This window comes from uncultured Microbacterium sp. (assembly GCF_947632095.1).
GTDB lineage: Bacteria > Actinomycetota > Actinomycetes > Actinomycetales > Microbacteriaceae > Microbacterium.
The window spans coordinates 57672-105538 of sequence record NZ_CANROA010000003.1; the positions used below are offsets into that span (position 1 = coordinate 57672).

Sequence of the window (47867 nt, forward strand, 5' to 3'; positions counted from 1 at the left end):
ATGACCGACGCCGATGCCCTGCGCGAGGCCGCGGAGACGATGCGTGCTGTGCGCGAGCGGTGCGTCTGGTCCCAGCAGATCACGCATCGGGATCTCGTGCCGTACCTGATCGAGGAATCGCATGAGGTGATCGACGCGGTCGAGTCGGGCACGCGCGCCGACCTTCGCGAGGAGCTCGGCGACCTGCTCTGGCAGGTGCTGTTCCACGCGGCGATCGCCGCGCAGCATCCGGATGACCCCTTCGGCATCGACGACGTCGCCGAGACGCTGACCGAGAAGATGACCCGACGGCATCCGCACGTCTTCGCCGACGCCGTCGCTCGAACGCCCGACGAGGTGCTCGTGCACTGGAACGCGGCGAAGGCCGCCGAGAAGCGCGAGCGGTTGAGCGTGCTCGATGGCGTGCCCCGGGGGATGCCGGCGCTCGCGCTCGCGCAGAAGCTCGCGGGGCGCGCGGCATCCGTCGGCGTCGCGCCTGCCGTGTCGCAGTTGCCGCCCGCATCCGAGGCGGAGCTCGGCGACGCGCTCCTCGCGCTCGTCGCCCGGGCGCGCGAGCAGGGCTGGGACGCCGAACGCGCGCTGCGCGAGCGGCTCAGAGGATTCGAGGACGAGGTCCGCGAGGCCGAGTCGGCCTGATGCGCGACGGCTGATGCGAGGCATCCGCCCGAACCTGGAAAGATGGAGGGGTGGCTACTGTGAACCCGCCGCGCGGCATGCGCGACATCCTCCCCGCCGACAAGGCCCGCCGTGAGCGCGTCCTCTCTGTCATCCGTCAGCGCTACCTCGCGCACGGCTTCGACGAGATCGAGACGCCCGTCGTCGAGGAATACGATCGCCTTCATGCCGGCATCGGCGGCGACAACGAGAAGCTCTCCTACAACGTGCTGCGCCGCGGGCTCGACGCCGACGGCATCCGTGCTGCGGCCGATGACCCGGCCGCCCTCAGCGACCTGGGCCTGCGCTACGACCTGACGGTGCCGTTGTCGCGCTTCTACGCCTCGAACCGCGCGCAGCTGCCCGGCGTCTTCCGAGCCATCCAGATCGGACCGGTCTGGCGTGCCGAGCGCCCGCAGAAGGGGCGCTACCGCCAGTTCGTGCAGTGCGACATCGACATCATGGGCGACGAGTCCTCGCGCGCCGAGGCCGAGCTCATGGTGGCCTCCCTCGACGCCCTCGACGCGCTCGGTCTGGGCGGGGCGACGGTGCGCATCAACGACCGCCGCATCCTCGACTGGATGCTGGATGCCTTCGGGTTCCCCGTCGACGAGCGCCCCGGCGTGCTCATCACGATCGACAAGCTCGACAAGATCGGCCCCGCCGGCGTCGCCGCAGAGCTGCGCGAGCGCGGTGCCGCGGCATCCGCCGTCGACGCGTTCGAGGCGTTCCTCCTGCGCCCGCAGACGGATGATCTCGTCCCGTTCGGCGAGAAGCAGATCCGCGGTGCGCTGCCCGATGGTGCACCGGATGAGATCCTCGGCCACCTCGTCGGCATCGGAGATGCGGTTGCCGCAGGTTCCGGACGCACCGACATCCCGCTCGTCTTCGACCCGTTCCTCGTTCGCGGCATGGGCTACTACACCGGCACGATCTTCGAGCTCGCGCACCCCTCGGTGCCGTACTCGATCGGCGGCGGCGGACGCTACGACGGCATGATCGGGCGCTTCCTCGGCCAGCAGGTCCCCGCGGTCGGCTTCTCGCTCGGCTTCGAGCGCCTCGTCGATCTCGTCACCCTCGCCGAGGATGATGCCGCGCAGGCGATCGTGCTCGTTCACGACAAGGATGTGCCGGTCGCTGAGCTCGTCGCCCACAAGGCCGCGCTCATCGCGCAGGGGTCGCGCGTGCGCCTCGAGCAGCGCGTGAAGAACTTCAAGGCGCTGCTGGAGCGCTCCGCCGCCGACGGCTACACGGCGTTCGCGACGGTCTCGGCGGGAGCCGCGTCCGACAGCCTGGAGATCAAGCCGCTGAGCTGAGCCGACACTCGTCAGTGATTCGTGACGGTTGCCGGTCGAAACAGCCTGTTTCGACCGGCAACCGTCATTTCGACTGACAAGTGTCAGATGTCCCGAGCCTCGGTGACCCGCCTCTTCTCGCGGATGTAGACCTCCCGACGCACGCGGGCGACGACGTCGCCGGATGCATCGGTGATGACCGTCTCGAACCACTCCAGGACCTTCGCCCCGCCGCGGGCCTTCTCGCGGATCTCGGCGACGCGCTCCGCCGGCACGGAGAACTCGGCGGTCAAAACGCCGCGGCCGGGCTTGATGAGATCGATCTCGCCCTTGGTGTCCCAGACGACGTAGTCGCGGCCGAGCTGGTGCATGACGAGCATGAAGTAGTACGGGTCGGTCATCGCCGACATCGAGCCGCCGAACGCCGTCCCCACGTAGTTGCGGGTGAACAGGTTCACGTGCAGCTCGACGGTGGCGCGCGTCCAATCGTCGCTGAACCGGCGCACACGGATGCCGCTGAAGAGGTTCGGAGCCCACAGGCTCATGCCGATCGCGAGGCGGCGGGGAGTGATCTTCATCCCGCCAGTCTGTCGGGGCCGGTGGTGTGCTCCAAAGCATTTGCAGGCATCGTACAGTTGTTATAGTTCTTCTATAACTATTAGTCGGGAGGGAGTGACATGCTCATCCGCATCGATGGTGACAGCACGGCGCCGATCTTCGATCAGGTCGCCGCCTCCGTGCGCGCCGACATCCTCGCCGCCCGCCTCGTGCCCGGCGACCGGCTGCCCGCGGCCCGCGAGGTCGCCGACGGCCTCGACATCAACGTGCACACCGTGTTGCGCGCCTATCAGCAGCTGCGCGACGAAGGTCTCGTCGACCTGCGCCGGGGCAGGGGCGCGGTCATCGCCGCATCCGCCGCGCCGTTGGCAGAGCTCGCGCACGACATCCGTGCCCTCGTCGCCCGCGCCGCGTCCCTCGGCATCTCGCCCGCCACGCTCGCCTCGCTCGTCAAAGAGAGCACCCCATGAAGGAGAAAACCCTCGTGACCGACAGTCCGCGTCCCCCGATCGCCGCCGATGTGCGGCGCGCCCGCACCGGATTCATCTGGGTCGGCGTCGTCGCCCCGTTCGCGCTGCTCGCGATCGCCGCCGCGATCGTGCTCGCCTGGATGCCGGAGCTGCCCGACCCGATCGCGACGCACTGGGGGAACGGCGGCGTCGACGGCTTCATGTCGAAGACGGCGTTCCTGCCGACGATCCTTGGGATCTGCGGCGGCGTGATCCTACTCGACGTGGTGCTCGCCTTCGCCGGGCACCGGATGCCGCAGTCGAGCACCAAGCCGCCGGTGCAGCAGTGGGGGCCGACGAGCCGATTCCTCGGCGCTGTGAATCTCGGACTCGGCGTGCTCTTCGTGGTGCTCCTCGTGTCCACCACGGCCATCCAGCGCGGACTCGCGGATGCGGCGGACGCCCCCGATGTCGGGGGATGGGCCGCGCTCGGGATGCTCGGGCTCGTCGTCTTCGCGGTGATCGGCTGGTTCCTGCAGCCGAAGAGCCCCGTGCCTGCGGCATCCGTCTCGGCGCCCGTCGACACCATCCCGCTTTCCTCTTCCGAACGCGCGGCATGGTTCGGCACCGTGACCATGGCGCGCGTCGGCATCATCGTGCTCGTCGCGGCCCTGGCGATGCTCGTGGTCCTCACTGTGTTCCTCGCGGCCGCCGGCGAGGCCTCCTGGTGGATCAACGCCGCGCTCGGCCTGGTCGTCACCGTGCTCACCGGCACGATGGCCGTCTTCCGCGTGCGCATCAGCACCGATGGCCTGCGCGTGCGCTCGCTCATCGGCTGGCCGAGCACCCGCATCCCGCTCGATCGCATCGAGAAGGTCGAGTGCGTGCAGATCAACCCGATGGGCGAGTTCGGCGGTTGGGGGTGGCGCATCGGTATGGACGGCCGTCGCGGCGTCGTGCTGCGAGCCGGTGAGGCGCTGCAGGTCACGCAGACCACAGGGCGCGTCTTCGTCGTCACCGTCGACGGCGCTGCAGATGCGGCATCCGTGCTCGAGACCCTCCGCTCGCAGAGCGCCTGAGAACAGGAACCCGTCATGACCCGTATCCGCCCCCTCTCCACGATCTCCTTCGTGGTGCTCGCACTCGGCCTCGCCTGGCTCGTCGCGCTCCCGCTGTGGACCGGCGACGGTCTCGCGCATCCGCTCGCAGGTCTCATCATCCAGGCCATGATGTTCACGCCCGCGCTCGCCGTCGTGATCGTTCTGCTGGTCTTCCGGCCCATCGGGAAGGGGGCGCGGCTGCGATTCCTCGGCATGTGGCCGCTGCGCCCGGCGAAGCCCGTCGTCTGGATGATGGTGATCGGTCTGTTCGCCCCGGTCGTTCTCATCGCAGCATCCGTGGCCGTCGCGGCGCTCTGCGGTTGGGTGACGCTCGACCTCGTGCACTTCTCCGGCTTCGCGCAGGTGTTGGCAGCCACCACGCCCGCCGGTACGCCCGCCGCGCCGCCGATCGTCGTGATCATCTCGCAGCTGATCGCGATCCCGTTCGCCGCGGCGACGATCAATGCGGTGCTCGCATTCGGGGAAGAGCTCGGCTGGCGCGGATTCCTGCTGCCGGCGCTGCGTCCGCTCGGCACCTGGCCGGCCCTGCTCATCAGCGGCGCCGTCTGGGGCCTCTGGCACGCGCCCGTGATCCTGCTCGGTTACAACTTCGGGCGCACCGACATCACCGGTGTGCTGTTCATGATGCTCGGATGCACGGCCTGGGGCATCCTCCTCGGCTGGCTGCGCCTGCGCTCAGCGTCGCTCTGGCCCGCCGTCTTCGCGCACGGCGCCATGAACGCCGCGGGGGCGATGATCGCCCTCGTCCACGCCGCAGGGACGACATTCGACATGGCTCTGGCCGGTCCGTTGGGGATCGCCGGAGTCATCGTCTGCGCGATCAGCACCATCGCGCTGTCGCTCACCGGCCAGTTCCGCCGGCAGCCCGAGCTGAGCCGTGCTCCGAAGGCAGCCGCAGGATCGGTCGGCGGCTGACGGACACCTCTTGACGGGACTCCCCGGCCGGGGTTGTGTGGGGTCATGGCCGAACCGACTGCTGAGAACTGGCGCCGCACGGACGAGTTCCTCGCCGACACGCTCGTGGGGCAGGATGCGGCGCTCGACGCGGCGCTGAGCGCGCAGCGCGAGGCCGGGCTGCCCGATATCGAGGTGGCGCCGGTCAGCGGCAAGCTGCTGAATCTCGTCGCACGCATGAGCGGAGCGCGCCGAGTGCTCGAGATCGGGACGCTGGGCGGGTACTCGACGATCTGGTTGGCACGGGCCGTCGGGGAGGGCGGGGCCGTCATATCGATCGAGGCCGAGCCGGTCAACGCAGCGGTCGCGCGTCGCAGCATCGATGCCGCGGGCGTGGGCGACCGCGTGGCGATCCGCATCGGACGGGCAACGGATGTTCTGCCGACGCTCGAGGGATCGGATCCGTTCGATCTCGTCTTCATCGACGCGGACAAGGAGTCCAACACCGTCTACCTCGATTGGGCGGCGAGACTGAGCCGGCCCGGGGGCGTCGTGATCCTCGACAACATCGGCCGGGACGGCGAGATCATGAACTCCGATGCCAGGGATCCTCGGGTGACCGGCGCACGTGACGGCCTGCGGATGCTGGGGGAGGACCCGCGGTTCGATGCCACGGCCCTGCAGACTGTCGGCGTCAAGGGGTGGGACGGCGCAGCGATCGCCCTGATCGTGTGACATCGGCATAGGTAACGGCGGATGCCGCGCACTAGACTGACGGTGGATCGACGACGCTCCACACCAAACCTTCCCCTGAACAAGGAGCACATACGTGGCACTCATCGAGGCTGTAGGCGCACGCGAGATTCTCGACTCCCGCGGCAACCCGACCGTCGAGGTGGAGGTGCTCCTCGACGACGGGATCGTCCAGCGCGCCGCCGTTCCCTCCGGCGCATCCACCGGTGCCTTCGAGGCGTACGAGCTGCGCGACGGCGACAAGGCCCGCTACGGCGGCAAGGGCGTCCTCAAGGCCGTCGAGGCCATCATCGACGAACTCGGCCCGGCCATCGAGGGCGTCGAGGCGAGCGAGCAGCGCATCGTCGACGAGGTCCTCAATGAGACCGACGGCACCTCCAATAAGCAGCGCACCGGCGCCAACGCCATCCTCGGCGTCAGCCTCGCGGTCGCCAAGGCCGCGGCCGACAGCGCCGACCTGCCGCTGTACCGCTACCTCGGCGGCCCGAACGCTCACGTCCTGCCCGTCCCGCTGTTCAACGTCATCAACGGCGGCGAGCACGCCGACAACGGCATCGACATGCAGGAGTTCTTCCTCGCGCCGATCGGCGCCGAGACCTACTCCGAGTCGCTGCGCTGGGGCGTCGAGACCTACCACGTGCTGCGCAGCGAGCTGAAGGCCGCCGGCTACGCCACCGGCCTCGGCGACGAGGGCGGCTTCGCGCCTGACCTGCCCAGCAACCGCGAGGGCCTCGACTTCCTCGTCAAGGCCATCGAGAAGGCCGGCTTCACCCCGGGCAAGGACATCGCGCTTGGTCTCGACGTCGCCGCGACCGAGTTCTTCACCGACGGCGTCTACCGCCTCGAGAACAAGGACTGGTCCGCCGACCAGCTCATCGAGTACTACGCAGGCCTCGTCAACGACTTCCCGATCGTCACGATCGAGGACGCCCTGGCCGAGGACGACTGGGACGCCTGGAAGTCGCTGACCGACGCCCTCGGCTCGAAGGTCCAGCTCGTCGGCGACGATCTGTTCGTCACGAACCCCGAGCGTCTCGCCGACGGCATCAAGCGCGGTGTCGCGAACTCGCTGCTGGTCAAGGTCAACCAGATCGGCACGCTCACCGAGACGTTCGACGCGGTCAGCCTCGCGCAGCGTTCGGGCTACACGGCGATGCTTTCGCACCGTTCGGGTGAGACCGAGGACACCACGATCGCCGACCTGGCCGTGGCGACCAACGCCGGTCAGATCAAGACGGGCGCCCCGGCGCGCAGTGAGCGCGTCGCGAAGTACAACCAGCTGCTGCGCATCGAAGAAGACCTGGCGGATGCCGCGGTCTTCGCCGGCCGCTCGGCGTTCCCCCGATTCCAGGGCTGAACGACGACACCGCACTGAGCACGAGAGGAGGGGGAGCCATGGCGAAACGTCCGGCTCCCCTTTCTCGTGCCCGAACGGCGTCGACGGGAGCCCCGGCTCCCGCTCCTCGGCGCACGCGCGCCGGCGGCACGGCGCAGGTCGACGTCCGCGAATGGGCATCGGGAATCCGCCTGTCGGGGTTCATGGTCATCATGCTCTCGCTGGTGATCCTCGGCGCGTGGGTGCTCGTCCCGACGCTCGGAACCTATATCGATCAGAGGCAGAAGATCGCCGCTCTGGAGGCGTCGGTGCAGGTGACGGCTGAGGAGATTACGCGGCTCGAGCAGGCTCGCGAGCGCTGGGAAGATCCCGCCTACATCACGACTCAGGCCCGGGAGCGCCTGTATTACATGAAGCCCGGCGAGGTGGTCTACCTCGTCGACAACGATCTCGATCCGGCCTCTCTCCCGCAGGAGCAAGCGCCCGTCAGCGATGAGCTCGAGCAGACTCCCTCCGACTGGATGCCGCAGCTGCTGCGCTCCGTGACCGGGGCCGGGCTCGCCCAGTCGGCGATCCGCGCGCAATAACGCGGATCCCAAGGGATTGCTCAGGCACTCCTCCCGTAGGCTGAGACGGTGACGACACCGCCTTTCGCCCCGCCCACTCCCGCAGAGATCGACGTCGTGTCGGCTCAACTCGGCCGAACGGCACGCGGTGTCCTCGGCATCGCCGCCCGTTGCGTCTGCGGAAACCCCACCGTCGTGGCCACGACGCCGCGTCTGCCGGACGGATCCCCGTTCCCGACGTTCTACTATCTGACGCACCCGGCTGCGACCGCCGCGATGTCGACGCTCGAAGCCACTCAGGTGATGGTCGAGCTCACCGAGCTGCTGAACGACGACGAGTCGGTGGCCACCGCGTACCGCTCCGCGCACGAGGCGTTCCTCGCCGATCGTGCCCAGTTCGGCGATGTCCCGGAGATCGACGGAATCTCCTCGGGCGGCATGCCCACCCGCATCAAGTGCCTGCATGCTCTGGCCGGCCACGCTCTGGCTGCGGGCCCGGGCGTGAACCCCATCGGAGACCTGGCGCTGGAGCGCTCGAGCTGGTCGCCTGAGCGCTGCCAGTGCGAGGACCCCGGAGCCGCGAAGGGATGAGTGTGAAGCGGATGCTGCGTAACGCCGTCGCTGTTGCGATGGTGGCGGCATCCGCCCTGCTCGCGGGGGCGGCGACGCCTCCCCCCGCTCCGACTCCCGGACTGGTCGCGGATGACCCGACTGATCCGGTGCGCGCGCTGGAGTACTGGCTCGACGGCGCGGGGATCCGCGAGGCCTGGGCGACGACCCGCGGCAAGGGCGTGACGATCGCCGTCATCGATACCGGTGTCGGGAAGGTCCCCTCCGTCTTCGGCGAGGCCGTGGTCGGCGGAACGGACGTCTCGGGAAGCGGAACGCCCGATGGGCGATCGCCCGTCGGCGCCGTCGACCCGGACCACGGATCCTGGGTGGCCTCGCTCGCCGCCGGTCGTGGCGATGCCGACGGCACCGGAATGATCGGCGTCGCACCGGAGGCGGATCTGCTGTCGGTGTCGGTCGGGTTCGGCGCCGCGGCCGTCGTGCCGTTCGTGGATCAGATCGCCGATGGCATCCGCTGGGCCGTCGACAACGGCGCCGACGTCATCAACATGTCCCTGACGACCAACACCCTCGATTGGGATCCCAGCTGGGACGATGCGTTCCTCTACGCCTACGAGCACGACGTGGTCGTCGTGGTGGCCGCCGGCAACCGGGGGAGCGGGACGACGATGGTGGGCGCCCCGGCGACGATCCCCGGTGTTCTCACGGTGGGCGGCGTCGATCAGACGGGCACGGCGAGCGTCGAAGCATCCACGCAGGGGATCACGATCGGCATTTCGGCCCCGAGTGAAGGTCTGCTGGGCGTCTCTGCCAACGGCGATCTCGTCTCCTGGGACGGCACGAGCGGGGCGGCGCCGATCGTCGCCGGCGTCGCAGCGCTGATCCGTGCGGCTCATCCCGATCTGGATGCCGCGAACGTCATCAACCGGATCATCTCGACGGCGATCCCCGTCGAAGGGGTGACGGCGGTGCCGGATCCGCTGTACGGCTATGGGCTGCTGGATGCTGCGGCGGCCCTCAGCGCGGATGTTCCGCTCGTCTCGGAGAACCCGATGGGAGATCTTGCGGAGTGGGTGCGTCTGTATCGGCGTGCCGATGCGGAACCGCTGCCGGACCCGGAGGTGACGCCGGTGCAGATCCCTCCTCTTCCGGCTGCCGATCCGCCGTCGGAGGCGGGATCGCCGTTGCTCCCCAGCGCTGAATCTTTGCGATACGGTACCCTCCCGCTCATCGCACTCACCATGACTGGTATTCTTGTCGGGCTAGGCGTCACCGCAGCTGCCCGGCGCATCCGAACGGCGCGCGCGAAAAGCACGCCAGCACCCTGACGAGGAGTTGTCCCTACGTGCCTGAGAACAGCACTGTGCCCAAGATTTTGATCGTCGGTGGTGGCTACGCGGGTTTCTACACGGCGTGGAAGCTCGAGAAGCACCTCCGCAAGGGCGAAGCCGAAGTGACCATGGTCGATCCGCTTCCCTACATGACCTACCTGCCGTTCCTGCCCGAGGTCGCAGCCGGATCGATCGAGCCGCGCCACGCGGTCGTCGCGACGCGTCGTCACCTCAAGCGCACGAACGTCGTTTCGGCGAAGGTCACGAAGATCGATCACGCGAACAAGGTCGCGACCATCACCCCCTCCGAGGGTGAGGCGTACGAGTTCGCCTACGACCAGATCGTCGTCACGGCGGGCTCCGTCTCGCGCACCTTCCCGATCCCCGGCATCGCCGACAACGCGATCGGCATGAAGTCGATCGAAGAGGCCGTCTGGGTCCGCGACAAGCTTCTGGCGAACTTCGACAAGGCCGCAGCCCTCCCCGCCGGCCCCGAGCGCGAGCGTCTTCTGACGGTCGTCGTCGTCGGTGGTGGCTTCGCGGGCATCGAGACCTTCGCCGAGCTGCGCTCGTTCGCCTCGGCGCTGCTCAAGCGCTACCCCCAGCTCTCCTTCGAGGAGACGCACTTCCACCTGATCGAGGCGATGGGCCGCATCATGCCCGAGGTCTCGCAGCCCACCAGCGAATGGGTGCTCCAGGACCTCGCCAAGCGCGGCGCCAACGTGCACCTCGACACGCAGGTCACCGGTGCCGTCGACGGCAACGTCGAGCTGTCCACGGGCGAGGTCATCCCCTCGGACATCATCGTCTGGACCGCGGGCGTCATGGCCAACCCGCAGGTCACCCGTGCAGGAGACCTGCCCACGGAGGAGCGCGGTCGTATCCGCGCCCAGGCTTCGCTGCGCGTGATCGACGCTGACGGAAACGTCGTCGAGGGCGCATGGACCGCCGGTGACGTCTCGGCTGTCCCCGACCTCAGCGGCGGCGGAGTCGGCGGTTTCTGCGTGCCGAACGCCCAGCACGCCGTCCGTCAGGCCAAGCGCCTCGCGAAGAACCTCGTCGCCGTTCTGCGCGGCGAGGAGCCGATCGACTACTTCCACAAGAACCTCGGCGCGGTTGCCGGCCTCGGCCTCGGCACCGGTGTTTTCCAGTCGGGCAAGTTCGCGATGAAGGGCTTCTTCGCCTGGGTCGCGCACCGCGGCTACCACGGCCTGGCCATGCCTTCGTGGGAGCGCAAGTTCCGCGTGCTGTGGGGCTGGTGGAACAACCTCTGGCTCGATCGTGACATCGTGAGCCTCGAGAAGTTGCAGCAGCCTCGTGCGTTCTTCGAGGAGTTCGCCTCGCGTCCGCGTCCGGCGGCTGATGCTGCTCCCGCACCGGCGAAGCCGGCCGAAGAGAAGCCCGTCGAGAAGAAGCCGGTCGAGAAGAAGCCGGTCGAGAAGAAGGCTCCTGCGAAGAAGCCTGCTGCGAAGAAGGCTCCGGCGAAGAAGGTCGTGGCCGACAACGCTGCAGCCGACACCGCGGAGAAGGCCGAGAAGGCCCCCGCGAAGAAGGCTCCGGCCAAGAAGCCTGCTGCGAAGAAGGCTCCTGCCGCTGCGGAGTGATCCGAGCAGATTTCACGAGGTCGGCCCCCGTTCATTCATCGAACGGGGGCCGACCTTTTTCTTCGTCGGGTTTCAGCCGATCCGAAGCCGGTGAGCCATCGCGGGGTGCGCGAGGAACGACTCCAGGTGGCGACGCGCCTCGTCGAAGGTGTCGAAGGTGCCGCGATCGCGTCCGAACGGATCGCGGGCTGCGTGGCCGTCGCTGGAATCGATGGAGCCTCCGAAAGCCCCGTCGATGTGCGCTACCCAGAGGTCCACATCGACCTCCGTCCACAGCACGTGTCCGGTCGTGACGGCGGTGTTCGTGATGATAGTCATGGTGTTCATCATCCTTCCGAGCGAGCTGGTCGTGAGTGCTCGTTTCCCCACGAGACTCTCAGCATTCGATGGAGGATGACAAATGTTTGCTCGGCCCTTGTGCGGGCCGGAAGGCATTTGATAATGCAGTGCCCCCACTGGGACTCGAACCCAGACTGAAGCGATTTTAAGTCGCCTGCCTCTGCCATTGGGCTATGGGGGCCCGCGCCCAGCCTAGTCGTGCGCCACGGGGCGTCGAGGTCATAGGGTGGGGGAGTGATCGACCTGACCGCGACACCGAATGCCTCCGAGCCCCGGGCCTGGGAACAGCCCGGTCGCTGGTGGCCGCGTCTCACCGCGGCCACCGAGAAGCTTTCCGCTCCCGTGGCCGTCATCGACATCGATGCGCTGCGGCACAATGCGATGGACATGCTGGCCCGTGCGGGCGGGCTTCCGATCCGCGTCGCATCCAAATCGGTGCGCGTGCGCGGCGTCCTCGACGCTGTTCTGCGCATCCCCGGCTATCGCGGCATCCTCTCGTTCTCGCTCGCCGAGGCGCTGTGGCTCGCCGAAGACCACGACGACATCGTGCTGGGATATCCGACGGTCGACCGGAACGCGCTCGAGACGCTGGTGAAGGATGAGACCGCCGCCGCTCGGATCACGCTCATGGTCGATGACATCGCTCAGCTCGATGTCATCGACGCCATCGCGCCGGCGCACCGTCGAGCGCCGATCCGACTCGCGATCGATGCGGATGCCTCGTTGCGCAGCGGAGTTATCGGACACATCGGGGTGCGCCGCTCGCCCCTGTTCACCGCCGCTGAAGTGGCGGCGCTGGCCCGACAGGTCATCCGGCGTCCGGGCTTTCGACTCGTCGGACTGCAGATGTACGAGGCGCAGATCGCCGGACAGGGCGATGCAGGAGCGGATGGCGCGGTGATCCGTCGCGTGCAGGCGCGCTCCCGGTCGGAGCTGCTCACGCGCCGCGCGCAGATCGCCGATGCCCTGATCGCCATCGCGCCCATGGAATTCCTCAACGGAGGAGGCACGGGGTCGCTGGAGACCACGGCCGCCGACGAATCCGTCACCGAGGTGTCGGCCGGCAGCGGACTCCTCGGAGGGCACCTCTTCGACGGATACCGGGCGTTCCGCCCCGCACCCGCCAGCGCCTTCGCCTTCGACGTCGTCCGACGCCCGTCCGCCGACATCGCGACGGTGCTCGGAGGAGGATGGATCGCGTCGGGTCCGGCTCTCGAGTCCCGCCAGCCCCGTGCCGTGTGGCCGGAAGGGCTTCGGATGCTGTCGCGCGAAGGCGCCGGAGAGGTGCAGACACCATTGCGCGGCGAGAACGCGCGAGAGCTGCGCATCGGAGATCGGGTGTGGTTCCGCCACGCCAAGAGCGGTGAACCCGCTGAACGGACCGACGCTTTCCACCTCGTCGACGGCGACCGGGTGATCGATCGACTGCCCACCTACCGCGGCGAGGGGAAGAGCTTCCTGTGACACGACCAGGCGCGACATGGCACAACTGGGCACGATCGGCGCGGGTCGATCCCGTGCGCGTCGAGAGGCCCCGCACGCCCGAGGGAGTGCAGCGCGCTGTGCAGGCCGCTGCGACGCGGGGATTGCCGGTCAAAGCCATCGGTGCCGGGCACAGCTTCACGGGCATAGCCGTGGCTCCGGGTGTGCTGCTCGAGCTCGATGATCTGCAGGGGCTCGTCTCGGTCGACCGTGAGCGCTCGCGCATCACGGTGCTCGCCGGTACTCGGCTGCACCGGCTTCCCCGGATCCTGGCCGCTCACGGGCTGGCCATGGAGAACCTCGGCGACATCGACCGGCAGTCGATCGCTGGGGCGATCTCGACGGGCACGCACGGCACCGGAGCACAATTCGGAGGCCTGGCGACCCAGGTCGTGGGCATCACGCTCATCACTGCATCGGGTGATTTTCTCCGCATCGATGAGCAGGAGAACAGCGAGCTGCTTCCCGCCGTCGCACTGGGCCTCGGTGCGCTGGGGATCATCGTCGAGGTCACCCTGCAGTGCGTGCCCGCCTTCGTCCTGCACGCCGTCGACGAACCGATCCCGCTGCACGAGGTGCTCTCGACCCTGGACGAACGGGTCGCGGCATCCGATCACTTCGAGTTCTACTGGTTCCCGCACACGGATATCGCCCTCACGAAGCGCCAGACTCGGCTGCCCGAATCGACGCGGCGTGAACCCTTGCCGCGCCTGGGCCGCTGGATCGATGAGACGGTGCTGTCGAACACCGTCTATCGGGCGGTGTGCGCGGCGGGGCGCGTCGTTCCGGCGATCACGCCGCCGTTCAACCGACTCGCGGTGCGCCTGACCGGGGACCGCGAGTACACCGACCGCTCGCACGCCGTCTTCACGCAGAGCCGCACGGTGCGCTTCCGGGAGATGGAGTACGCCCTGCCCGCCGAGAACGTCGTCCCGGCCTTCCGTGCGATCCAGACGCTCATCGCCCGGCGCGGCTGGCGCATCGAATTCCCCCTCGAGGTGCGGTTCGCCGCATCCGATGACCGCTGGATGTCGACCGCGTACGGGCGGGCGAGCGGCTATATCGCGGTGCACCGCTACTGGCGGGTCGATCCCACCGAGTACTTCGGTGAGATCGAGCGCATCTGCCTGGAGTACGGCGGACGCCCGCACTGGGGAAAACTGCATACGCTCGATGCTTCCCAGCTGCGGGAGAGATATCCGCGATTCGGCGATTTCCTGGCGCTGCGCGATCAGTTGGACCCACAACGGCGTTTCGCCAACACGCACCTGGAGCGCGTGCTGGGAAAGTGACCGGTGCGTCCAGTTCGCACGCAGGGTGCGTCGATAGGATGAAAAAAATTCGTTTCGAGGGGGTTGCCCACCATGGAATGGCTCATTCCGGTAGTGATCATTGTGGCCGTGCTGGCACTTGTCGGCATTTACCTGTGGGCGACGTACAACTCGCTCGTGCAGTTGAACGTCCGCGTCGACGAGGCATGGAGCGGGATCACTGTTCAGCTGAAGCGCCGGGCCGACCTCATCCCCAACCTCATCGAGACGGTCAAGGGCTACGCCGCCCATGAGAAGGCGGTCTTCGAGAACGTGACGCGGGCACGAGCCGAGACGATGTCGGCGACCGGGCCGGGCGAGGCGGGAATCGCCGAGGGCCACCTGCAGCAGGCGCTGAAGTCGCTCTTCGCGGTGGCCGAGGCCTACCCTCAGCTGCAGGCCAGCCAGAACTTCCTCGGGCTGCAGCAGGCACTCGTCGACACCGAGGACAAGATTCAGGCCGCCCGCCGCTTCTACAACGGCGGCGTGCGCGAGCTGAACACCAAGATCAAGGTGTTCCCCAACAACCTCTTCGCCCGCGGTCTCGGCTTCACCGAGCGAGAGTTCTTCGAGGTTGCCGACAGTGCGGCCATCGCCGAGCCGCCCCGCGTGCAGTTCTGACACCACCGGAGAGGAAGGCCCGATGCGCATGCGCATCGGGCCTTCCTCGTTTCACCAGACCGACAGCACGATCGTGTCGGCGGTGAAGGAGACATCGCCGCGAAGCGTCCACGATTCGGTTCGATAGGTGGCGGTGAGCGGCTTTCCGTCGTGACCGGTGCCGTGCACGACGGCGATGAGGATGCCGTCATCGGCGAGGAACGAGGTCTCGCTCAGCGTGATGCTCGGGAAACGCTCGATCGTCATCTCTGCGCTGTCGACGTCCCGGAGATCCGCTGCCCAGGGCAGGACGATCCCGCATCCGCCCGGGATATCGGATGCCGTGGCGCAGTCTGTCGCGTAGGCGTCGAGCCGGGACTGAGCGAGGGACGACGCCTCGGGCAAGAGCTCGGCGTCGAGCGGACTCATGATGTCGGCGCCCGCGAGCGCACTGATGCGCGCCTCCCCGGCGAGGAAATCCGCCGGGGCCGCGGAGGCCTCGTAGACGGCGGGAATCAGCAGGGTCGGCGTGCTCGCCGGGATCAGAGCATCCCCGATCATCATGGGCGCATCCGCGGTGACGGCGGCGAAGAGCGCGTCGGGCTCCGGGACAAGGGACCCGCCGACCCGGGTCATCGGCAGCGCCGCGCGGTGCTGTTCACCATCCAGCGTGTAGGACACGCTGACGACGGGATCGCCGTCGTGCGCGGATGCCGAGACGACCGCCGGGTCCTCGATGAGACCGGTCGCGCCGCTCAGCGCGGCTATGGCGCTCTCCTCGAGCTCCACGCCGGCCGCGGCGATCGTCTCGGGGTCGCCCGTCGCCAATGCCTGCATGACGGCCAGAGCCCGATCCTCGGGAGCATCATCGGACGGGGTGAGGAAGAAGAGACCGGCCGCGGCCGTGGCGATGACCGCCGCGCCGATGGCGAGGAGCATTATCGGCCTGCGCTTCGTCATCCCGACACCTCCCGCGGGTGCACGTGACGCAGTGCCCCGCACTCGGAGGAGGTCAGGGGACGCGCGATGGCCTCGGCCGCATCACCCCATCCGGAGATCGAGATGTTCTGGAGACCCTGCCACTCGGCCGCGCGCATGATCTCCGCGGCGATGGCCGCCTCATCGCCGCGGCGGCCCTGCGGCTCCCACCAGGCGGACTGCACCTGCAGCGTCGAGCTCGCGCGATCGGCACGCAGATCGACGCGCGCAACGATGCGGTCGCGTACGAGAACGGGCAGGGAGTAGTAGCCGTATCGGCGCCTGTGCGCGGGAACGTAGATCTCGATGCGGTAGTCGAGCTCGAAAACGCGCAGCGCACGCTGGCGGAACCAGACGACGGGATCGAAGGGCGTGAGCAGAGCCGCAGCCTGGATTCGGCGGGGCAGGACGGCGTCGCTGTGCATCCATGCCGTGACGGCGCGTCCGCCCTGCTCCCACCCCCGTACAGCGACGGCGCGCAGACGCCCCTCGTCGGCGAGTTCATGGACGGCCCGTGCGACCGCGGCGCGGTCTCGGATGCGGTAGTAGTCGGCGAGGTCGGCAGCCGTCGCGATGCCGGACGATCGCGCCGCGCGCTCCACGAGCTCGCGGATCGCCGCGTCGCGGGGGACGACCCGATCTCGAACGGATGCCGGGATCACATGCTCGGCCAGTGCGTAGAGCCGCTCGAAGCCGCGGCGTCCGCTGATAGACACCTCGCCCACCCGCCACAGGTACTCCAGCGCCTGTTTCGCCTCATCCCAGTCCCACCAGGAACCGCGTTCGCGCGGCGCATCATCGCGCAGCTGCGCGGACCGCAGCGCACCGCGCTCCGCCAGCTCGGCCCGTACCCAGTCCAGGGTTCGGGGATCCGGCCACGATGAGGGGTTCGCGTCGCGGCGGGCGCGGAAATCATCCATGCGGAAACGCCAGAGCGGCCAGTCCTCGACGGGGATGAAGGTCGCCTCGTGCGCGAGGTATTCGACGTAGTGCGTGGTCCGGTTGACGAAGACGCGATCCAGGAGCGCCGGATCGTACGCGCCCAACCGGGAGAAGAAGGGCATGTAGTGACTGCGGGAGAACACGTTCACCGAGTCGATCTGCAGCACGCCCAGCCTGCCCATCGTGCCGTGCAGGTGACGGGGAGCGATCCTGGCGGCCGGGCGTCGACGGCTGAACCCCTGCGCGGCTAGGGCGACGCGTCGGGCCTCAGCGGCGCTCAGAGTGTCGGACACCCCGTCAGCGTACCCTCCGCCTCAGACACGGCAGCGTCATCGATGTCATCCATACTCCAGAGCGTTCTCAGCCGCAACTAGACTGACCACATGACGGAAGAGCAGCGCCCCCGAAAGCGCGATCTCCTGTGGGGTCGCATGCCGACCGACCGCACCGTCTCGACCGAGGCCGACCATGCCGTCCCCCTCGCTCTGCGCGTCACGGCGGGGTACGCGTGGCGGCTGCTGTTGATCGCCGCCGCGGCCGGAGTGATCGTGTGGGTCGTGATCACGCTGAAGCTCCTCGTGATCCCCCTGCTCGTGGGCATCCTCATCACGGCCCTGCTCTGGCCTGCCTTCTCCTGGATGCTGCGGCACCGCGTGCCGCGCTGGATCGCCATCGTCGTCTCGATGCTCGGAACCGTGGCGATCGTCGGGGGCCTCATGTGGCTCGTCATCTGGCAGGTCGCCCGTGAATGGCCCGAGGTGCAGGCGCGAACGGTCATCGCCGTGAACGAGTTCCGCACCTACCTCACTGAGGGGCCCCTGCATCTCACGGATGCGCAGATCCAGAACTACATCGATCAGGGCTTCGCGCTCATCCAGGAGCAGGCGCAGCTGCTGTGGTCGGGCGCGCTCGCGCTCGGCACGACGTTCGGCCATGTCGCCGTGGGCGCAGTGCTGACCCTGTTCATCCTCATCTGCCTGCTCACCGACGGTGCCGGCATCTGGCGCTGGACGACGCGCATGTTCCCGCGCGCGGCACGCCCCGCCGTCGACGCCTCGGCGCGCACCGGCTGGCGCACGGTCGTCAACTACGCCAAGACGCAGCTGCTGGTCGCCACGATCGACTCGATCGGCATCGGCCTGGGCGCGTTCCTGCTCGGAGTCCCGCTGCCCATCCCGATCGCCGTGCTCGTCTTCCTCGGCGCGTTCGTGCCGATCGTCGGAGCCGTCGTGACCGGTGCGCTGGCCGTGCTGCTCGCCCTCGTCTACAACGACCCGTGGAACGCGCTGTGGATGCTGGCCGTCGTGATCGGCGTGCAGCAGGTCGAGGGCCACATCCTGCAGCCGCTGCTGATGGGCTCGGCGGTCAAAGTCCATCCGCTGGCCGTCGTGCTCGTGGTCGCCGGCGGATCGATGATCGCCGGCATCCCCGGTGCCCTGTTCGCCGTGCCGCTCGCGGCATTCGTGAACGTGGTGGCCGTCACGCTGAGCAGCGGTTCGTGGAAGACCGGCGGCAAACCGTCGGGTGATCTCATCTGGAGTACAGTGCCGCGCGAGCGGCGACGGAGGAATACATGAGTGCAGTCCCTGAACTGGCAGAGTTCGAAGAAGCCGCACGGGGGCTGGAACGGGTGATATCGCGCACGCCGGCCCTCCCGGCGGTGGCGCTGTCCGACATCATCGGATCCCCCGTGATCCTCAAGATGGAGAACCTGCAGCGCACCGGTTCGTTCAAGATCCGCGGCGCCGCGCACCGTCTGTCGAAGCTGACCCCCGAGGAGCGCTCGCGCGGCGTGGTCGCAGCATCCGCCGGAAACCACGCCCAGGGCGTGGCTCTCGCAGCGCAGGCCCTCGGCATCCCCGCGACGATCTTCATGCCGCTGGGCGTGCCGGTTCCCAAGCTGCTCGCCACCCGGGGCTACGGCGCGGAGGTCGTGCTCGAGGGCGAGACCGTCGCGACCTCGCTGCGCCTCGCAGCCGAATTCGCCGAACGCACCGGCGCGGTCATGATCCACCCCTTCGATCATCGCGATGTCGTCGTCGGCCAGGGAACGCTCGGACTCGAGCTGCTCGAGGACGTGCCCGACGTCGACACGATCCTCGTCGGCATCGGCGGCGGCGGGCTCATCGCCGGTGTCGCGGCGGCAGCCAAGGCAAAGGCCGCAGCCGCCGGGCGCACGATCCGCGTGATCGGCGTGCAGGCCGAGAATGCCGCGGCCATGACGCCTTCTCTGGCAGCGGGTGAGCCGGTCGAGATCGTCACGAAGCCGACGATCGCCGACGGCATCCTCGTCGCCCAGCCCGGCGGCGTGCCCTTCGAGATCATCCAGGACCTCGTCGATGACGTCGTCACGGTGAGCGACGACGACATCGCCCGAGCACTCCTCGTGCTCCTGGAGCAGTCGCGCGTCGTCGTCGAGCCGGCCGGCGCAGTGAGCGTCGCGGCGATCCTCGCGGGCAAGGTCGAGGACACCGGCAAGACGCTCTGCGTGCTCTCCGGCGGCAACATCGATCCGCTGCTCATGCAGCGCGTCGTCTCGCACGGGCTTGCGGCATCCGGCCGTTACCTGACGATTCGCATCCCGCTGCCCGATCGTCCCGGTCAGCTCGCGCGCGTGTCAGAGCTCGTCTCCGAAGCCGGCGCGAACGTCATGGAGGTCATGCACACTCGCCACGGCCAGGGCCTGCAGATCAGCGAGGTGATCCTCCAGATGTCGATCGAGACGCGCGGCGCCGAGCACACCGATCTCACCCTCGACACGCTGCGGCGCGCGGGCTTCGACCCGATCGTCGTCCCCGACTGACACGCATCCCCGCAATGCAGTATGCGCCGGCACCCCGAGGGGGCGCCGGCGCATTCCGCGTCTGATCAGACGATCTCGGGAACGATGCGGATCGCGCCCTTGTCCGCCGACTGCGCGAAAGCGGCGTAGGCGCGCAGCGCCGCCGTCACGGGGCGCACCCGGTTCTTCGGGCGGTATCCGCCGTTCGCCTCGAGGTCGGCGCGACGGCGCTCGAGCTCCTCAGCTGGGACGTCGAGGGAGATCGCGCGGGTGGGGATGTCGATCGAGATGATGTCGCCGTCCTCGACGAGCGCGATGAGCCCTCCGGCCGCAGCTTCGGGGGAGACATGGCCGATCGACAGTCCAGACGTGCCGCCGGAGAAGCGGCCGTCGGTGATGAGGGCGCACTTCTTGCCCAGGCCCAGCCCCTTCAGGTACGAGGTCGGGTAGAGCATCTCCTGCATGCCGGGGCCGCCCTTGGGGCCCTCGTAGCGGATGACGACGACGTCGCCCTCCACGACCTTCTTGCTGAGGATCTTCTCGACGGCCTCATCCTGCGACTCGCACACGACCGCGGGACCGGAGAACGTCCAGATCGACTCGTCGACGCCGGCGGTCTTCACCACGGCGCCGTCGACGGCGACATTTCCACGCAGAACCGCGAGGCCGCCATCCTTCGAATAGGCGTGCTCGACATCGCGGATGCAACCGCCTGCAGCATCCACGTCGAGGTCCTCCCAGACGTTCGACTGCGAGAACGCCTTCGAGGATCGCACGCCGCCGGGGGCGGCGTGCCACAGGGCCTGCGCCTCGTCGGAGGCCTTGCCCCCGCGGATGTCCCACTCGTCGAGCCACTCTCCGAGGGTCGATGCGTGGATCGTGTGCACCTGGTCATCGAGCAGACCGCCGCGGCGCAGCTCGCCCAGCAGTGCGGGTATGCCGCCGGCGCGGTGCACGTCCTCCATGTAGTAGGTCTTGTCGCCGGCGATGTTCGGGGCGACCTTCGCCAAGCAGGGCACTCGGCGCGAGACCTCGTCGATCTCGTCGAGCCCGAAGTCGACGCCGGCCTCGACGGCGGCGGCCAGCAGATGCAGGATCGTGTTCGTAGACCCGCCCATCGCGATGTCGAGGGCCATGGCGTTGCCGAAGGCGGCCGGGGTGGCGATGTTCAGCGGCAGGACCGAGGCGTCGTCTTCGTCGTAGAAGCGGCGGGTGATGTCGACGACGAGCGAACCGGCCTTCTCGTAGAGGGCGCGGCGGGCCGTGTGGGTGGCGAGCACGGAGCCGTTGCCCGGCAGGGAAAGGCCGATGGCCTCGGTGAGGCAGTTCATCGAGTTGGCGGTGAACATTCCCGAGCAGGAGCCGCAGGTGGGGCACGCGGCCTCCTCGATGCGGGTGATGTCCTCATCGGAGATGTTCGGGTTCACGGCCTCGCTCATCGCATCGACGAGGTCGAGGGTGCGGATGGAGCCGTCGACGAGGGTCGCGCGTCCGGACTCCATCGGGCCGCCGGAGACGAAGACGGTCGGGATGTTCAAGCGCAGCGCTGCGAGGAGCATCCCCGGGGTGATCTTGTCGCAGTTCGAGATGCAGACGAGGGCGTCGGCGCAGTGCGCGTTGACCATGTACTCGACCGAGTCGGCGATGAGGTCGCGCGAGGGGAGCGAGTAGAGCATCCCGCCGTGACCCATGGCGATGCCGTCGTCGACGGCGATCGTGTTGAACTCGCGGGGGATGCCGCCGGCTTCGGTGATGGCGTCCGAGACGATCCGACCCACCGGGGCGAGGTGGGTGTGGCCGGGGACGAACTCGGTGAAGGAGTTGGCGACGGCGATGATGGGCTTGCGGCCGAGGTCGCCGCCGGGAACACCGGCGGCGCGCAGCAGTGCGCGGGCGCCCGCCATATTGCGGCCGTGGGTGACAGTGCGTGAGCGAAGAGGGGTGGGCATGATTCCATTGAGCCACACTTTTCACCCGCCGGGCAGCCGTGGAGCGCATGCCGTTAGTACTGGTACTGGCAGTACTATCGAAGGGTGATCCGTCCTCGAACCCCGCGCCGGGAGCAACTCGGCGAGTTCCTCGCAGCGCGCCGCAGAGCGATGAGCCGCACGGCAGTCGGACTGCCGCTCACATCGCGGCGCAGCGATACCGGCCTGAGCCGCGAGGAGGTCGCGGCGCTGTCGGGCGTCAGCAGCAGCTGGTACACCTGGCTCGAGCAGGGGCGCGACATCAACGTCTCCCGGCAGGTGCTCGCCGCGGTCTGCCGGGTGCTGGATCTCACCGCCGCCGAAGGGGAGTACATCTCGGCGCTGGCGGAACAGGGGAAGGAGCCGGACCCCGAGCGCGCCGAGGTGCTGCCCGTGCACCTGCAGCGCATGGTCGACGCCTTCGACTTCCCGGCGTTCATCGTCGGCACCGACTGGTCGATCGTCGGCTGGAACTCCGGCTACGAATGGCTCTACCCGCGCATCGCCGACCTCGACGAAGAAGCGCGCAACCTGCTCTCGCTCGTCTATACCGACCCGCAGCTGCGCGAGATGCTGCCGGACTGGGAGCGCGACAGCAGAAGGTTCCTCGCGGAGTTCCGCGCCGAGTCGGGGGTGCGGCTGTCATCTCCGCGGCACCGGGCGGTCGTCGAACGGCTTCGTGCGGAGAGCGAGGACTTCCTGCTGCAGTGGGCCGAGCTCACGGTGGAGCGCTTCACCTCGCGCATCCGGAACTTCCGTCACCGTGACGCGGGGCTGCTCGAGTTCGAGCACCACCGGCTCGTGCCCTCGGACGCCCCTGATCTGCACATCGTCATGTACGTGCCGACGACGAGGGCCCGGCCGCCGAAGCAGGACCGGGCCCTCGTGAAGCGTCGTTGAATCAGCCCGCGAAGGTCTCGACGTTCGTGACCTCGACGGCGATCATCTTGCCGTTCGGCGCCTCATAGGAGGTCTTCTCGCCGACCTTGAGGCCGAGGATGGCGATGCCCAGGGGGCTCGCCTCGCTGTACACATCGAGATCGGTGCCGCCGGCGATCTCCCGGCTGCCGAGGAGGAAGATCTCCTCCCCACCGGCGACGACGGCGGTGACGACCGTGCCCGGCTCGACGATTCCACGGCTGGCCGGCGCTTCGCCGACCTTCGCGTTCTTCAGGAGTAGCTCGAGCGTGCGGATGCGCGCCTCCTGCTTGCCCTGCTCGTCCTTCGCCGCGTGGTAGCCGCCGTTCTCCTTGAGGTCGCCCTCCTCGCGGGCCGCCTCGATGCGCTTGGCGATCTCGTCGCGGCCGATGGTCGAGAGGTGCTCGTGCTCGGCGACGAGCCGGTCGTAGGCTTCCTGCGTGAGGAATGAAGTCTGAGCGTCTGCAGACACAGCGTGCTCCTTAGTATGTGCGGTCGCCCGTCAGGGCGGTGGGATATGCCAAGACGCCCCGGCAGAAGGCCAGGGCGTCGGTATTCACGAGGATTCTATGCGACCCAGCAGGCGTTCACCAAACCTGTCGTGGCCTCTGCGACCGTCGGGACGGTGACGGTGAAGGACCGCGTGTGGGCCGCATCCGCCGGGATCTCGACGATCTTCCAGCCGACGACGCCGAACTCGACATCCAGCGCCTCGACGGCGCAGACGACGTCCTTCTGATTCGTGGCGGTCAGCTGGAATCGCACGGTCGTGCTGTGCGCATCGACGACCTCGAACCCGAGATCGTCCGCGTCGACCGAGTTCATCGACTGGGCCACCGTCATCCATCCCGCGGCGATGACGGCGAGCACGGCGATTATGCCGCCGATGATCCAGGTAGCCTTTCGACGTCGGCCGCGGCCGTATCGCTCGTCGAGCTCGAGTGTTGTCGTCACGTGCTGGGTCTTCCGGTCGTTAGGCTGGTACTACCAGGTTATGCGACCTGGGCAGGAAAGGCGGACACATGCTCGTGCTGTTCGGAACAGAGATTCCCATTCCGACGCCGTCGGTCGACCCCGACTCCGTGACGCCGGGGCCCATCGGGTTCGCCGCGATCGTGATCGTCGTGATCGCCGTGGTCCTGCTCATCTGGGACATGAACCGCCGCGTGCGCCGGGTGCGCTACCGCGAGGAGATCCGCGAGGAGCTGGATGCCGAGCTCGCTGCGACGCAGAGCGAAGAAGCGGATGACGCGGCGTCCGCTCCCGTCGAGACCACGATGACGGACCCCGAAGAGGACGATCCGACCCGCTGACCGCGGCGGACCGTCCTCGGTGGGGCGGCCGTCAGACTCCGACGCGGGAGAACGCGTCGAGGCTGATCCCCTGTTCGAGGATGTGGCGCGACCACTCCTTGGCGCTGTGCAGGCTGTGATCGCGGTAGTTGCCGCACTCCACGGCTGAGACTCCGGGAACGTCGTCCCAATCGGCCTTCTCGGCGATGAACTGCAGGCCGGCGCGGATCGCCGTGACGACCTCGGCGACCGTCGGCTCGCCCCAGGTGATCAGGTGGAAGCCGGTTCGGCAGCCGAACGGCGAGATGTCGATGACGCCGTCGAGGTGATCGCGCAGCACCGCGGCGAGGGTGTGCTCGATCGTGTGCAGGCCCGACGTCGGGATCTCGCCGGCGTTCGGCTGCACGAACCGCACATCGAAGTTGGAGATCGTATCGCCGCGCGGTCCGCGCTCGACGGAGATGAGGCGCACATAGGGTGCGTGGACAGCGGTGTGATCGAGCGTGAAGCTCTCGACTTCGGCCATGGGTCAAACTCTCCTCGTCATGGGATTCGCGTGCATCGGGTGCACTGCGAACTTAGCCGCCCGCAGGGGCGAACGACACATCCTGTTACCGCGCGAGGCGCGGGCGTCAGCCTGGAAGACCGAGCGAAGGGGAGTGCGGGGCCAGCGAGATGAGCAGGCACGCGGTCCAGTGGCAGAGGAACGCCAGCACGGTGCATAGATGGAAGATCTCATGGAATCCGAAGTGGCCGGGCCAGGGGTTCGGCTTCTTCAGCGCGTAGACGATCGCGCCACCGGTGTAGAGCAGACCCCCGACGCACACGAGCACCATCATCGCGACGTTCGCCTGCAGGAGATCTGCCATGTACATCACCGCAGCCCAGCCGAGGACCAGATAAAGAGCGACGTACAGCCAACGGGGCGCATCGATCCAGAAGACGCGGAACAGGATGCCGAGCACGGCCCCGCTCCACACCAGGATGAGCAGCAGCATCCCCTTCTCGGGAACGAGCGCGTTCACCGCGAGCGGTGTGTAAGTGCCGGCGATCAGCAGCAGGATGTTCGCATGATCGATGCGCTTGAGGACCATCTTGGTCTTCGGGCCCCAGTTGATGCGGTGATACAGGGCGGAGTTGCCGAACAGCAGCAGCGAGCTGGCCATGAACACGGCCGCAGCCCACTTGGCCGGAGTTCCCTCGGCGAGCACGATCAGCACGATTCCGGCGGCGATCGCCACGGGGAAGGTGCCCGCGTGGAGCCAGCCGCGCCAGCTCGGTTTCACCTCGGCGATCGCGTCATCCTGTGCGGCGTCGATCAGAGGCAGCTGGGGCAGAGGCGTCGCTTCGTGGTCGGGAGTGCTCACGTGCTCACTCTAGGTGTCGGCTCATTCCGTTTGATGTACATCTTCAGCATGCTGAGCGGGCTCACACGGTGTATGAGGCTCGGCGCGGTAGCGTAGGCACGTGAATGCGCGTGTGAGCGAAGGCCGGGGCCTGCTGTATCGGTTGTATGGCAACCGCCTGCGGCGACAGCTGGACCCCTCGGCCGTTCCGCACCACATCGCCATGATGATCGATGGCAACCGCCGCTGGGCGCGTCAGCTGGGCTTCGATTCCGTTTCCGACGGTCACCGGGCCGGAGCCGCGAAGATGCGCGAGTTCCTCGGCTGGTGCGATGAGATCGGCGTGCGCGTCGTCTCCCTCTACCTCCTCTCCAGCGACAATCTGCGCAAGCGCGACTCGAAGGAGATCGCCGACCTCATCGAGATCATCGCCGAGCTCGCCGAGGCTCTGTCGCAGCAGAGCGGATGGCGCGTCAAGCACGTGGGACGCTCCGACATCCTCCCCGCAGAGCTCGCGCGCGTTCTCTCCGATGCGGAGAAGCGCACCGAGCACAACACCGGGCTGCACGTCAATCTTGCGGTCGGCTACGGCGGACGCAACGAGATCGTCGATGCGGTCCGCTCGATCCTCGCCGAGCACCATGCCTCCGGCGGCTCGTTCGAGGACCTCGCCGAGCAGCTGACCCCCGAGATGATCGGCGAGCACCTCTACACCGGCGGCCAGCCCGATCCCGACCTCGTGATCCGCACCAGCGGTGAGCAGCGCCTCAGCGACTTCCTCCTCTGGCAGAGCGCGCACAGCGAGTTCTATTTCGTCGAAGCGCTCGGTCCAGACCTGCGTGAGGTCGACTTCCTGCGGGCGATCCGCGACTTCGCCGACCGGGATCGCCGGTTCGGCCGCTGAATCCACCGTGTCTGCGCGGGCTTGGCGTGGGAGACTCGGGGGGGTAACCACTATCGATGACTACCTCGCGGGCTTCGACGGCGACCCCGGGTACCTCGACTGGGCCGGCTTCGGTCCCATCTCGCCGACCGTGCGCGCCGAAGTCTTCGCCGATGCTGATCTCCTCGGCAGCGGACGGGCCTCGTCCAATGCCCTCGTCTCCGAGCGCTTCGACGAGGCACGCGATCTCGTCGCCGAACTGATCGGCATCGACCCCGCCCTCGTCACCCTGCAACCCTCCGCCACGCACGGCCTTCAGCATGCCCTCTACGGCCTCGCCGGCACGGTTATGGCATCGAGTGCCGAGGTGCCTGCCATCACGGTCACACTCGAGCGCGCGGCTCGGTTCTCGGGCGATGCCCTGCAGGCACGGTGGATTTCGCCGGCCGACTCGTTCGTGACTCCCGAGGCGGTCGGGGAGGCCCTCGACGACGACGACGTGCGCGCCCTCGTCGTCAGTCACGTCGACTTCCGCACGGGCTACCGTGCCGACCTCGCGGCTCTGCGCGAGGTCATCGGCTCAGACCGGATCCTCATCGTCGACGCCGTTCAATCATTCGGGATCGTCGACGACGATCTCAGCATCGCCGATGTCGTGGTCGGCAACGGATACGGATGGTTGCGGTCCGCGCGCGGAACGGGCTTCGCATCGTTCTCGCCGCTCGCCCGGGAGCGCATCGAGCCCGTCCTCTCCGGATTCGTCGGAGTCGAGGGCGGAATGCCCCTCGACAACATCCCCGCCCCCGCGGCATCCGCCCGAGCCTACGCGGTCAACCACCCCGACCAGCTCGCCGTCGCCCGCCTGGCCGTCGGATTGCGCGGTGTGCGCGAGGTCAGCCCTGCGGTCATCGAGAAACGCATCAGCGAACGCGTCGACCGCATTCTCGAGATCGTCGACCCCCACGGCATCCCCGTGCAGACACCGCGCGATGAGCACCGACGTGCCGGAATCGTCACGCTCATCCCGCACGCCCCCGGCGCACTCGCCGCCGTGCTCACCAACGCCGGCGTCGTCGCGACGCCGCGGGGAAACAGCATCCGGCTGTCGGCGCACGCCGGAACGAGCGACGAGACCCTGCGCATGCTCGACGAAGGAATCCGCACCTTCATCTCGATGAACGCCTGAACGTTCATCCGCGCGACACCTCCCGTTCTGCGTGTCGGTGCCGGCATGGCGACATGCCGGTCGTACCTTCGAGGCATCGGGCACCGCGCCCGATCGAGTCGGCCAGAAGGTACGCGACTCGTGGCCCCAGGTCGACTCGTGGCATAGCCGGGAATCACCCCGGGTCGGGAGTGGGTCGTGACCACACGCACAGCACAGCAGTCCACCCGTCAGGCCTCGCGCCGAGCCTCCAGCGACAGGCCCGAGCACGACCTCCGCACGTATGTGCTCGATACATCCGTGCTGCTCAGTGATCCGCAGGCGTTCTTCCGCTTCGCCGAGCACTCCATCGTCCTGCCCGTCATCGTGATCACCGAGCTCGAGAGCAAGCGCAACGACCCGGAGATCGGCTACTTCGCGCGGCAGGCGCTGCGCCACCTCGACGAGTTGCGCATCGAGCACGGACGACTCGACTACCCCGTGCCGATCGGCGAGGGCGGGACCCTGCGCGTCGAACTGAGCAACACGGACGGGCAGGCGCTGCCCAGCGGGATCCGACTCGGCGACAACGACTCGCGCATCCTCTCGGTCGGCATGCAGCTCGCCGATGACGGCCAACAGGTCACGATCGTCTCGAAAGACCTGCCGATGCGCGTCAAGGCGGCATCCCTGGGCCTCCACGCCGAGGAGTACCTCGCCGAACAGGCGGTCGATTCCGGATGGACGGGGCTCGCCACCCTCGACCTCTCCGGCGACGAGATGAGCGACCTCTACGAGAGCGAAGTCGGAATCAGCGAGCAGGCCCGCGGACTGCCCGTCAACACCGGGCTCATCGTTCAATCCGAGCGGGGGTCGGCCCTCGGTCGCATCATCGGGGACGGGGAGTATCGCCTCGTGCGCGGAGACCGGGAACTGTTCGGCATGCACGGACGCTCGGCGGAGCAGCGCATCGCGATCGATCTCCTGCTCGATGCGGATGTGGGAATCGTCTCGCTCGGCGGACGCGCCGGCACCGGCAAGTCGGCACTGGCGCTGTGCGCGGGGCTGGAAGCCGTGCTCGAGCGCCGGCAGCAGAAGAAGATCATCGTCTTCCGTCCTCTCTTCGCCGTCGGCGGGCAGGAACTCGGATATCTGCCCGGCGACCAGGGGGAGAAGATGGGGCCCTGGGGGCAGGCGGTCTTCGATACGCTCGGCTCGGTCGTGTCGGGCAACGTCATGGAGGAGGTCGTGGAGCGCGGCATCCTCGAAGTGCTCCCGCTGACGCACATCCGCGGACGCTCCCTGCACGATGCCTTCGTGATCGTCGATGAGGCGCAGTCGCTGGAGCGCAACGTGCTGCTGACGGTGCTCAGCCGGATGGGACAGAACTCCCGTGTTGTGCTCACCCACGATGTCGGGCAGCGGGACAACCTGCGGGTGGGGCGCCATGACGGCATCGCGAGCGTGATCGAGACGCTCAAGGGGCACGATCTGTTCGGGCACGTGACGCTGACCCGTTCGGAGCGCTCCGCGATCGCGGCGCTGGTGACGGAGCTGTTGGAGGGCGGCGAACTCAGCTGAGCGGGTTGCCACCGCGGCGCGCTCGTTGCACCTGGCGGACGCTGTTGCGCGTGGCGGACTTTTCTCGGGAAATGCTCCGCTGCGCGCAACAACCTCCGATGCGCGCAACAGGAGACGGGCCGGAATAAGCTGGACGGATGCCGGAATCCTCAGAACTTCCCGTCTCGGAGTACGCATTCCCGGGCCCGCTGCGCGACCAGCTCGTCGCGGCGATCCTGAGCGGCGAGAAGACGTCGACGACCTCGTTGGTCGTGCAGTACGAGCTCGAGGGCGAACCGCTTCCGGCGGTCGGCGACCGGGCAGTCGTCATCGACTCGAATGACGCACCCGTGTGCATCGAGGAGATCACCGAGGTTCGGGAGGTGCGCGTCGCCGATGTCGATCTCGCGCACGCGATCGCCGAGGGCGAAGGGTTCACGTCGGTCGCGGAGTGGCGAAGCGGACACGAGCAGTTCTGGCACGGGGACGAGTTCCGTGCGGCGATGGGCGACCCGGATTTCACGGTGGACGACGAGACGCGGGCAGTGCTGGTGACCTTCCGCGCGCTGCCGCTCGGCCTCTGAATTCTGAGACGGTCGGGGCGCAGCATCCACCGGCGAGGTCCGGCCCGTTGCACGCGCCGGGCTTTGTCGCACCTGACGGACCCTTTCCGCGGAAACGTCCGCTGTGGGCAACAACCTCCGCAGGGCGCATCATCGCAAGCGTGCCGATACACCCCTGGAAACACGGATGCCGCGAGGAACAGGTCCTCGCGGCATCCGGATCAGACTGTCGGGATCAACCCGGGTGGGTCATCGAGAGCAGGTCGAGCTTCTCGTCGAGCAGCTCGATCGTGATCTCACCGCGCTCGACGTAGCCCAGGGCGATGACGGCATCGCGCACCGTGATGCCCTCGGCGACCGCGTGCTTGGCGATCTTCGCCGCGGCCTCGTAGCCGATGACCTTGTTCAGCGGGGTCACGATCGACGGGCTCATGCCGGCGAAGGCCGCGGCGCGCTCGAGGTTGGCCTCGAGGCCGTCGACGGTCTTGTCGGCGAGCACGCGCGAGGCGTTCGCGATCAGGCGGATCGATTCGAGGAGGGCCGTGCCCATGACGGGGATCGCGACGTTGAGCTCGAAGGATCCGGATGCTCCGGCCCAGGCGACCGTCGCATCGTTGCCGATGACGCGGGCGCACACCATGAGAACAGCCTCGGGGACGACCGGGTTGACCTTGCCGGGCATGATCGAGGAGCCGGGCTGCAGGTCGGGGATGTGCAGCTCGCCGAGACCCGTGTTCGGGCCCGAGCCCATCCAGCGCAGGTCGTTGTTGATCTTCGTCAGCGAGACGGCGATGGTGCGCAGGGCGCCGGATGCCTCGACGAGGCCGTCACGGTTGGCCTGTGCCTCGAAGTGGTCCTTCGCCTCGGTGATCGGCAGCTCGGTCTCCGCGGCGAGCAGCGCAATGACCTTCTGCGGGAAGCCGAGCGGGGTGTTGATGCCGGTGCCGGTTGCGGTGCCGCCCAGCGGAACCTCGGCGACGCGGGGGAGGGCCGACTGCACGCGCTCGATGCCGAGGCGGATCTGGCGGGCGTAGCCGCCGAACTCCTGGCCGAGGGTGACGGGGGTGGCATCCATGAGGTGGGTGCGACCCGACTTGACGGCGTCCTTCCACAGCTCGGCCTTGGCCTCGAGCGCCACGGCGAGGTGGTCGAGCGCGGGGATGAGGGTGTCGATGAGCGCCTGCGTGACGGCGATGTGCACCGAGGTCGGGAACACGTCGTTCGACGACTGCGAGGCGTTGACGTGGTCGTTCGGGTGAACGGTCGCACCGAGGATGCGGGTCGCGAGCGTCGCCAGGACCTCGTTCATATTCATGTTCGAGGACGTGCCAGAGCCGGTCTGGTACGTGTCGACGGGGAACTCGCCGTCGTGGATGCCGGAGGCGACCTGGTCGGCGGCCTGGGCGATCGCGTCGGCGATGGCGGCGTCGAGCGTGCCGAGCTCCTTGTTCGCGAGGGCCGCGGCCTTCTTGATGCGTGCGAGCGCGGCGATCTGGGTCGACTCGAGGCCGGAGCCCGAGATCGGGAAGTTCTCGACGGCGCGCTGGGTCTGCGCACCGTAGAGCGCGTTTGCGGGAACGCGCACCTCGCCCATGGTGTCGTGCTCGATGCGGTACTCGATTTCGGTCACTTCGATCCCTCCTGGGTGGCGGGGACGCCTTCGATCCCCGTGTCGATTCCAACAGTGATGACGGGCACGGCCGTGCCCTCGGAAAGACGGTAGTTCGCGCCCACGATGCCCAGGCGTCCCTCTTCGACCGCGCTGGCGATCATCTCGGAGGACTGCAGCAGGTCGCGCACGGTGTTGCGCAGGTGCTCGGCGCCGACCTGCTCGGCGTCGATGTCGGTCACCGAGCCGCCGCCGCTGGCAGCGAGCACCTTGCGGGCTGCGGGGACGATGGGGGCGATGAGCTTCCAGATGTTGGCCGGAAGCGGTTCGGCGTCGATCGGGGTGCCGGCGATCGCGGCGCCGACGGCTCCGCAGGAGTCGTGGGCGAGCACGACGATGAGCGGGACGTTCAGGATGCCGACGGCGTACTCGAGGCTCGCGACGATCGATTCGCCGAGGACCTGTCCGGCGTTGCGGACGACGAACAGGTCGCCCAGGCCCTTGTCGAAGATGATCTCGGCGGCCAGGCGCGAGTCGGAGCAACCGAACAGCGTCGCCATCGGGTTCTGCTCGCTGGCGAGGTCGTGACGGCGGCCGACGTCCTGGTTCGGGTGACGGGGGTCACCCGAGACGAACCGCTGGTTCCCCTCGAGCATCTCCTGCCAGGCGGCAGTCGGGGTCAGAGCGGTCATGAGGCCTCCTTGAGGGCTTCGATCTGCGGAACAAGAGTTTCGGCGAGCTCGGCCGTCGACTCCGCAGAGCGTGAGCCGTAGAGGAGGATGTAGTCGTCACCCGCCTGGGTGCCGATTGCGTAGCTGACGTTGTCGTCGGTGGTGCCCTTGAGCGTGTAGACGTCCCACTCGAGGCCGCCGATGCGCGTCGTGTCGGTTGCGGCGGTGCCGCTGAGCATCTGCGGCGCCCAGGACGAATCGGTGCCGAAGGCCTGGGCGATTCGGATGAATCCGCGCTCCTCCTGGGATGCCGGTGCCAGGGTGACGTTCCAGACCGTGGTCGATCCGCCCTGCAGCTCGGCAGCGTTGACGCGCCAGAAATCACCGGTCTCCGGAACGATCGCCGGGCTCTGCATCGCGGTCTCGACGTCTGCGGCGATGGCGGCCACATCGATCGACGGCTCGGCGACGGGCTCGCCGCGGGGAACCGCGAAGATCACGACCGCGACGACCGCGACCGTGATGATCAGCGCGGCGATGAGGTTGCGGAACGTCTGGCTGGCGCGGTAGGTCTTGCTGAACTCCGCCTTGCGCGCAGAGGTCTCCTCCGGAGTCTCAGGGCGGCCCAGCTCGGCGACGATCGCGGGCTTCTTGCTCATGCTTCGTCTTCCTCGGATGCTGCGCGGGCCTGTTCGAGGCGGCGCTTGGCTCCGACGAGCCACTCCTCGCAGCGGGCCGCGAGGGCCTCGCCGCGCTCCCACAGGGCCAGCGAATGCTCGAGCGTCGGTGCCCCCTGCTCGAGCTCGGCGACGACGCGGACGAGCTCGTCACGGGCGGCTTCGAATGACAGAGTCTCGACGGGGGAGTCGTTGGGCGCGGTCACCCCTCCATCCTACGCTTCGACGCTCGGGCGCCGGACCGGCTCACGCGGGCGTCGACGGCGACTGCGCCGCGCCGTCGGATCGCGCGGCGACGGAACCGTTCTCGAGTGTGATGGTCATGGTTGTTCCGGCCGGCGCGTCTGCGGCGTCGCGCAGGATCGACCCTCCGTCGAGGTGCGCGATGGCGTAGCCGCGGGCGAGGGTCGCCGCCGGTGAGAGCGCCCGCAGGGAGGCGCGGAGCTCGACGGTGCGTCGCTCGGCTCCGTCGATGTGGCGGGAGATCGTGTCGCGACCGCGGGAGAGCAGCAGCCAGACCTCTTGGGAACGCGTGTCGATGATGGGATCGGGGGTGCGCAGCACGGGGCGCGTGCGCAGCTGCTCGAGCTGCGCGATGTCGTGCGAGATGCGCTGGGTCAGCCGGGTCGTCGCCCGCGACCGCAGCTGGGCGATGAGAGCGCGTTGCTCGCCGACGTCGGGGACGACGCGCTTCGCCGCATCGGTGGGTGTCGAAGCGCGCAGGTCGGCCACGTCGTCCAGGAGCGGTCGGTCGTTCTCATGCCCGATCGCCGAGACGATCGGGGTGGATGCCGCGGCCACGGCTCGTACGAGCCGCTCGTCGCTGAATCCCAGCAGCGTCTGCGGGTCGCCGCCGCCGCGGGCGATCACGATGACATCGACTTCGGGGTCGGCATCCAGCCGTGCGAGTGCTGCGAGCGTCTCGGGAACGCACCGTTCCCCCTGCACCGCCGCGTACTCGGTGCGGAAGCGCACCTGCGGCCAGCGAAGTTCGGCGTTGCGGTGCACATCCTTCTCGGCATCCGAGCGCTCACCCGTGATGAGGCCGATCGTGTTGGGGAGGAAGGGGAGGGGCTTCTTGCGAGAGGCATCGAAGAGGCCCTCGCCGCGGAGCTGTGCGCGCAGGCGTTCGAGCCGCTCGAGCTGATCGCCGAGCCCGACGTGCTTCATGGCGGAGACGGTGAAGCTGAAATCGCCGGCCTTGACGAAGTAGTCCGACTTGACGGCGGCCACGACGTGAGCGCCCACGGCGAGGTCGGCGGGGATCCGCCCGCGCACGCTCGACCACACACGGATCGAGATCTGCGCATCGGACTGGGTGTCTTTGAGCCTGCCGAAGACGTTTCCGCCGCGCACGTTCCACGAGGTGATCTCGCCCTCGACCCAGACGATGTTCCACCGGGCGATGAAGTCGCGGATGGTCGTGTTCAACCGTGCGACAGAGGTCGGAGCATCCGCCGTCGAATCCCTCGGGGCGACGGCATCCGGAGGCGGCGTCTCGCCGGCCGCGGGCGATGCTTCGAACAGCGTCATCTCGTCCTCTTCTCCGCCGGTTCCCGCGGGGACCGGCCCGGAGCTTTCCCGGGTGGTCACGGCTAGGATCGAGCCGTGACCCAGGCCACCGTTCATCTGCCCATTCCGCGCATCCCACGATCGCGCACGGCGCTTCTTCAGGATATCCCGGTCGACGGGAGCAAGCGGATCCTGCTCGCCGCTCCGCGCGGGTACTGCGCCGGGGTCGACCGCGCCGTCGTCGCCGTCGAGAAGGCGCTCGAGCGGTACGGGGCTCCTGTGTACGTGCGCAAGCAGATCGTGCACAACATTCACGTGGTGACCGAGCTCGAGGCTCAGGGGGCGATCTTCGTCGATGAGGTCGACGAGGTTCCGGAAGGCGCTCACGTGGTCTTCAGCGCGCACGGCGTCTCGCCGGCCGTCGTCGAGGCCGCGGCCGATCGGGGCCTGCAGGCGATCGATGCGACCTGCCCGCTGGTGACCAAGGTGCACCGCGAGGCCGTGCGCTTCGCCCGTGACGACTACGAGATCCTCCTCATCGGTCACGAGGGGCACGAAGAGGTCGAGGGCACGGCGGGGGAGGCCCCGCACGCGGTCACGATCGTGAACTCGCCCGCTGATGCCGACACCGTCGAGGTGAAGGACCCCTCGAAGGTGGTCTGGCTGTCGCAGACGACGCTGTCGGTCGACGAGACGATGGAGACGGTCGAACGTCTGCGACTGCGATTCCCGGATCTGCAGAACCCGCCGTCGGATGACATCTGCTACGCGACGCAGAACCGTCAGGTCGCGATCAAGAAGGTTGCGGTCGGAGCCGATCTGGTGATCGTCGTCGGGTCCGCGAATTCCTCCAATAGCGTGCGGCTCGTGGAAGTGGCCCTGGAGTACGGGGCGAAAGCCGCGTACCGTATCGATTACGCCGATGAGATCAAGCAGGAATGGCTCGACGGCGTCGCCACCGTGGGAGTGACGAGCGGGGCTTCCGTGCCGGAAGTGCTCGTGCAAGAGGTCCTCGAGACGCTCGGAACCGCTGGGTACGGTGACGTGGAAGAAGTGCGCACCGCCGAGGAGGATCTGATGTTCTCATTGCCGAAGGAGCTCAGGCAGAATGCTTCGGGAGCGCGCGATGATCGCGCGCTCGGCGGGCGTAGCACCCGACAAGCCTGATCGTCGTGGCCGCCCAGGAATCGGAGCCGACGCTGATCGGATCCGTGCAGCGTGCTCTGCGTCTGGTCGACATCGTCGCGAATGCTCCGCGCCCCTTGCCGGCGAAGGCGCTCGCCGCCGCTACCGGCCTCACCGCGGGGACCACGTACAACCTGTTGCGGACCCTCGTCCATGAGGGCTATCTCTCGGCGGAGCCGGATGGGATCGTGCTCGGGGACCGCTTTCCGTCGTTCCAGGAGCAGATCGATTCGCGCGGTGTCTTCCTCGCGCGCGTCCGGGCGGCATTGCGCGAGGTGACGGATGAGGTCGGGGCGACCGCGTACCTATCGCGCTTCGACGATGGCGAGGTGCATCTCGTCGACATCGTCGATGGCACGCACAAACCCCGTGTGGAGCTGTGGGTGGGCTTGCACTCGAGCGCGCATGCGACGGCCCTGGGCAAGCAGATCCTCGCCGGTCTCGGGGAGTCGGAGCGGCTCGATTATCTATCGCGGCATCGTCTGGAGGAGCTGACCCCGAAGACGATCAGCGACCGTGCCACGCTGCTGACGCAGCTGCAGCAGTCGCCGGGCTGGGTGGTCGACGACGAGGAGTACTCGATCGGCAGCACGTGTCTCGCGGTGCCGGTCATCGCTCCGGGTGTGACGGCCTCGCTGGCGATCTCCCTTCCCGCGGAGCAGGCCGTGGTCGATCGCGCCCTTGTGCGGAGATTGCAGCGCACGGCCCGGAATCTCTCGCTCCAGCTCGGGGCCGATGCGCTCGATTCCGGGGCCGCCGGTGTCGCCGTCGGCGACGAGTTCACTATCTGAAGAAGTACCCCTCGCATTCTTCTGGACGGTTGTCTAAGGTGTTGGGTATCGGCGCCTGTATTGCGGTGCCGAAGGTGAGGGAAGCGTCCCCAGCGCTTACTCATCTCGGCGAGAACGTCCCCAGCGTTCGTAGCCAGCGGCCCCGGAGGAGTCCCCACTTCTCAGGGGCCGCCGCTCTTTCCGGCCTGCTCAAAGCGGAGCCGGTTAGCATGGTTGCATGAGTGAACAGCGTCCCCAGTACGGTGAGTATGCGACCGTCGAGGAGCAGCGCCGTCTGGCAGGGCTTCCTCCGCTGGACGCTGTCGAAGCTGTTCCTGCCGAACCCGCCGCGCTTCGACCGGCGGCCACGGCATCGCCTGAGGAGGCCGCGCCGAAGCCCCGCTCCTGGGACCGGCTGCTGACGATCGCCCTGCTCGCTTATGGCGTCGTGAACGTGTTCATGACGGCCGGGTCCTACCTGGATCTTCCTGCGGTCATGAACGAGAGCCTGCAGCTGCTCGGCGTCGACGGCGAGTTCTCGAACTTCGCCCAGGGGCGGCTGTGGGGAACGATCGCGGCAGCGGTGCTGGTGATCGGCTGGGTGATCACGGCTGTGCTGTCGATGCGCCGCTTGCGCACGGGCAAGATCTCCTGGTGGGTTCCGCTGGTCGGCGCCCTCGCGACCGGGGTCGTCGTGTCGTTCTGCATCGCTGTGCCGATGATGGGGGATCCGGCCTTCCTGTCGTACCTCGAATCGATGACCGGCGTCTGACGCTCACAGCTCGGTGCGGGGCCGGGCCGATATCGTCATCGTGTGCATGACAACAGCTTTGGCGTTCATCTTTCCTATGCCTCGGTCGAACGCGTCGATGGCGGTGATCCCCGTGCGGCGGCTCGCGAGATTCTGCGTTCCCTGCGCGTACCTGCGGGACTGAGGGATTCTGACGCGGTGTGGGACGACGATGAGGCGGTTCTCGAAATCCCCGTGACGGATGCCGGTACGGTGCTGACCCTCACCGAAGCGGATGCTGTGGCCACGACGCTCACGGTCGGTGAACTGCGTGCGGCGTTCCGTGCGGAGGGGCTCCTGCTCCTGCTCGATGTCGAGGGCGATGATGAGCTGGAGGACGCGGAGGACATCGAGGAAGCGCTCGGTGCAGCGGATGCCGAGCTCAGCGACCCGGAACAGGACCTGATCGACGAGGATCTCTTCGCGCCGCACCCCGTTCAGATCGCCGTCTTCTCCCACCGGGGGCCGTTCGCGGGCCGCATGCTGGCGCAGCTGAACCGAGTCGCGGTCGACCATATGGAGTCGGGCGCCTGGTCGCTCGTACGCTTCGCTTCGGAGGAGAGCACGACCGCGGGGATCGGTTCCGCGGCGGAGATGCCCGTCATCGAGCTCAATCGCGTCGCGGGCGGCGGGGACTGGTTCGAGATCACGACCCCGGGCGGTCTGCATCTGTTCTGGCCGGATGCCCAGCGGGCGACCGAGCCGGTGCTCGATCTCGATGCGATCACCGTGCCGGAGACGCAGGCCATCTGCCGTGCGCTGCTCAGCGACGGCGATGGCAGCCGGGAGGAGCTCATCGAGCTCGCGGCGCATTCTGTGCTCGATGTCGACGCCGCACATCGCGCGCTCCGACCGGAGGCGCTCGGCGGCATCGTCGGGCTGCGCGCCCGTGAGGAGGCGTTCCTCGCGGCCTTCGGGCTGCCCGCCGAGCTCATCGCCGGAGCCTTCGAAGAGCCGCACCTGCCGGTGCGGCGGTTCGAGCGCACCGGGTGGGCGCGCGCTATCGGTGACACGCTCGTCGGCGGCCTGGGCGAGATGACCCCGCTGACTCGTCGCGATCGCCCGTTCGCGCGCCTCGGCGCTGCTCTTCGGAGCAAGCCGTTGATCGCGGCGGCGCTCAGCGTCGCCGAGCTCTCCGGCGGCATCCTTCTCTCGCGTCGCGCCGGGGCAGGCCGCTTCTTCGGCATTCTGTTGATCTCGGATGCGATCGGCGATCTCATCATCGCGGAGGTGCGTCGACGCCGACGCTGATACTCGCCCGCCAACGCGAAGACCGCGCCGAGACGGAGAGCGTCTCGACGCGGTCTTCGCGTCTATCAGAGGTGCGTCGATCAGCTCTGGGACTGGCCGTAGCTGCCGAGCTGGCGGGTCGACTCGACGATGCGCGCAGCCATCGCGGACTCGGCGACCTTGCCCCAGGCGCGCGGGTCGTAGACCTTCTTGTTGCCGACCTCGCCATCGACCTTCAGGACGCTGTCGTAGTTCTTGAACATGTAGTCGGCGATCGCACGCGTGTAGGCGTACTGCGTGTCGGTGTCGATGTTCATCTTGATGACACCGTTGGCGACGGCCGTGGCGATCTCTTCGTCGCTCGATCCGGATCCGCCGTGGAAGACGAGGTCGAGGGGCTTGGCGCCGGTGTTGTACTTCGCGGCGACCTCGGCCTGGATCTCGCCCAGGAGCTCGGGGCGCAGCTTGACTCCGCCGGGCTTGTAGACGCCGTGGACGTTGCCGAACGTGAGGGCGGCGATGTAGCGGCCCTGCTCGCCGAGGCCCAGGGCCTGAACGGCCTGGTCGACGTCGGCGAAGGTGGTGTACAGGGCGTCGTTGGAGCCCTTGTGCTCGACGCCGTCCTCCTCGCCGCCGACGACACCGATCTCGACCTCGAGGATCGCGTTGATGTTCTTCATGCGGGGGAGCAGCTGCTGGGCGATCTCGATGTTCTCAGCGAGGGGAACGGCCGAGCCGTCCCACATGTGCGACTGGAAGATCGGGTTGCGACCTGCCTTGACCTCTTCTTCCGAAGCGGCGATCAGCGGCTCGACGAAGCCGTCGAGGGCGTCCTTCGGGCAGTGGTCGGTGTGCAGGGCGACCGTGATCGGGTAGTTCTTTGCGACCTCGGTGGCGTAGCGCGCGAAGGCGAGGGCGCCGGTGGCGCGGGCTTTGACGGTGTGGCCGGCGAAGTAGTCGGCGCCGCCCGTGGTGACCTGGATGATGCCGTCGGAGCCGGCTTCGGTCAGGCCCTGGAGGACGGAGTTGATGGTCTGCGAGCTGGAGACGTTGAATGCGGGATACGCGAAGGAACCGGCCTTCGCGCGGTCGAGCATCTCTGCGTACTGATCCGGAGTGGCTACGGGCATGAATAACTCCTGCGATAGATGAAGCCTGGGACAGCTTCACTCTATCGGTGGACCGGACCGGATGCCGGGGCTGTATCGCGTCGTTTGCGAGTCCCGATCTTCGCTGGCGTTAAGAAAGCCACTTCTTTCAGCAAGTGTTTGCGGAAACACCAGCTGTTTCAACGATTCGGGTGCTTACGATGGATACATGGTGAGTCTGACGGCCGATATGAGCCCGCTGCGTCCTGATCGAAACCTCGCACTCGAGTTGGTGCGTGCGACCGAGGCCGCGGCGATCCGTGCCGTGCCGTTCATCGGCCGAGGCGACAAGGAAGCAGCCGATGGGGCTGCGGTCGACGCGATGCGCGCCTTCCTCGGCACCGTCAACTTCCAGGGACGAGTCGTGATCGGCGAGGGCGAGAAAGACAACGCGCCCATGCTGTTCAACGGCGAGGTCGTGGGATCGGGCCGCGGGCCCGAGTGCGATATCGCCGTCGACCCGATCGATGGAACGTCGCTGACCGCCGCCGGCCGCCAGAACGCGCTGTCGGTGATCGCGGTCTCCGACCGCGGCACGATGCTCGACGCGTCGAGCGTCTTCTACATGGACAAGCTCGTCACGGGCCCCGCCGGTGTCGGCGTCGTCGACATCCGCCTCCCGATCGGCGAGAACATCCGTCGTCTGGCGCAGGCGCTGGGCAAGCCCGTCGATGAGATCGTCGTCTCGGTGCTGAACCGCCCGCGTCACGAGAAGCTCATCGCCGAGATCCGCGAGACCGGCGCCGGCACCCGCCTCATGAGCGATGGCGACGTCGCAGGCGGCATCAATGCTGCGCGGCACAATGCGCGCACCGACATGTGCGTGGGAGTCGGCGGAAGCCCGGAGGGCATCGTCACCGCCTGCGCGATCAAGGCGCTCGGCGGGCACATCCAGGGGCGCCTGTGGCCGCGCGACGATGAGGAGCGCCAGCGTGGGATCGACGCCGGGCTGAAGATGGACCACGTCTACGAGGCGGAGGATCTCGTGCGCGGCGACAACACTCTCTTCGTCGCGACGGGCGTCACCGATGGCCAGCTCGTCGACGGCGTCAGCCGCGAGGGCAACTACGTGTACACGGAGTCGGTCGTGCTGCGCGGAGCCTCCGGAACGCTGCGTCGCATCGCATCGGAGCACCTCGTCTCGAAGTGGCTGTAACGGCATCGTTACCCGCTCTTTCTCCCCGTTTTGCACAGGCCTGCGGGGGACGGCCAGGCTTTGCTGGCACAATGGAGCCTGGTTTCCTCGTCATCAACGACATTCCTGATGACGGCCTCCAGGAGGGTGAGAGATGACCGCTGAGCAGAATCAGGGCGACAGCACGTCGGCCCCGGTGAAGATGATCACGACCGACACCGGGCGCATCCTTCGAGTGACCCCGGCCGATGAGGCTGCTCGTGCGGCGTCCACCGCCGCTCCAACGGTGACCGCGGCAAAAGTCGATCCGGCCCGTCGCGCTGACGTGCTCTTCCGCAAGCGTCGCGCCGAGGGGCACGAGCTCAGCTCGTGGTGGATGATCGGCGCGTTCCTCGGAACATCCGCGCTGGTGATCGTTCTGCTGAGCTGGGTGCCTTACAGCGCCTGATCCACGTCGATTCGGTCGCGCACTTCTCCGAGTTCGGCAGCGATCGCGGCCGATTGAGCTCCCTCGAGCAGCTCTGGGGCGGTGAAGCGTCGTGCCGGGGTGGTGATCACGGCGGGGCTGGTCTCGAGCGATGAGGTATCGATGCCCGGGAACTGTCGGGCCGTCACGAGTACCCGGCTCTCGAGCGAGCCCGCGAACTTGTTGTAACTGTCGACGGTGCGCTCGAGCGCCCGGCGCAGGTCGTCGGCGTGGCCAGCGAGAGTGCCGAGCCGATCGAAGAGCTGGGTGCCGAGCTTCAGCAGCGTACGCGCCTCGGTGGAGACCTCCTGCTGCGTCCACGTGTAGGCGACGGTCTTGAGCACGGCCCAGAGGTTGACCGGCGAGGCCAAAGCCACGCGCTTCCCGAAGGCGTAGTCCAAAAGCGTCGGATCCTCATCGATCGCCGCCGCGAGAAGGGATTCGCTGGGCAGGAAGCAGATGACGAACTCGGGACTGGACTCGAGGCCCGACCAGTAGGCCTTCTTCGCCAGAGCATCGATGTGCGCGCGAACCGCCTTGACGTGCTTCTGCATGTGACGGCGGCGTTCGGACTCGTTCGCATCGGAACCCTGCAGTGCTGTCGCCTCGAGGTAGGCGTCGAGCGGCACCTTGGCGTCGACGGCGATTGACTTCGCCCCGGGGAGGCGGATCACCATGTCGGGGCGACCCTGCCCCTGATCGGAGGAGATGGTCGACTGCAGGTCGAAGTCGACGTGGCGCGTGAGCCCGGCGGCTTCGACGACGCGCCGTAGCTGGGTTTCACCCCATACGCCGCGCGTCGACGTGGATCGCAGTGCCCCGGCGAGGGACTCGGTCGTCGCGCGCAGCGCCTCATCGGACTCCTGCGCGCGCCGCAGCTGCTCGGCGAGCGAGCCGAACTGCTCGTGCCGCTCGTGCTCGAGGGCGGCGACCTTGTTCTGTATCTGCTGCAGGCTCTCGCGCACCGGGGCGAGCGCCGTCAGAACGGCATTCTGCTGCTGCACGCGCTGCGCCTCGGCGCGCTGCTCGGCGCGCGTGTGCTCGACCGCGTCGCGATACAGGTCGTACTGCCGATCGCGGTCATCGCGTGCAGCGGCCAGCTCGGCCTCTGTGCGGGCGAGGTTCGCCGCGGTGCGCGCTGATTCTGCCGATCCGCGCGACGAGCGTGCGAACCAGCCGACCGCAACACCCACGAGGAGCGCGATGACGGTGAGCAGAGCGATGAGCGGAGCATCCATATCGCCATGATGCCCGGTGCCTCCGACATTGTTGGATGCCCCACCGCCGAAGCCGGTGGAACAGCGTCCTCAGGCGGCGTGTTCGCGGGCGACGGGAGCCGGAGCATCCGCCACCCGGATCCCGATCGCGCGAGCCAGCGAGTCGAGATCGGAGGAAGCCGTGCGCTGCGCGGCATCGATCGCGATCTGCGCGCACGCCCGCGCGTCGGCGAGCGCATCGTGGTGTGCGAACTCGGCGAAGCCGGCGGCTGCGGCGGCCTTGGGCAGGCGGTACGAATCGAGGTCGTAGACCTTGCGGGCGACCTGCAGCGTGCACAGCGAGCGGTACGGCGGGCAGTCGAGATCGGTGACCTGGGATGCCGTGCGCAGCACCTTGAGGTCGAAGCCCGCGTTGTGGGCGACCAGCACGTCGGTGCCAGCGAACGCGCACAGGCGCTCGAACTGATCGGGCCAGGTGTCGGCCCCGGCGACATCCTCAGGACGGATGCCGTGGATCTTGATGTTCCATTCCTGGAAGTCGTCGTGCCCGGCGGGAGGGCGGATCAGCCAGCTCTCGGTGTCGACGACGAGGCCATCACGAACACGGACGAGACCGACCGAGCACGCGGAGGCGGGGCTGGAATTCGCCGTCTCGAAGTCGATCGCGGTGAAATCCAGAGGCACCCGTCCACCTTCTCTCCGCGACCTATGGGGCGTTGTCAGACTCGCCGTAGGCTGGCGACATGAGCGATGACAGGGCGACATCATTCGGTGCGGTTGCGGCGGACTACGAGGCGGCGCGGCCGGACTATCCGTTCGATGCCGTCGCCTGGATGCTCGAGCTGCTGCCGCACGGATCCCACCGCATCGCTGATGTCGGGGCGGGAACCGGCAAACTCACGCGGGTGCTCGCCGAGAGCCCGACGGCCGAGGTCATCGCCATCGACCCGGATGCGCTCATGCTTGCAGCGCTGCGGGAAGCGGTGCCGGGCGTGCCGACGTTCCACGGCACGGCGGAGCGACTGCCGCTTCCCGTTGCGAGCCTCGATGCGGTCGTGCTCGGGCAGGCGTGGCACTGGGCGGATCCGGTTGGGGCCTCGGCCGAGGTCGGCCGCGTCGTGCGTTCGGGCGGCACGCTGGGGTTGATCTGGAACACCCGTGACAGCCGCGTCGACTGGGTGCGACGGCTGACGGAGATCATGCACGCCAGCGCGGCCGAGATCATGCTCGCGGAGGGCGGCCCGACGATCGCAGCACCCTTCGGTGCGCTCGAGGCCCAGGAGTGGGAGTGGGCGCGGCCGATGACACGCGCCCAGCTGCACCGGATGGCCGATTCCCGCAGCCACCTGATCACCGCATCCGACGACGAACGCCGCCGGATCCACACCGAGATGGACGCCCTGCTCGATGAGCTGGGGGTCGTGGGCGAAGCATCCATCGACCTGCCCTATGTGGCGCGGGCGTTCCGGGCCATCCGGGACTGAGAGCGCGAGCACCGGCATCTCGACATCCGCCCGGTAGACTCGACTCTCGTGGCTCTTACCATCGGTATCGTCGGACTCCCGAACGTCGGCAAGTCGACCCTTTTCAACGCTCTGACCAAGAACGACGTGCTCGCGGCGAACTACCCGTTCGCGACGATCGAGCCGAACGTCGGCGTCGTCAACTTGCCCGACCCGCGGCTGAACAAGCTCGCCGAGATCTTCGGCAGCGAGCGCATCCTGCCCGCGACGGTGTCGTTCGTCGACATCGCCGGCATCGTGCGCGGTGCGAGCGAGGGGGAGGGACTCGGCAACCAGTTCCTCGCGAACATCCGTGAGGCGGATGCCATCGCCCAGGTCGTGCGCGGATTCGCCGACGGCGACGTCGTTCACGTCGACGGCGCCGTCAACCCGGCATCCGACATGGAGACCATCAACGCCGAGCTCATGCTCGCCGACCTGCAGACCATCGAGAAGGCGATTCCACGCTTCGAGAAGGAGATCCGCGGCAAGAAGCTCGACCCCGCGGTGCTCGTCGCGGCGAACGAGGCGAAGGATGCTCTCGAGCGCGGCGTGCTGCTATCGACGAGCAAGATCGACCTCGAGCCCATCAAGGAACTCGGGCTGCTGACCTCGAAGCCCGTCATCTTCGTCTTCAACGTCGACGAGGCAGTGCTGACGGATGCTGCACGCAAGGCCGAGCTCGCCGAGCTCGTCGCCCCCGCGCAGGCGATCTTCCTCGACGCGAAGATCGAGTCGGAGCTCATCGACCTCGACCCCGAGGACGCCGCCGAGCTGCTCGCAGCCACCGGCCAGGACGAGTCGGGTCTCGACCAGCTCGCCCGCATCGGCTTCGCAACGCTCGGCCTGCAGACCTACCTCACTGCCGGCCCCAAGGAGTCGCGCGCCTGGACGATCCCGCAGGGCGCCAAGGCGCCGCAGGCCGCCGGCGTCATCCACACCGACTTCGAGAAGGGCTTCATCAAGGCTGAGGTCATCTCGTTCGAGGACCTCGTCGCGACCGGCTCGGTCGCCGAAGCCCGCTCGAAGGGCAAGGCGCGGCTCGAGGGCAAGGATTACGTCATGCAGGACGGCGACGTGGTGGAGTTTAGGTTTAACGTATAGCGTTATTGACGCTTCGCGTTATACACTCGTCGTGTGATCAGATCGTTCGGCAGCAAAGATACCGAGCGCATCTGGCATGAGCAGTACGTCAAGGGTGTCGACCGAACCGTGCAACGAGCGACCTTGAGGAAGCTCGAGTTAGTTCACGCGGCTAAGGATGTCGAAGATCTTCGGATCCCTCCGGGGAACCGTTTGGAACGATTGGTGGGTGACCGTCGAGGTCAGCACAGCATCCGGGTGAACGCCCAGTGGCGCATCTGCTTCGTCTGGAGAGAAGGAGGAGCGGAAGATGTCGAACTCGTCGATTATCACTGAGACCGACCTGATCGAGCCGATCCACCCGGGGGAGATCCTCATGGAGGATTTCATCGAGGGGTTCGGGATCACGCAGAACAAGCTCGCCGTGTCGATCGGCGTGCCCCCGCGTCGAATCAACGAGATCGTGCATGGCAAACGCGGCATCACTGCCGACACCGCCATCCGCCTTGCACGGTACTTCGGGACATCAGAAGAGTTCTGGATGAACCTGCAGTCCAACTACGAGTTGCGGATTGAGCGCCGGGTGCTAGGGAACAAAGGTGTGGCGATCACACCGTTGAAGGTCGCGTGAGTGCGATGACCGCCGTAGGGCAGCACCTGCTTACTTTGCGGGGGTGGGACAGCGCTGGGCTCAGCGCCTTCTTTGAGCTAGTGGATCGGTACGACGCTGGTTCTGGGCCGAGCTTCGACGGCGCAGTCGCTATGTTCTTCCCGCCATCGAGCTTGCGCACTCGCTTTTCGTTCGAGCGGGGTGCTGCCGAGATCGGACTCCAGTCGATTACTTTGCCGCCTGAGACACTCGATAAAGATGAAGATCTGGCTGATGTTGCCGGATATCTTGCTCAGTGGGCCGATCTCGTCGTTGTTCGGCACCCGAAAATGGACGTGTTGGAGCAGTTGGCTGCGCCAGGGTTGTTGCCCGTCGTCAACGCAATGACCAGCGTGAATCATCCCTGTGAGGTGCTGTCGGATCTTTATGCACTTTCGCGCGACGTCGACGTTACGCAGCTGCGATACGTGTTCGTCGGCGCGGATGGGAACATCGCGCGGGCATGGTGGGAAGCAGCTCAGGCGTTTGGTCTAGATATTCGCCAGTGCTGTCCGTCGGAATTGCGCGTCGTTGGAATGCCGTGGGAGGAAGATCTGCGCCACGCAATCCCGACCGCTGACGTTGTGCTCACCGATGGCCCAGGGCGTCATGCCGAACTCCTCGACCCGTATCTGGTGACGGGCGAGCTGCTAGATCTTGCACCGCACGGTGTTCGGTTTGCCCCGTGTCCGCCTTTTGTGCGGGGGCGTGAGGTCAGCGCGGATGCGATTTCACATCGTTCCTTTGTTGGATACGAGTTCAAGCGATCGTTGAAGCCCGTGCAACAGGCGGTGATGGCGCGGTCGCTCTTGCCTTGAGAGGTTGGTTTGTGCGGCGACGTGGTCGAATTTAGATTTAATGTCTAATAAGGGTCTCTGACCAGGGATTTTATCTTCTCGGCCTCCGGTTGGGTTCGATGGACAGGTTCCGCTTTACCATCAGGTGCTAAGCGTTTGTCCCGCTGACCTGGGACTTTGATCGGTCTCTGCGGAGCTCTCGCAGAGGCCGATTCTCGTTGTCGCGTTGCGGTAGCGTCTCTGGCGAGTGGCTTCGGCTGGGCAGTTCTGCGGCGGGTTCAAGTTGTTCGACCCGCGATCTCGCGGAAGGTGCGCTGACTCAAAAATCTGTCTGACTCATAAGTCGGTTATCCAACAACGCTTTGGTTCACTGGGGCAGGTCTCGTTCCGCCAGAGTGCGAGTGATTTCGTCCCGCTAGCAGCTCGCTCCCATGAGCCCAGCTCAGCGATGCCGGCATCACAGTCCCCGTGGTGTGCATCGCTGGCTTTGGTTGATCCAGCAACGCCCGGTATTGGCTCACCTGACAATGTTAGGGGTTTCGGATCGCGTCGAGATTGCTTGATAAGGTGGTTCGATGTCTGACGTGAAAGTGCGATCGGTGCAAGCTGTATCAACGCTTTCTCTAGCGTTGGCGGGAGTGCTGTTGCTGCCAGGGTGCTCGACGGTAAGTTCGTTCGAGGCCGAGCTTGAGGATATCTCTTCGAAAAGTAGAACGTTTAATTTGCCTTCGAGTGTCGGTGGCGACATGGCTTGGGATGAGTTGCTCATCGTCTGTCCTTACGCCGAGCCGAAGGGCGATGTTCATCCAGTGCTTGCCGCTGCAGCTTCTGAAGTAGATGCCGACAGCTCTGACGACTTGCAGTGGCTAATATTCCGCAGCAACGAGGACGTCAGCACTCTCGAACTGTCCCGCATCGACTTTGATTTCTGCTCACGTTCCTTCTCTGCTGAAGAGACGTTCAAGCCGGAGGCCCAGTGGGAAATGATCGAAGATGACGGGGCTTCCGTGATCGTACCCGCGGAGTAACGCGTTTTAGCTGATTGGCTTCTCATTGAAATCAATGATTGAAAGCGCGTGGAGCAGCCTTCGTGGACGAACCATGAAAATGGCAATATCACGCGCCTTCGACCAGTCAGTGACGAGATCACTCCTGTCAAAGGTTGGCACCTGTGGGCACTGCTGCGAGTGGCGGCACAACACAACCTCTGCGAGCAAGAAATGAGAGCCCTCATGTCAAAGGTTGCTATCTGCGGCGACGTGGTCTAATTTCGTTTTGCGCTATAACCTCTGGTTGCGGCCGCTCCAAATCTGACGGCCGTTGCCCCGAGCTGAATCGAGCAGCGCGTTCTCCAAGGGGCTGAAATCCTCGCCGATGTGGCGGTGGTTCCGGGGAGTCATAGCTCTCCGGTCTCCGAGAATGACGTTATCCCCAATGCTTAGTGTCCGGCAATGCGATTGAGGGTGGTCACCAGGTCGCGGAACGCCCTTCGGCCCTCTGGCGTTAGCCGCACCAGGGTTGTTCCGTACCGGTTTTTGCGTTCCTTGGAGATCTCCACCAGGCCTCGATCCTCCAGGTCGCGAAGGATCTTTGACAGATCGGGCATCGACAAGCCCGTCGTCTCCTGCAGTGCAGGGTAGTCCGCTTGCTCGACCTGATGCAGATGCGACAAGGTGACGAACCGCTTGGGCGCGACCAGGTGTGCATCGATTTCTGCATACGACATGTCAGCGGCGGATCAGAAGCACGACATAGAACGCCAGCCATGCCGCAGGGGCCAAGCCCGCGAAGATGAACGCTTCAGGGAACGGAATCGTCTCGCCATGCACGAGGCCCCGCCAGACGGGGATCAGGAGCCAGACGGCGAATGCTGCGGAGATGATGGTCCCCTTTAGCCTGGGCTCGTTCGGCTGGCTCAGTCGCTTGGAGATCCAGACGTTTGACGTGACGATTGCGCCTAAGGTGAGTGGGATGGCCCACCAGGGAAATCCGCTCAGCGCGAGAAGCCCGGACGCGAATGACAGCGCGATCGTGGCAATCGCGCTCAGATGGTCACCGGCGCTGAAAACTCGCCGAGGTCTCGGCGGCATTGAGTCAAGCAGGCGCTGTGCTTCGATGGCAGTGACGTTCTGGTGCTCGCTCGGTTCGGCGTCCTTCATGGTGCCAAGATAGCAACTAGTTGCAGAAAA

Annotated in this window: 53 protein-coding genes and 1 tRNA gene; 34 read left to right on the forward strand and 20 right to left on the reverse strand. The window is 67.2% G+C overall.

What is annotated here, in order from left to right:
• Both Q0Z66_RS02040 and Q0Z66_RS02045 read left to right on the forward strand, forming a co-directional pair.
• Positions 1 to 636 (forward strand): MazG family protein, encoded by a 636-nt coding sequence (locus tag Q0Z66_RS02040; protein ID WP_298037122.1) that lies wholly within the window; start codon positions 1 to 3, stop codon positions 634 to 636.
• A 77-nt stretch (positions 637 to 713) separates the two neighbouring features.
• Positions 714 to 1970: an ATP phosphoribosyltransferase regulatory subunit gene (locus Q0Z66_RS02045; protein WP_298037260.1), complete on the forward strand. Its 1257-nt coding sequence runs from the start codon at positions 714 to 716 to the stop codon at positions 1968 to 1970.
• Positions 1971 to 2053: 83 nt separating this feature from the next.
• Here the strand turns inward: Q0Z66_RS02045 and Q0Z66_RS02050 are convergent, their stop codons facing one another.
• The gene (locus Q0Z66_RS02050) at positions 2054 to 2527 is read right to left on the reverse strand and encodes a DUF4442 domain-containing protein (protein WP_298037123.1); all 474 of its coding nucleotides are present in this window, start codon (positions 2525 to 2527) and stop codon (positions 2054 to 2056) included.
• Positions 2528 to 2626: 99 nt separating this feature from the next.
• On the opposite strand from Q0Z66_RS02050, the gene Q0Z66_RS02055 reads away from it, so the two are divergent.
• The 9 genes from Q0Z66_RS02055 (at position 2627) to Q0Z66_RS02095 (ending at position 11131) form a co-directional block, all read left to right on the forward strand.
• Positions 2627 to 2977 carry a GntR family transcriptional regulator gene (locus Q0Z66_RS02055; protein WP_298037127.1) on the forward strand — a complete coding sequence of 117 codons (351 nt, stop codon included), beginning with the start codon at positions 2627 to 2629 and terminating at the stop codon, positions 2975 to 2977.
• Positions 2974 to 4035 carry a DUF1648 domain-containing protein gene (locus Q0Z66_RS02060; RefSeq protein ID WP_298037130.1) on the forward strand — a complete coding sequence of 354 codons (1062 nt, stop codon included), beginning with the start codon at positions 2974 to 2976 and terminating at the stop codon, positions 4033 to 4035. The genes Q0Z66_RS02055 and Q0Z66_RS02060 overlap by 4 nt, the downstream gene beginning before the upstream one ends.
• Before the next feature lie 15 nt (positions 4036 to 4050).
• Positions 4051 to 4992 carry a type II CAAX endopeptidase family protein gene (locus tag Q0Z66_RS02065; RefSeq protein ID WP_298037134.1) on the forward strand — a complete coding sequence of 314 codons (942 nt, stop codon included), beginning with the start codon at positions 4051 to 4053 and terminating at the stop codon, positions 4990 to 4992.
• 45 nt (positions 4993 to 5037) lie between these two features.
• Complete coding sequence (locus Q0Z66_RS02070) at positions 5038 to 5706, forward strand: O-methyltransferase (RefSeq protein ID WP_298037138.1); 669 nt, start codon at positions 5038 to 5040, stop codon at positions 5704 to 5706.
• Between the two features lie 94 nt (positions 5707 to 5800).
• Positions 5801 to 7081 carry a phosphopyruvate hydratase gene (eno, locus tag Q0Z66_RS02075; RefSeq protein WP_298037142.1) on the forward strand — a complete coding sequence of 427 codons (1281 nt, stop codon included), beginning with the start codon at positions 5801 to 5803 and terminating at the stop codon, positions 7079 to 7081.
• Positions 7082 to 7119: 38 nt separating this feature from the next.
• Positions 7120 to 7647 (forward strand): septum formation initiator family protein, encoded by a 528-nt coding sequence (locus tag Q0Z66_RS02080; RefSeq protein WP_298037147.1) that lies wholly within the window; start codon positions 7120 to 7122, stop codon positions 7645 to 7647.
• 48 nt (positions 7648 to 7695) lie between these two features.
• Positions 7696 to 8217 carry a DUF501 domain-containing protein gene (locus Q0Z66_RS02085; protein WP_298037152.1) on the forward strand — a complete coding sequence of 174 codons (522 nt, stop codon included), beginning with the start codon at positions 7696 to 7698 and terminating at the stop codon, positions 8215 to 8217.
• An 11-nt stretch (positions 8218 to 8228) separates the two neighbouring features.
• Positions 8229 to 9524: a S8 family serine peptidase gene (locus Q0Z66_RS02090; protein WP_298037157.1), complete on the forward strand. Its 1296-nt coding sequence runs from the start codon at positions 8229 to 8231 to the stop codon at positions 9522 to 9524.
• Positions 9525 to 9559: 35 nt separating this feature from the next.
• Complete coding sequence (locus tag Q0Z66_RS02095; RefSeq protein WP_298037159.1) at positions 9560 to 11131, forward strand: FAD-dependent oxidoreductase; 1572 nt, start codon at positions 9560 to 9562, stop codon at positions 11129 to 11131.
• Between the two features lie 72 nt (positions 11132 to 11203).
• On the opposite strand, the gene Q0Z66_RS02100 is transcribed toward Q0Z66_RS02095, so the two are convergent.
• On the reverse strand, positions 11204 to 11449 hold the full coding sequence (locus Q0Z66_RS02100; protein ID WP_298037162.1) for a hypothetical protein: 246 nt from the start codon (positions 11447 to 11449) through the stop codon (positions 11204 to 11206).
• Between the two features lie 129 nt (positions 11450 to 11578).
• Positions 11579 to 11651, reverse strand: a tRNA-Leu gene (locus Q0Z66_RS02105).
• A 56-nt stretch (positions 11652 to 11707) separates the two neighbouring features.
• Here Q0Z66_RS02105 and Q0Z66_RS02110 point away from each other — a divergent pair.
• The 3 genes from Q0Z66_RS02110 to Q0Z66_RS02120 all read left to right on the forward strand — a co-directional run bounded on the left by Q0Z66_RS02110 (position 11708) and on the right by Q0Z66_RS02120 (position 14883).
• Positions 11708 to 12934, forward strand: a complete 1227-nt coding sequence (locus tag Q0Z66_RS02110; RefSeq protein WP_298037262.1) for an alanine racemase — start codon at positions 11708 to 11710, stop codon at positions 12932 to 12934.
• Positions 12931 to 14244: a D-arabinono-1,4-lactone oxidase gene (locus Q0Z66_RS02115; protein ID WP_298037166.1), complete on the forward strand. Its 1314-nt coding sequence runs from the start codon at positions 12931 to 12933 to the stop codon at positions 14242 to 14244. The genes Q0Z66_RS02110 and Q0Z66_RS02115 overlap by 4 nt, the downstream gene beginning before the upstream one ends.
• 72 nt (positions 14245 to 14316) lie before the next feature.
• On the forward strand, positions 14317 to 14883 hold the full coding sequence (locus tag Q0Z66_RS02120; RefSeq protein WP_298037170.1) for a LemA family protein: 567 nt from the start codon (positions 14317 to 14319) through the stop codon (positions 14881 to 14883).
• A gap of 51 nt (positions 14884 to 14934) precedes the next feature.
• On the opposite strand, the gene Q0Z66_RS02125 is transcribed toward Q0Z66_RS02120, so the two are convergent.
• Together Q0Z66_RS02125 and Q0Z66_RS02130 are read right to left on the reverse strand one after the other, a co-directional pair.
• The gene (locus tag Q0Z66_RS02125) at positions 14935 to 15822 is read right to left on the reverse strand and encodes a hypothetical protein (RefSeq protein ID WP_298037172.1); all 888 of its coding nucleotides are present in this window, start codon (positions 15820 to 15822) and stop codon (positions 14935 to 14937) included.
• Positions 15819 to 17075 carry a crosslink repair DNA glycosylase YcaQ family protein gene (locus tag Q0Z66_RS02130; RefSeq protein ID WP_298037173.1) on the reverse strand — a complete coding sequence of 419 codons (1257 nt, stop codon included), beginning with the start codon at positions 17073 to 17075 and terminating at the stop codon, positions 15819 to 15821. The genes Q0Z66_RS02125 and Q0Z66_RS02130 overlap by 4 nt, the downstream gene beginning before the upstream one ends.
• A 90-nt stretch (positions 17076 to 17165) precedes the next feature.
• Between Q0Z66_RS02130 and Q0Z66_RS02135 the strand changes: the two genes are divergently transcribed.
• Together Q0Z66_RS02135 and ilvA are read left to right on the forward strand one after the other, a co-directional pair.
• Positions 17166 to 18359 carry an AI-2E family transporter gene (locus Q0Z66_RS02135; RefSeq protein WP_298037175.1) on the forward strand — a complete coding sequence of 398 codons (1194 nt, stop codon included), beginning with the start codon at positions 17166 to 17168 and terminating at the stop codon, positions 18357 to 18359.
• Positions 18356 to 19585, forward strand: coding sequence for a threonine ammonia-lyase (gene ilvA, locus Q0Z66_RS02140; RefSeq protein ID WP_298037176.1), 1230 nt, complete (start codon positions 18356 to 18358; stop codon positions 19583 to 19585). Before Q0Z66_RS02135 ends, ilvA begins: the two co-directional genes overlap by 4 nt.
• 65 nt (positions 19586 to 19650) lie before the next feature.
• On the opposite strand, the gene ilvD is transcribed toward ilvA, so the two are convergent.
• Positions 19651 to 21513 carry a dihydroxy-acid dehydratase gene (gene ilvD / locus Q0Z66_RS02145; protein WP_298037178.1) on the reverse strand — a complete coding sequence of 621 codons (1863 nt, stop codon included), beginning with the start codon at positions 21511 to 21513 and terminating at the stop codon, positions 19651 to 19653.
• Positions 21514 to 21597: 84 nt separating this feature from the next.
• On the opposite strand from ilvD, the gene Q0Z66_RS02150 reads away from it, so the two are divergent.
• Entirely contained in the window at positions 21598 to 22431 is an 834-nt protein-coding gene (locus tag Q0Z66_RS02150) for a helix-turn-helix transcriptional regulator (protein ID WP_298037180.1), read from the forward strand.
• Between the two features lies 1 nt (position 22432).
• Here Q0Z66_RS02150 and greA read toward each other — a convergent pair whose 3' ends face one another.
• Together greA and Q0Z66_RS02160 are read right to left on the reverse strand one after the other, a co-directional pair.
• On the reverse strand, positions 22433 to 22921 hold the full coding sequence (gene greA, locus Q0Z66_RS02155; protein WP_298037183.1) for a transcription elongation factor GreA: 489 nt from the start codon (positions 22919 to 22921) through the stop codon (positions 22433 to 22435).
• 95 nt (positions 22922 to 23016) lie between these two features.
• Positions 23017 to 23403, reverse strand: coding sequence for a DUF4307 domain-containing protein (locus tag Q0Z66_RS02160; RefSeq protein ID WP_298037184.1), 387 nt, complete (start codon positions 23401 to 23403; stop codon positions 23017 to 23019).
• Positions 23404 to 23471: 68 nt separating this feature from the next.
• On the opposite strand from Q0Z66_RS02160, the gene Q0Z66_RS02165 reads away from it, so the two are divergent.
• Positions 23472 to 23762: a hypothetical protein gene (locus tag Q0Z66_RS02165; protein WP_298037186.1), complete on the forward strand. Its 291-nt coding sequence runs from the start codon at positions 23472 to 23474 to the stop codon at positions 23760 to 23762.
• 31 nt (positions 23763 to 23793) lie between these two features.
• On the opposite strand, the gene Q0Z66_RS02170 is transcribed toward Q0Z66_RS02165, so the two are convergent.
• A complete protein-coding gene (locus Q0Z66_RS02170) occupies positions 23794 to 24267 on the reverse strand; it encodes an S-ribosylhomocysteine lyase (RefSeq protein ID WP_298037189.1) in 474 nt (157 codons plus the stop codon).
• A gap of 106 nt (positions 24268 to 24373) precedes the next feature.
• On the reverse strand, positions 24374 to 25078 hold the full coding sequence (locus Q0Z66_RS02175) for a hemolysin III family protein (RefSeq protein ID WP_298037264.1): 705 nt from the start codon (positions 25076 to 25078) through the stop codon (positions 24374 to 24376).
• A 130-nt stretch (positions 25079 to 25208) separates the two neighbouring features.
• Between Q0Z66_RS02175 and Q0Z66_RS02180 the strand changes: the two genes are divergently transcribed.
• The 4 genes from Q0Z66_RS02180 (at position 25209) to Q0Z66_RS02195 (ending at position 29258) form a co-directional block, all read left to right on the forward strand.
• Positions 25209 to 25991: an isoprenyl transferase gene (locus Q0Z66_RS02180; protein WP_298037192.1), complete on the forward strand. Its 783-nt coding sequence runs from the start codon at positions 25209 to 25211 to the stop codon at positions 25989 to 25991.
• 7 nt (positions 25992 to 25998) lie between these two features.
• Complete coding sequence (locus Q0Z66_RS02185; protein ID WP_298037194.1) at positions 25999 to 27156, forward strand: aminotransferase; 1158 nt, start codon at positions 25999 to 26001, stop codon at positions 27154 to 27156.
• A 177-nt stretch (positions 27157 to 27333) separates the two neighbouring features.
• Complete coding sequence (locus tag Q0Z66_RS02190) at positions 27334 to 28695, forward strand: PhoH family protein (protein ID WP_298037197.1); 1362 nt, start codon at positions 27334 to 27336, stop codon at positions 28693 to 28695.
• 137 nt (positions 28696 to 28832) lie between these two features.
• Positions 28833 to 29258 (forward strand): ASCH domain-containing protein, encoded by a 426-nt coding sequence (locus Q0Z66_RS02195; RefSeq protein WP_298037200.1) that lies wholly within the window; start codon positions 28833 to 28835, stop codon positions 29256 to 29258.
• A 214-nt stretch (positions 29259 to 29472) separates the two neighbouring features.
• Here the strand turns inward: Q0Z66_RS02195 and Q0Z66_RS02200 are convergent, their stop codons facing one another.
• The 5 genes from Q0Z66_RS02200 to xseA are packed head-to-tail and all read right to left on the reverse strand — an operon-like array spanning position 29473 to position 33727.
• Positions 29473 to 30867 carry an aspartate ammonia-lyase gene (locus tag Q0Z66_RS02200; protein WP_298037203.1) on the reverse strand — a complete coding sequence of 465 codons (1395 nt, stop codon included), beginning with the start codon at positions 30865 to 30867 and terminating at the stop codon, positions 29473 to 29475.
• Complete coding sequence (locus Q0Z66_RS02205; protein WP_298037206.1) at positions 30864 to 31538, reverse strand: carbonic anhydrase; 675 nt, start codon at positions 31536 to 31538, stop codon at positions 30864 to 30866. Before Q0Z66_RS02205 ends, Q0Z66_RS02200 begins: the two co-directional genes overlap by 4 nt.
• A complete protein-coding gene (locus Q0Z66_RS02210; protein WP_298037209.1) occupies positions 31535 to 32176 on the reverse strand; it encodes a DUF4245 family protein in 642 nt (213 codons plus the stop codon). Before Q0Z66_RS02210 ends, Q0Z66_RS02205 begins: the two co-directional genes overlap by 4 nt.
• On the reverse strand, positions 32173 to 32400 hold the full coding sequence (locus Q0Z66_RS02215; protein ID WP_298037212.1) for an exodeoxyribonuclease VII small subunit: 228 nt from the start codon (positions 32398 to 32400) through the stop codon (positions 32173 to 32175). The genes Q0Z66_RS02210 and Q0Z66_RS02215 overlap by 4 nt, the downstream gene beginning before the upstream one ends.
• A gap of 40 nt (positions 32401 to 32440) precedes the next feature.
• Positions 32441 to 33727, reverse strand: coding sequence for an exodeoxyribonuclease VII large subunit (gene xseA, locus Q0Z66_RS02220; protein WP_298037267.1), 1287 nt, complete (start codon positions 33725 to 33727; stop codon positions 32441 to 32443).
• A 102-nt stretch (positions 33728 to 33829) separates the two neighbouring features.
• Between xseA and Q0Z66_RS02225 the strand changes: the two genes are divergently transcribed.
• From Q0Z66_RS02225 to Q0Z66_RS02240, 4 genes are all read left to right on the forward strand, one after another.
• Positions 33830 to 34873, forward strand: a complete 1044-nt coding sequence (locus Q0Z66_RS02225; protein WP_366938955.1) for a 4-hydroxy-3-methylbut-2-enyl diphosphate reductase — start codon at positions 33830 to 33832, stop codon at positions 34871 to 34873.
• Between the two features lie 5 nt (positions 34874 to 34878).
• The gene (locus Q0Z66_RS02230) at positions 34879 to 35682 is read left to right on the forward strand and encodes an IclR family transcriptional regulator C-terminal domain-containing protein (protein ID WP_298037218.1); all 804 of its coding nucleotides are present in this window, start codon (positions 34879 to 34881) and stop codon (positions 35680 to 35682) included.
• Positions 35683 to 35899: 217 nt separating this feature from the next.
• Positions 35900 to 36433: a DUF6264 family protein gene (locus tag Q0Z66_RS02235; protein WP_298037221.1), complete on the forward strand. Its 534-nt coding sequence runs from the start codon at positions 35900 to 35902 to the stop codon at positions 36431 to 36433.
• 177 nt (positions 36434 to 36610) lie between these two features.
• Positions 36611 to 37702: a hypothetical protein gene (locus tag Q0Z66_RS02240; RefSeq protein WP_298037223.1), complete on the forward strand. Its 1092-nt coding sequence runs from the start codon at positions 36611 to 36613 to the stop codon at positions 37700 to 37702.
• Positions 37703 to 37782: 80 nt separating this feature from the next.
• Here Q0Z66_RS02240 and fbaA read toward each other — a convergent pair whose 3' ends face one another.
• Positions 37783 to 38811 (reverse strand): class II fructose-bisphosphate aldolase, encoded by a 1029-nt coding sequence (gene fbaA / locus Q0Z66_RS02245; protein ID WP_298037225.1) that lies wholly within the window; start codon positions 38809 to 38811, stop codon positions 37783 to 37785.
• A gap of 187 nt (positions 38812 to 38998) precedes the next feature.
• Here fbaA and glpX point away from each other — a divergent pair, with 187 nt between their 5' ends.
• A complete protein-coding gene (glpX, locus tag Q0Z66_RS02250; RefSeq protein WP_298037228.1) occupies positions 38999 to 39985 on the forward strand; it encodes a class II fructose-bisphosphatase in 987 nt (328 codons plus the stop codon).
• A 133-nt stretch (positions 39986 to 40118) separates the two neighbouring features.
• Positions 40119 to 40412 (forward strand): hypothetical protein, encoded by a 294-nt coding sequence (locus Q0Z66_RS02255; protein WP_298037230.1) that lies wholly within the window; start codon positions 40119 to 40121, stop codon positions 40410 to 40412.
• On the opposite strand, the gene rmuC is transcribed toward Q0Z66_RS02255, so the two are convergent.
• Complete coding sequence (rmuC, locus tag Q0Z66_RS02260) at positions 40400 to 41668, reverse strand: DNA recombination protein RmuC (RefSeq protein WP_298037233.1); 1269 nt, start codon at positions 41666 to 41668, stop codon at positions 40400 to 40402. The genes Q0Z66_RS02255 and rmuC overlap by 13 nt on opposite strands.
• A 69-nt stretch (positions 41669 to 41737) precedes the next feature.
• Positions 41738 to 42331, reverse strand: coding sequence for a 3'-5' exonuclease (locus Q0Z66_RS02265; RefSeq protein WP_298037235.1), 594 nt, complete (start codon positions 42329 to 42331; stop codon positions 41738 to 41740).
• Between the two features lie 59 nt (positions 42332 to 42390).
• Here Q0Z66_RS02265 and Q0Z66_RS02270 point away from each other — a divergent pair, with 59 nt between their 5' ends.
• The 6 genes from Q0Z66_RS02270 (at position 42391) to Q0Z66_RS02295 (ending at position 46706) form a co-directional block, all read left to right on the forward strand.
• Complete coding sequence (locus tag Q0Z66_RS02270; RefSeq protein ID WP_298037237.1) at positions 42391 to 43131, forward strand: class I SAM-dependent methyltransferase; 741 nt, start codon at positions 42391 to 42393, stop codon at positions 43129 to 43131.
• Between the two features lie 48 nt (positions 43132 to 43179).
• A complete protein-coding gene (gene ychF, locus Q0Z66_RS02275) occupies positions 43180 to 44253 on the forward strand; it encodes a redox-regulated ATPase YchF (RefSeq protein ID WP_298037238.1) in 1074 nt (357 codons plus the stop codon).
• Between the two features lie 33 nt (positions 44254 to 44286).
• Complete coding sequence (locus Q0Z66_RS02280; protein WP_298037240.1) at positions 44287 to 44568, forward strand: type II toxin-antitoxin system RelE/ParE family toxin; 282 nt, start codon at positions 44287 to 44289, stop codon at positions 44566 to 44568.
• Positions 44543 to 44863: a HigA family addiction module antitoxin gene (locus Q0Z66_RS02285; protein WP_298037242.1), complete on the forward strand. Its 321-nt coding sequence runs from the start codon at positions 44543 to 44545 to the stop codon at positions 44861 to 44863. Before Q0Z66_RS02280 ends, Q0Z66_RS02285 begins: the two co-directional genes overlap by 26 nt.
• 5 nt (positions 44864 to 44868) lie before the next feature.
• Complete coding sequence (locus Q0Z66_RS02290) at positions 44869 to 45699, forward strand: ornithine carbamoyltransferase (RefSeq protein WP_298037245.1); 831 nt, start codon at positions 44869 to 44871, stop codon at positions 45697 to 45699.
• Positions 45700 to 46253: 554 nt separating this feature from the next.
• Entirely contained in the window at positions 46254 to 46706 is a 453-nt protein-coding gene (locus Q0Z66_RS02295; RefSeq protein WP_298037247.1) for a hypothetical protein, read from the forward strand.
• A 410-nt stretch (positions 46707 to 47116) separates the two neighbouring features.
• Here Q0Z66_RS02295 and Q0Z66_RS02300 read toward each other — a convergent pair whose 3' ends face one another.
• The gene (locus Q0Z66_RS02300; protein ID WP_298037248.1) at positions 47117 to 47404 is read right to left on the reverse strand and encodes a transcriptional regulator; all 288 of its coding nucleotides are present in this window, start codon (positions 47402 to 47404) and stop codon (positions 47117 to 47119) included.
• 1 nt (position 47405) lies between these two features.
• Positions 47406 to 47837: a hypothetical protein gene (locus Q0Z66_RS02305; RefSeq protein ID WP_298037250.1), complete on the reverse strand. Its 432-nt coding sequence runs from the start codon at positions 47835 to 47837 to the stop codon at positions 47406 to 47408.
• Positions 47838 to 47867: the final 30 nt, after the last annotated feature.

Bases quoted from the DNA above. Each gene is read 5' to 3' on its own strand.
- Q0Z66_RS02040 (WP_298037122.1), top strand. From the start codon at position 1: ATGACCGACGCCGATGCCCTGCGCGAGGCCGCGGAGACGATGCGTGCT.
- Q0Z66_RS02045 (WP_298037260.1), top strand. From the start codon at position 714: ATGCGCGACATCCTCCCCGCCGACAAGGCCCGCCGTGAGCGCGTCCTC.
- Q0Z66_RS02050 (WP_298037123.1), bottom strand. From the start codon at position 2,527: ATGAAGATCACTCCCCGCCGCCTCGCGATCGGCATGAGCCTGTGGGCT.
- Q0Z66_RS02055 (WP_298037127.1), top strand. From the start codon at position 2,627: ATGCTCATCCGCATCGATGGTGACAGCACGGCGCCGATCTTCGATCAG.
- Q0Z66_RS02060 (WP_298037130.1), top strand. From the start codon at position 2,974: ATGAAGGAGAAAACCCTCGTGACCGACAGTCCGCGTCCCCCGATCGCC.
- Q0Z66_RS02065 (WP_298037134.1), top strand. From the start codon at position 4,051: ATGACCCGTATCCGCCCCCTCTCCACGATCTCCTTCGTGGTGCTCGCA.
- Q0Z66_RS02070 (WP_298037138.1), top strand. From the start codon at position 5,038: ATGGCCGAACCGACTGCTGAGAACTGGCGCCGCACGGACGAGTTCCTC.
- Q0Z66_RS02080 (WP_298037147.1), top strand. From the start codon at position 7,120: ATGGCGAAACGTCCGGCTCCCCTTTCTCGTGCCCGAACGGCGTCGACG.
- Q0Z66_RS02090 (WP_298037157.1), top strand. From the start codon at position 8,229: ATGCTGCGTAACGCCGTCGCTGTTGCGATGGTGGCGGCATCCGCCCTG.
- Q0Z66_RS02100 (WP_298037162.1), bottom strand. From the start codon at position 11,449: ATGACTATCATCACGAACACCGCCGTCACGACCGGACACGTGCTGTGG.
- Q0Z66_RS02120 (WP_298037170.1), top strand. From the start codon at position 14,317: ATGGAATGGCTCATTCCGGTAGTGATCATTGTGGCCGTGCTGGCACTT.
- Q0Z66_RS02125 (WP_298037172.1), bottom strand. From the start codon at position 15,822: ATGACGAAGCGCAGGCCGATAATGCTCCTCGCCATCGGCGCGGCGGTC.
- Q0Z66_RS02135 (WP_298037175.1), top strand. From the start codon at position 17,166: ATGACGGAAGAGCAGCGCCCCCGAAAGCGCGATCTCCTGTGGGGTCGC.
- ilvA (WP_298037176.1), top strand. From the start codon at position 18,356: ATGAGTGCAGTCCCTGAACTGGCAGAGTTCGAAGAAGCCGCACGGGGG.
- ilvD (WP_298037178.1), bottom strand. From the start codon at position 21,513: ATGCCCACCCCTCTTCGCTCACGCACTGTCACCCACGGCCGCAATATG.
- Q0Z66_RS02165 (WP_298037186.1), top strand. From the start codon at position 23,472: ATGCTCGTGCTGTTCGGAACAGAGATTCCCATTCCGACGCCGTCGGTC.
- Q0Z66_RS02170 (WP_298037189.1), bottom strand. From the start codon at position 24,267: ATGGCCGAAGTCGAGAGCTTCACGCTCGATCACACCGCTGTCCACGCA.
- Q0Z66_RS02195 (WP_298037200.1), top strand. From the start codon at position 28,833: ATGCCGGAATCCTCAGAACTTCCCGTCTCGGAGTACGCATTCCCGGGC.
- Q0Z66_RS02205 (WP_298037206.1), bottom strand. From the start codon at position 31,538: ATGACCGCTCTGACCCCGACTGCCGCCTGGCAGGAGATGCTCGAGGGG.
- Q0Z66_RS02210 (WP_298037209.1), bottom strand. From the start codon at position 32,176: ATGAGCAAGAAGCCCGCGATCGTCGCCGAGCTGGGCCGCCCTGAGACT.
- xseA (WP_298037267.1), bottom strand. From the start codon at position 33,727: ATGACGCTGTTCGAAGCATCGCCCGCGGCCGGCGAGACGCCGCCTCCG.
- Q0Z66_RS02235 (WP_298037221.1), top strand. From the start codon at position 35,900: ATGAGTGAACAGCGTCCCCAGTACGGTGAGTATGCGACCGTCGAGGAG.
- fbaA (WP_298037225.1), bottom strand. From the start codon at position 38,811: ATGCCCGTAGCCACTCCGGATCAGTACGCAGAGATGCTCGACCGCGCG.
- glpX (WP_298037228.1), top strand. From the start codon at position 38,999: ATGGTGAGTCTGACGGCCGATATGAGCCCGCTGCGTCCTGATCGAAAC.
- Q0Z66_RS02255 (WP_298037230.1), top strand. From the start codon at position 40,119: ATGACCGCTGAGCAGAATCAGGGCGACAGCACGTCGGCCCCGGTGAAG.
- rmuC (WP_298037233.1), bottom strand. From the start codon at position 41,668: ATGGATGCTCCGCTCATCGCTCTGCTCACCGTCATCGCGCTCCTCGTG.
- Q0Z66_RS02270 (WP_298037237.1), top strand. From the start codon at position 42,391: ATGAGCGATGACAGGGCGACATCATTCGGTGCGGTTGCGGCGGACTAC.
- Q0Z66_RS02285 (WP_298037242.1), top strand. From the start codon at position 44,543: ATGTCGAACTCGTCGATTATCACTGAGACCGACCTGATCGAGCCGATC.
- Q0Z66_RS02290 (WP_298037245.1), top strand. From the start codon at position 44,869: ATGACCGCCGTAGGGCAGCACCTGCTTACTTTGCGGGGGTGGGACAGC.
- Q0Z66_RS02295 (WP_298037247.1), top strand. From the start codon at position 46,254: ATGTCTGACGTGAAAGTGCGATCGGTGCAAGCTGTATCAACGCTTTCT.
- Q0Z66_RS02300 (WP_298037248.1), bottom strand. From the start codon at position 47,404: ATGTCGTATGCAGAAATCGATGCACACCTGGTCGCGCCCAAGCGGTTC.
- Q0Z66_RS02305 (WP_298037250.1), bottom strand. From the start codon at position 47,837: ATGAAGGACGCCGAACCGAGCGAGCACCAGAACGTCACTGCCATCGAA.